Origin of the sequence: Pseudochrobactrum sp. Wa41.01b-1 (genome assembly GCF_019464455.1) — a bacterium.
In the GTDB taxonomy this organism is placed as follows: Bacteria; Pseudomonadota; Alphaproteobacteria; order Rhizobiales; family Rhizobiaceae; genus Pseudochrobactrum; species Pseudochrobactrum saccharolyticum.
Genome location: NZ_CP080493.1, coordinates 1,152,346 through 1,208,784, shown reverse-complemented (window position 1 = coordinate 1,208,784; position 56,439 = coordinate 1,152,346). Strand labels below are relative to the sequence as shown.

At 50.1% G+C, this 56,439-nt stretch carries 56 protein-coding genes, 1 tRNA gene and 1 pseudogene; 31 read left to right on the top strand and 27 right to left on the bottom strand.

Translation table 11 applies throughout. From position 1 onward, the window contains the following. The first annotated feature begins 130 nt into the window (after nt 1-130). Nucleotides 131-634 (top strand): hypothetical protein, encoded by a 504-nt coding sequence (locus K1X45_RS05755; RefSeq protein ID WP_220160071.1) that lies wholly within the window; start codon nt 131-133, stop codon nt 632-634. After that, nucleotides 634-1,866: an HlyD family secretion protein gene (locus K1X45_RS05750; RefSeq protein ID WP_220160070.1), complete on the top strand. Its 1,233-nt coding sequence runs from the start codon at nt 634-636 to the stop codon at nt 1,864-1,866. Before K1X45_RS05755 ends, K1X45_RS05750 begins: the two co-directional genes overlap by 1 nt. Before the next feature lie 362 nt (nt 1,867-2,228). On the opposite strand, the gene K1X45_RS05745 is transcribed toward K1X45_RS05750, so the two are convergent. Beyond that, a complete protein-coding gene (locus tag K1X45_RS05745) occupies nt 2,229-3,446 on the bottom strand; it encodes a site-specific integrase (RefSeq protein WP_220160395.1) in 1,218 nt (405 codons plus the stop codon). Nucleotides 3,447-3,514: 68 nt separating this feature from the next. Then, entirely contained in the window at nt 3,515-3,937 is a 423-nt protein-coding gene (locus K1X45_RS05740) for an Arc family DNA-binding protein (RefSeq protein WP_220160069.1), read from the bottom strand. Between the two features lie 112 nt (nt 3,938-4,049). Here K1X45_RS05740 and K1X45_RS05735 point away from each other — a divergent pair, with 112 nt between their 5' ends. The 5 genes from K1X45_RS05735 (at nt 4,050) to K1X45_RS05715 (ending at nt 5,984) form a co-directional block, all read left to right on the top strand. Continuing rightward, complete coding sequence (locus K1X45_RS05735; RefSeq protein ID WP_220160068.1) at nt 4,050-4,238, top strand: DNA-binding protein; 189 nt, start codon at nt 4,050-4,052, stop codon at nt 4,236-4,238. Beyond that, a complete protein-coding gene (locus tag K1X45_RS05730) occupies nt 4,235-4,564 on the top strand; it encodes a hypothetical protein (RefSeq protein WP_220160067.1) in 330 nt (109 codons plus the stop codon). The genes K1X45_RS05735 and K1X45_RS05730 overlap by 4 nt, the downstream gene beginning before the upstream one ends. After that, nucleotides 4,557-4,970, top strand: a complete 414-nt coding sequence (locus K1X45_RS05725; RefSeq protein WP_220160066.1) for a hypothetical protein — start codon at nt 4,557-4,559, stop codon at nt 4,968-4,970. The genes K1X45_RS05730 and K1X45_RS05725 overlap by 8 nt, the downstream gene beginning before the upstream one ends. Before the next feature lie 100 nt (nt 4,971-5,070). Then, nucleotides 5,071-5,610: a hypothetical protein gene (locus tag K1X45_RS05720; RefSeq protein ID WP_220160065.1), complete on the top strand. Its 540-nt coding sequence runs from the start codon at nt 5,071-5,073 to the stop codon at nt 5,608-5,610. 80 nt (nt 5,611-5,690) lie between these two features. Beyond that, nucleotides 5,691-5,984 carry a DUF6074 family protein gene (locus K1X45_RS05715; protein ID WP_220160064.1) on the top strand — a complete coding sequence of 98 codons (294 nt, stop codon included), beginning with the start codon at nt 5,691-5,693 and terminating at the stop codon, nt 5,982-5,984. A 102-nt stretch (nt 5,985-6,086) separates the two neighbouring features. Here the strand turns inward: K1X45_RS05715 and K1X45_RS05710 are convergent, their stop codons facing one another. Continuing rightward, a complete protein-coding gene (locus tag K1X45_RS05710) occupies nt 6,087-6,914 on the bottom strand; it encodes an HNH endonuclease (RefSeq protein WP_220160063.1) in 828 nt (275 codons plus the stop codon). 254 nt (nt 6,915-7,168) lie between these two features. Here K1X45_RS05710 and K1X45_RS05705 point away from each other — a divergent pair, with 254 nt between their 5' ends. The 3 genes from K1X45_RS05705 (at nt 7,169) to K1X45_RS05695 (ending at nt 9,350) form a co-directional block, all read left to right on the top strand. After that, nucleotides 7,169-7,522, top strand: a complete 354-nt coding sequence (locus K1X45_RS05705; RefSeq protein WP_220160062.1) for an AlpA family transcriptional regulator — start codon at nt 7,169-7,171, stop codon at nt 7,520-7,522. Between the two features lie 115 nt (nt 7,523-7,637). Beyond that, nucleotides 7,638-8,645, top strand: coding sequence for a hypothetical protein (locus tag K1X45_RS05700; protein ID WP_220160061.1), 1,008 nt, complete (start codon nt 7,638-7,640; stop codon nt 8,643-8,645). A 330-nt stretch (nt 8,646-8,975) separates the two neighbouring features. Further along, nucleotides 8,976-9,350 carry a hypothetical protein gene (locus tag K1X45_RS05695; RefSeq protein WP_220160060.1) on the top strand — a complete coding sequence of 125 codons (375 nt, stop codon included), beginning with the start codon at nt 8,976-8,978 and terminating at the stop codon, nt 9,348-9,350. A gap of 3 nt (nt 9,351-9,353) precedes the next feature. Here the strand turns inward: K1X45_RS05695 and K1X45_RS15980 are convergent, their stop codons facing one another. Together K1X45_RS15980 and K1X45_RS05685 are read right to left on the bottom strand one after the other, a co-directional pair. Beyond that, complete coding sequence (locus K1X45_RS15980) at nt 9,354-9,959, bottom strand: SH3 domain-containing protein (protein WP_255560700.1); 606 nt, start codon at nt 9,957-9,959, stop codon at nt 9,354-9,356. Between the two features lie 145 nt (nt 9,960-10,104). Beyond that, the gene (locus K1X45_RS05685) at nt 10,105-11,277 is read right to left on the bottom strand and encodes a S1C family serine protease (protein ID WP_220160059.1); all 1,173 of its coding nucleotides are present in this window, start codon (nt 11,275-11,277) and stop codon (nt 10,105-10,107) included. A 321-nt stretch (nt 11,278-11,598) separates the two neighbouring features. Between K1X45_RS05685 and K1X45_RS05680 the strand changes: the two genes are divergently transcribed. Continuing rightward, complete coding sequence (locus K1X45_RS05680; RefSeq protein ID WP_220160058.1) at nt 11,599-12,009, top strand: hypothetical protein; 411 nt, start codon at nt 11,599-11,601, stop codon at nt 12,007-12,009. A 110-nt stretch (nt 12,010-12,119) separates the two neighbouring features. Here K1X45_RS05680 and K1X45_RS05675 read toward each other — a convergent pair whose 3' ends face one another. The 4 genes from K1X45_RS05675 to K1X45_RS05660 form a co-directional block, all read right to left on the bottom strand. Beyond that, nucleotides 12,120-12,953, bottom strand: coding sequence for a DUF4145 domain-containing protein (locus K1X45_RS05675; RefSeq protein ID WP_220160057.1), 834 nt, complete (start codon nt 12,951-12,953; stop codon nt 12,120-12,122). Nucleotides 12,954-13,356: 403 nt separating this feature from the next. Then, entirely contained in the window at nt 13,357-14,178 is an 822-nt protein-coding gene (locus K1X45_RS05670) for a hypothetical protein (RefSeq protein ID WP_220160056.1), read from the bottom strand. 120 nt (nt 14,179-14,298) lie between these two features. Further along, nucleotides 14,299-15,222: a hypothetical protein gene (locus K1X45_RS05665; RefSeq protein ID WP_220160055.1), complete on the bottom strand. Its 924-nt coding sequence runs from the start codon at nt 15,220-15,222 to the stop codon at nt 14,299-14,301. A gap of 200 nt (nt 15,223-15,422) precedes the next feature. Beyond that, nucleotides 15,423-15,499 (bottom strand) — tRNA-Met (locus K1X45_RS05660). Nucleotides 15,500-15,670: 171 nt separating this feature from the next. Between K1X45_RS05660 and K1X45_RS05655 the strand changes: the two genes are divergently transcribed. The 3 genes from K1X45_RS05655 to K1X45_RS05645 all read left to right on the top strand — a co-directional run bounded on the left by K1X45_RS05655 (nt 15,671) and on the right by K1X45_RS05645 (nt 19,377). Next, on the top strand, nt 15,671-16,630 hold the full coding sequence (locus K1X45_RS05655) for a Gfo/Idh/MocA family protein (RefSeq protein ID WP_220160054.1): 960 nt from the start codon (nt 15,671-15,673) through the stop codon (nt 16,628-16,630). A 361-nt stretch (nt 16,631-16,991) separates the two neighbouring features. Further along, a complete protein-coding gene (locus tag K1X45_RS05650) occupies nt 16,992-18,110 on the top strand; it encodes a DegT/DnrJ/EryC1/StrS aminotransferase family protein (protein ID WP_213598578.1) in 1,119 nt (372 codons plus the stop codon). Between the two features lie 178 nt (nt 18,111-18,288). Continuing rightward, on the top strand, nt 18,289-19,377 hold the full coding sequence (locus tag K1X45_RS05645) for a siderophore-interacting protein (protein ID WP_220160053.1): 1,089 nt from the start codon (nt 18,289-18,291) through the stop codon (nt 19,375-19,377). 97 nt (nt 19,378-19,474) lie between these two features. Here the strand turns inward: K1X45_RS05645 and K1X45_RS05640 are convergent, their stop codons facing one another. Together K1X45_RS05640 and K1X45_RS05635 are read right to left on the bottom strand one after the other, a co-directional pair. After that, nucleotides 19,475-20,434: a hypothetical protein gene (locus K1X45_RS05640; protein ID WP_220160052.1), complete on the bottom strand. Its 960-nt coding sequence runs from the start codon at nt 20,432-20,434 to the stop codon at nt 19,475-19,477. A 195-nt stretch (nt 20,435-20,629) separates the two neighbouring features. Further along, nucleotides 20,630-21,214, bottom strand: a complete 585-nt coding sequence (locus K1X45_RS05635; RefSeq protein WP_022709456.1) for a DUF1134 domain-containing protein — start codon at nt 21,212-21,214, stop codon at nt 20,630-20,632. 140 nt (nt 21,215-21,354) lie between these two features. On the opposite strand from K1X45_RS05635, the gene K1X45_RS05630 reads away from it, so the two are divergent. Next, complete coding sequence (locus tag K1X45_RS05630; RefSeq protein WP_213598570.1) at nt 21,355-21,495, top strand: hypothetical protein; 141 nt, start codon at nt 21,355-21,357, stop codon at nt 21,493-21,495. 236 nt (nt 21,496-21,731) lie between these two features. Further along, nucleotides 21,732-22,358: pseudogene (chpT, locus tag K1X45_RS05625) on the top strand (histidine phosphotransferase ChpT); the annotation flags it as partial. A gap of 224 nt (nt 22,359-22,582) precedes the next feature. On the opposite strand, the gene ctrA reads toward chpT, so the two are convergent. Beyond that, nucleotides 22,583-23,284: a response regulator transcription factor CtrA gene (ctrA, locus tag K1X45_RS05620; protein ID WP_022709454.1), complete on the bottom strand. Its 702-nt coding sequence runs from the start codon at nt 23,282-23,284 to the stop codon at nt 22,583-22,585. A 446-nt stretch (nt 23,285-23,730) separates the two neighbouring features. Between ctrA and K1X45_RS05615 the strand changes: the two genes are divergently transcribed. Next, entirely contained in the window at nt 23,731-24,117 is a 387-nt protein-coding gene (locus tag K1X45_RS05615; protein WP_022709453.1) for a hypothetical protein, read from the top strand. A gap of 410 nt (nt 24,118-24,527) precedes the next feature. Here K1X45_RS05615 and K1X45_RS05610 read toward each other — a convergent pair whose 3' ends face one another. Then, nucleotides 24,528-24,803, bottom strand: a complete 276-nt coding sequence (locus tag K1X45_RS05610; RefSeq protein WP_075655983.1) for a DUF1153 domain-containing protein — start codon at nt 24,801-24,803, stop codon at nt 24,528-24,530. A 309-nt stretch (nt 24,804-25,112) separates the two neighbouring features. Between K1X45_RS05610 and mnmA the strand changes: the two genes are divergently transcribed. Further along, nucleotides 25,113-26,324, top strand: a complete 1,212-nt coding sequence (gene mnmA, locus K1X45_RS05605) for a tRNA 2-thiouridine(34) synthase MnmA (RefSeq protein WP_175576091.1) — start codon at nt 25,113-25,115, stop codon at nt 26,322-26,324. A 510-nt stretch (nt 26,325-26,834) separates the two neighbouring features. Here mnmA and K1X45_RS05600 read toward each other — a convergent pair. The 3 genes from K1X45_RS05600 to K1X45_RS05590 form a co-directional block, all read right to left on the bottom strand. Next, on the bottom strand, nt 26,835-27,662 hold the full coding sequence (locus K1X45_RS05600) for an RNA methyltransferase (RefSeq protein WP_220160051.1): 828 nt from the start codon (nt 27,660-27,662) through the stop codon (nt 26,835-26,837). A gap of 9 nt (nt 27,663-27,671) precedes the next feature. Then, complete coding sequence (locus K1X45_RS05595; protein ID WP_022710093.1) at nt 27,672-28,007, bottom strand: helix-turn-helix transcriptional regulator; 336 nt, start codon at nt 28,005-28,007, stop codon at nt 27,672-27,674. Between the two features lie 469 nt (nt 28,008-28,476). After that, nucleotides 28,477-28,974: a HugZ family protein gene (locus K1X45_RS05590; protein ID WP_022710094.1), complete on the bottom strand. Its 498-nt coding sequence runs from the start codon at nt 28,972-28,974 to the stop codon at nt 28,477-28,479. 342 nt (nt 28,975-29,316) lie between these two features. Here K1X45_RS05590 and K1X45_RS05585 point away from each other — a divergent pair, with 342 nt between their 5' ends. The 5 genes from K1X45_RS05585 (at nt 29,317) to K1X45_RS05565 (ending at nt 34,608) form a co-directional block, all read left to right on the top strand. Next, nucleotides 29,317-30,924 (top strand): ABC transporter substrate-binding protein, encoded by a 1,608-nt coding sequence (locus K1X45_RS05585; RefSeq protein ID WP_220160050.1) that lies wholly within the window; start codon nt 29,317-29,319, stop codon nt 30,922-30,924. A 63-nt stretch (nt 30,925-30,987) separates the two neighbouring features. Next, entirely contained in the window at nt 30,988-31,995 is a 1,008-nt protein-coding gene (locus K1X45_RS05580; RefSeq protein ID WP_022710096.1) for an ABC transporter permease subunit, read from the top strand. Nucleotides 31,996-32,003: 8 nt separating this feature from the next. Further along, nucleotides 32,004-32,912, top strand: a complete 909-nt coding sequence (locus K1X45_RS05575) for an ABC transporter permease subunit (RefSeq protein WP_028233427.1) — start codon at nt 32,004-32,006, stop codon at nt 32,910-32,912. A 2-nt stretch (nt 32,913-32,914) separates the two neighbouring features. Further along, on the top strand, nt 32,915-33,769 hold the full coding sequence (locus K1X45_RS05570) for an ABC transporter ATP-binding protein (RefSeq protein WP_022710098.1): 855 nt from the start codon (nt 32,915-32,917) through the stop codon (nt 33,767-33,769). Continuing rightward, nucleotides 33,766-34,608, top strand: a complete 843-nt coding sequence (locus K1X45_RS05565) for a dipeptide ABC transporter ATP-binding protein (RefSeq protein ID WP_022710099.1) — start codon at nt 33,766-33,768, stop codon at nt 34,606-34,608. Before K1X45_RS05570 ends, K1X45_RS05565 begins: the two co-directional genes overlap by 4 nt. A 73-nt stretch (nt 34,609-34,681) precedes the next feature. On the opposite strand, the gene choV is transcribed toward K1X45_RS05565, so the two are convergent. The 3 genes from choV to K1X45_RS05550 form a co-directional block, all read right to left on the bottom strand. After that, nucleotides 34,682-35,719 (bottom strand): choline ABC transporter ATP-binding protein, encoded by a 1,038-nt coding sequence (choV, locus tag K1X45_RS05560; protein ID WP_220160049.1) that lies wholly within the window; start codon nt 35,717-35,719, stop codon nt 34,682-34,684. Nucleotides 35,720-35,721: 2 nt separating this feature from the next. Further along, nucleotides 35,722-36,558, bottom strand: coding sequence for a choline ABC transporter permease subunit (choW, locus tag K1X45_RS05555; RefSeq protein ID WP_220160048.1), 837 nt, complete (start codon nt 36,556-36,558; stop codon nt 35,722-35,724). A 123-nt stretch (nt 36,559-36,681) separates the two neighbouring features. Next, complete coding sequence (locus tag K1X45_RS05550; protein WP_220160393.1) at nt 36,682-37,587, bottom strand: choline ABC transporter substrate-binding protein; 906 nt, start codon at nt 37,585-37,587, stop codon at nt 36,682-36,684. 684 nt (nt 37,588-38,271) lie between these two features. On the opposite strand from K1X45_RS05550, the gene K1X45_RS05545 reads away from it, so the two are divergent. Further along, nucleotides 38,272-39,513, top strand: a complete 1,242-nt coding sequence (locus tag K1X45_RS05545; RefSeq protein ID WP_220160392.1) for a DUF2333 family protein — start codon at nt 38,272-38,274, stop codon at nt 39,511-39,513. 77 nt (nt 39,514-39,590) lie between these two features. Continuing rightward, nucleotides 39,591-40,562 carry a small ribosomal subunit Rsm22 family protein gene (locus tag K1X45_RS05540; protein ID WP_220160047.1) on the top strand — a complete coding sequence of 324 codons (972 nt, stop codon included), beginning with the start codon at nt 39,591-39,593 and terminating at the stop codon, nt 40,560-40,562. 54 nt (nt 40,563-40,616) lie between these two features. On the opposite strand, the gene K1X45_RS05535 is transcribed toward K1X45_RS05540, so the two are convergent. Beyond that, the gene (locus tag K1X45_RS05535; protein WP_213598560.1) at nt 40,617-41,315 is read right to left on the bottom strand and encodes an OmpW family protein; all 699 of its coding nucleotides are present in this window, start codon (nt 41,313-41,315) and stop codon (nt 40,617-40,619) included. A gap of 148 nt (nt 41,316-41,463) precedes the next feature. After that, the gene (locus K1X45_RS05530; protein WP_220160046.1) at nt 41,464-42,444 is read right to left on the bottom strand and encodes a glutathione S-transferase family protein; all 981 of its coding nucleotides are present in this window, start codon (nt 42,442-42,444) and stop codon (nt 41,464-41,466) included. Nucleotides 42,445-42,833: 389 nt separating this feature from the next. Between K1X45_RS05530 and K1X45_RS05525 the strand changes: the two genes are divergently transcribed. Continuing rightward, the gene (locus K1X45_RS05525; RefSeq protein ID WP_220160045.1) at nt 42,834-43,358 is read left to right on the top strand and encodes a GNAT family N-acetyltransferase; all 525 of its coding nucleotides are present in this window, start codon (nt 42,834-42,836) and stop codon (nt 43,356-43,358) included. Nucleotides 43,359-43,561: 203 nt separating this feature from the next. Here K1X45_RS05525 and K1X45_RS05520 read toward each other — a convergent pair whose 3' ends face one another. Genes K1X45_RS05520 through K1X45_RS05505 form a run of 4 tightly spaced genes read right to left on the bottom strand, consistent with a single transcriptional unit; the run spans nt 43,562 to nt 50,456 of the window. After that, nucleotides 43,562-45,649, bottom strand: coding sequence for a glutamine amidotransferase (locus K1X45_RS05520; RefSeq protein ID WP_220160044.1), 2,088 nt, complete (start codon nt 45,647-45,649; stop codon nt 43,562-43,564). Nucleotides 45,650-45,651: 2 nt separating this feature from the next. Then, on the bottom strand, nt 45,652-48,537 hold the full coding sequence (locus K1X45_RS05515) for a DUF4159 domain-containing protein (protein ID WP_220160043.1): 2,886 nt from the start codon (nt 48,535-48,537) through the stop codon (nt 45,652-45,654). Continuing rightward, entirely contained in the window at nt 48,538-49,452 is a 915-nt protein-coding gene (locus tag K1X45_RS05510) for a DUF58 domain-containing protein (protein ID WP_220160042.1), read from the bottom strand. It abuts the gene before it with no gap. Further along, complete coding sequence (locus K1X45_RS05505; protein ID WP_075656366.1) at nt 49,452-50,456, bottom strand: MoxR family ATPase; 1,005 nt, start codon at nt 50,454-50,456, stop codon at nt 49,452-49,454. The genes K1X45_RS05510 and K1X45_RS05505 overlap by 1 nt, the downstream gene beginning before the upstream one ends. Nucleotides 50,457-50,709: 253 nt before the next feature. Here K1X45_RS05505 and K1X45_RS05500 point away from each other — a divergent pair, with 253 nt between their 5' ends. From K1X45_RS05500 to blaOXA, 4 genes are all read left to right on the top strand, one after another. Further along, the gene (locus tag K1X45_RS05500) at nt 50,710-51,273 is read left to right on the top strand and encodes a DUF1285 domain-containing protein (protein WP_255560924.1); all 564 of its coding nucleotides are present in this window, start codon (nt 50,710-50,712) and stop codon (nt 51,271-51,273) included. A gap of 79 nt (nt 51,274-51,352) precedes the next feature. Beyond that, complete coding sequence (locus tag K1X45_RS05495; RefSeq protein WP_370627098.1) at nt 51,353-51,964, top strand: CoA pyrophosphatase; 612 nt, start codon at nt 51,353-51,355, stop codon at nt 51,962-51,964. Between the two features lie 20 nt (nt 51,965-51,984). Further along, nucleotides 51,985-53,226: a CCA tRNA nucleotidyltransferase gene (locus K1X45_RS05490; RefSeq protein ID WP_220160391.1), complete on the top strand. Its 1,242-nt coding sequence runs from the start codon at nt 51,985-51,987 to the stop codon at nt 53,224-53,226. A gap of 128 nt (nt 53,227-53,354) precedes the next feature. Next, nucleotides 53,355-54,164 (top strand): class D beta-lactamase, encoded by an 810-nt coding sequence (gene blaOXA / locus K1X45_RS05485; protein ID WP_220160040.1) that lies wholly within the window; start codon nt 53,355-53,357, stop codon nt 54,162-54,164. Nucleotides 54,165-54,218: 54 nt separating this feature from the next. Here the strand turns inward: blaOXA and hemF are convergent, their stop codons facing one another. Further along, complete coding sequence (gene hemF, locus K1X45_RS05480) at nt 54,219-55,133, bottom strand: oxygen-dependent coproporphyrinogen oxidase (protein ID WP_220160039.1); 915 nt, start codon at nt 55,131-55,133, stop codon at nt 54,219-54,221. Between the two features lie 316 nt (nt 55,134-55,449). On the opposite strand from hemF, the gene K1X45_RS05475 reads away from it, so the two are divergent. Continuing rightward, nucleotides 55,450-55,710 carry a hypothetical protein gene (locus K1X45_RS05475; protein ID WP_022710117.1) on the top strand — a complete coding sequence of 87 codons (261 nt, stop codon included), beginning with the start codon at nt 55,450-55,452 and terminating at the stop codon, nt 55,708-55,710. A 144-nt stretch (nt 55,711-55,854) separates the two neighbouring features. On the opposite strand, the gene K1X45_RS05470 is transcribed toward K1X45_RS05475, so the two are convergent. Then, nucleotides 55,855-56,310: a TrmH family RNA methyltransferase gene (locus K1X45_RS05470; protein WP_022710118.1), complete on the bottom strand. Its 456-nt coding sequence runs from the start codon at nt 56,308-56,310 to the stop codon at nt 55,855-55,857. Between the last annotated feature and the right edge of the window lie 129 nt (nt 56,311-56,439).

Genomic DNA, 56,439 nt, shown 5'->3' with positions numbered 1-56,439 from the left:
TCATATGCGCCTTGTTCTGGCACTAAAACCAACATTTTTTGGCCTTGTTTGCACAGGAAGTGCGGCCTGTTTTTCGCTGAGTGTATTTAATCACTGAAACTTAATCTTCAGATCAGGAGACAGGCAAATTATGGATGTGAGTAAACACCCCATAGCCATTGATCATGTGCCCGCATTTATTACGGCACCGGGACAGACCGATATTCTGTTTAATTTCGTCATTGTTTTTCTCATTTGCATGATCTTTGCCGTTGGCACCCTCTATCTCCGGCTTCATGCTTTGCCGGAGCAAATGGCACATCGTACCAATAAGGTGCAGTTGCAAGTTGTTGCGGTTCTGGCGCTGATTGCGCTCTTTACCCATAATCAGCTTTTCTGGATTGCTGCCCTGTTGCTGGCGATGATTGAACTGCCGAATTTTATTACGCCGGTCACTTCGATGGCCAAGTCTCTGAACAGGATTGCGCGCAGCACTTATGTGCCGCAAAACTATCCGCCTGCATCAGTGCCAGCCGCGCAACAGCCTGCTCCTGTAGCGGAAGCTGCCGCTAAGCCAGTGGAACCAGTGCAGCCGCAGGCAGCACAAGACGGGCATTCATCTCATAATCCGGATCAGAACGGGGAGAAGCAATAATGTTGGAATTTCTTCTCTGTTCAATGGTGACGATTTTGCCGGATTATCTGTTCCGGCGTTATGGTCAGGGTAAACTTATCGGCCACCATATCACGCTTTATTCGGTGTGGTTTGAGCTGCGCTGGGGGATTACAGCCTGTCTTATTCTGACAATCTCGCTGATTACGATGATCTTTTATTATCACCCTTCCACATCCAATGTGACCGCCGCTTATCGCACGGTGACAATCCTGCCGGAAATTCCGGGGCGTGTTGAAGAGGTCTATGTGACCCGCTTTCAGAAAGTGAAAGCCGGTGATCCGTTGTTCCGCCTTGACAGCAGCAAACAGGAAGCTGCGATGAAAACTGCAGAGCAGCGTATTGTCGAAGTGCAGGCAGAAACTGAGGTGGCAAAATCTGAGATTGCTGCAACAGATGGTGCGATACAATCAGTTGAGGCCGCCTATTTGCAAGCGCAGATTGATCTCAATACACAAACTGAGTTGCAACGCCGCAACCCGAATGTGGTTGCCCAGCGCGAAATTGACCGCCTGACATCCAGCCTTGAAGGACGCAAAGGCGCATTGGCTGAGGCAATAGCAAGAAAGCAGACACTACAGACCAAGATCAGCACATTATTGCCTGCGCAAAAAGCCAGTGCAGAGGCCGCATTGGAAGAAGCACGGGTGCAGCTGGATAAAACCACTGTGCGTGCCGGTGTGTCCGGTACCGTACAGCAGTTTACCTTGCGCACGGGTGAGGTGGTGAACCCGCTGCTGCGCCCTGCAGGTGTTCTGGTGCCGGATGATGCCGGACGGGGCAGGCTGGTTGCCGGTTTCAACCAGATTGAGACACAGGTTATCAAGACCGGCATGATTGCCGAGGTTACCTGTATCGGTCAGCCTTTTACAGTTGTGCCGATGGTGGTGACTGAGGTTCAGGATGTGATTGCAGGCGGGCAGGTGCGTGCCAGCGATCAGCTGGTTGATGTGCAGCAGCTGAGCCGTCCTGGTACGATTACCGCGACGCTGGAACCTCTTTATGAAAATAGTTTTGGCAATGTGCCTCCGGGCAGCAATTGTATTGCCAATGCCTATACCAGCAATCATGAAGAGCTACAGGCAGGCACCGCAGGGCCATTGCGTTCGGCATTCCTGCATGCGGTGGATGCCACCGGCCTCGTTCATGCTGTCATTCTGCGCATTCAGGCGATTATGATGCCGGTACAGGTGCTGGTGCTCGGCGGACATTGATGCTGCTGAAAATGACTAGTCAGTCAAAATGAAAGACCGGTGCCGGAATTATCTTCCGGCACCGGTCTTGTGAAAATAACAGGTCTATCCGATTGATTCTCAAGTGATTCCCAAAACGGGAAAAAATGTCTCATGCTCGAAGCATTTTACATAATGTCGTCGAAGTGAAGCAAATATCTCATGCTTAAAACAGGAGAGACATTCATAATATTGTTCTATGATTGGGAAAATTTGTTGGTAGCGGAGGACGGATTCGAACCGCCGACACAAGGATTATGATGCCTTATATCTTTATTGATTTTATACGGTAATTTATATTCATGTTGCGCTCATGTCGCGTTTAATGGCTTTAACACCCTCTATTAGCTGAGGAGGGCGTGTTCGGCCGCCGCAAGTTCATCTGCGTCATCGCCACGTGGGAATAAGTGGCCATATGTATCTGCGGTCATAGTGACTGTTGAGTGCCCCATGCGCTCCTGTACGACCTTGAGAGGCAATCCAAGCCCACCATCCTCGAGCCGGTTAATGCACCATGATGCGTAGAAATGGCGCAACGCATGAAGGCCAGTGTACTTGGCTTTTCCTGCTTGTCCGTCTTGTTGGATGATGTTGGCTTTGATCTGAACGGGGATCAGACAGCGATTGATGATGTTTGCGTGGCTCTCGATTTTACCTAAGCCATTCGGGAATACATAATGAAGTTCCGTGGCGGGATTGCCGTTAGGATCCAGTCTTACGGTTTCTCTGCGTGGGCAGGCTAACTTCCACTCGCGCAATGTGTTGATTACAAGAGGTGGAACCGGAATAGTCCGTTCACCAGCACAAGATTTCGGCCGGCCAATCTCTCCGAACTCGTCTGCCCGCTGATGCACGCTGATAGCGCGCTTCTCAAAGTCCACATCTTGCCAGCGTAAACCGCGTAGCTCTGACGATCTCATGCCGGTAAAGATTGCTGTGATGAGCAATGGCTTCCAGCGTCCCTCTAGGCTGCCGACAATGGCTTTGATTTCTTCTCGGGTTGGAATGTCGATCCCAACCTTGATGCGGCCATTCTGGCGGCGCTCTGCTTGTCTGTCTTTTCCTGTGCGGCGTGTGCCGCGCATATCTTTGACTGGATTGCGAACGGTCAGGCCACGTTCTTGCGCATCGGATAAGATTGAACCAAGCGAACCAATGACTTTTTTAATCATGGCAGGCGACCTACCTTCGTCGCGTAACTTATCCTCAAACTCTCGTATTGCCGGAACATTCAGGCGTGAGAGCAGCGCATTGCCTATGAAAGGCTCAATGTGCAGCTTTACGTGTCTTTGGCGCTGGTTGATGGTGGAGCGTTCTAAGCCGTCATTTTCACCGCTAGCGACCCAGAAGCCGCATGCCTGTTTTATTGTGGCGCTTGCGCTGTCAGCAACATGGACACCATCGCGCACCTCAATCTTAGCGGTGGCCGAGAATGCATCTGCCTCTTTTTTCTTTGCAAAGGTTTTTAGGCGGCGTGTGCCCTGGCTATCAACATAGTCGACAACCCATGCCTCTTTAATGAGGTCTTTTGGCGTGGTCCATTTGCGTTTGCGTATCGACATCAACATTCACTCCAGCGAGCTGAAACAACCTTTCGATTAACTCGAATGGTTAAAATTCAATAACGACATCAGTCTGGAAAATCTGGATCGTTATTACGCGCAAGGTAACGCTCTTCAGCAGCATCTTGGCGATTTCTTTCGTTTTCAGCTTGCTCGAGATGCCACTCATCAAGACATAGACGAACACGCTTTTGGGTTTCTTCGTCGATATCAGGAACTCTACCGGAAACTATCCCCTCTACAGTTTCTAACAGTCCGTCTGTAAGCTCATTGATTGCCCCCTCATGCCCTCTCACTTTGCGCAAAGCAGTAAAAAGCCCAAGTAAATCCTTTAGGCGAGAATCTAAGGGAAGTGGCTCGGGAAATTCTCGCTCTAATACGCGAACGATCTCAGTATTCATGGACCGTCCGTGTAGCTCCGACCTTGCTTTAATCCGATCTCGCAAGGCTTCTGGGAGGCGTATTTTTAGTTGAGGGTATTCTCTCGACATTCTTTGTACTCCACTTTTATTTCAATTATGGACCACGATGGTCTTGACTGCAATAAACCACCGTGGTTTATGGATCACTGTGGTTACCAATACGTTGCACTAGGAGACACGGATGCCAAACGAAGAAAGCACTATAGAACTGATCTGGGGAATTAATGCGATAGCACGTCTTATCGGGCGGACTGACCGACAAGCGTTTCACATGGTGAGTACAGGTCAGTTACCTGCAAAAAAAGTTGGCGGCCGCTGGGTGGCAGAGCGAAGCAAGCTCATTGCATTTTTCATGGATGATGCCGCATGAAGAGCGCCGACAAATCTATTTTCCTCGAAAAATCTTCCTTCGATGTGGACGGGGGCAACCTCATAGGCCGCAACCCTCACGAAATTTCGTTGGCGGAAATTCGCCAGCTGGAACACGTAGAAAGCCCGATTAAAGCAATCCGCGCAAAGTGCATTGATTGCTCTGGTAAGAGCGCGGTGGAGTCTCGGAAGTGCGTGGCTATAAATTGCCCGCTTTGGCCGTTGCGTATGGGCGTAAATCCCTTTCATGCATCCAGTCGGGTGGCCAAACGTGAAGTGGCTAATTTTGCCATTTCCAAGAACACAGAGGGCACTTGTGATGTCTAGCACGATCCTGGAAGCAAAAGGCTCGGCGGAGGCGGCAACCTCAACACCGAGCCAGAGTTCAAGCAAATCCCAGCAAGGAAAGAAGAACATGCAGAGGAATAACACAAAGAGTGTTCCGCAGGCAACTACGGTGATAGCGCCTAAGATAAACGAAGCTCTGTTTAATCTTGAGAATCCGATCAATGATTCAAAGAACATGGCTTCAATCCTCGGCGGGTTGCTACATGATGTCTTCGATAAAGATCATTCGTCCGTAACCGGCAATAGTGAGTTTTACTTTGTGTCTGAAAGTGATGCGTCGAATATCATTTTTGCGGCCGGCCAGCTGCAGCGCTTCATTAAGTCCAGTCTTGATACATGGAATGAAGCCCTTGAGCACAGCGCGGGAGCAGGCCAATGCGCTTAATCCTCATTCTTATAGGTCGTGCTCATCTTGCTCTTGCCGATTGGCATCATAGACAGGCCACCCACTGTGCCAAGGCCGCGCAGGCTAGAAAGAGGTCTGCATGACCAGAAAGCACAACAATAAAGGCCGTAGCACATCTGATGGGCGTTACTTTCAAATGTATGAGTGGTTCATGAGAACGGCTGCATGGCAGTATGCGACAGTCTATGAAAAGGCACTCTATATTGAGATCAAGCGGCGGTATAACGGTAAAAATAATGGTGATATTTCAATGTCGCATCGAGAAGCGCAGGATTTATTGCAATGCAGCAATCGCCCGATCAGTGCAGCTTTCGCCGGACTTCAAGAAAAAGGATTAATCAAAGCCACAGTTAAAGGAGCGTTTGACTGGAAAGTTGCTCGTACCGGTTACGGAAGCGGAAGGGCAACGCGATGGGAATTGACTGAGTTGCCGCGTGATGTACCGATGAAAGTTTTGTCTGGAGGTTCCAAGGAATTTATGTCTTGGCAGCCGCCGATAGAAAAAACACCGGTACGCTTAGAGCATACCAATGGTACGCCCACAGCACACCATTTCGAAAACAAGGTATGCTTAGAGCATACCATTAACGCCGGAGCGTATGCTTATGGCACACCATAATCCTGAATTTCATGCTCTCATCGTATGCTTAGAGCATACAGTATTAGTTACCATGTATGGTGGTCTTGGGAGGCTTCTACATGTCTCGTTCTAAACTTCCTCTTTTGGACTGGCAGCCAGAGCCTAAGGTATTGGTATTTCCCCTCGATGCCAGAATTGGAAAGGTGCGGCGTACTGCCTCTCTGCTTTTCAAAAAACAAGGTGAGGATGCAGATTTGTACTGGAAGCAGGTCATTGCTGCTAACCGCAAGCACCTGATCCGAATTGGTCTGACGGCCGAGCAGCAGCATGAACAGCTTTCGGGGTTTTCACATGCGGTTCAACGTGAGTTAAGTTTGATCGCATCCGTTCCTAGTGGTGGAGGGGCGGCATAATCAGTTCTTACTGTAGCAGGTAGCAGAACGGTGGTTCGTTTAGACTGGGGTATTATCCCCCAGTCAGGAAACAGAAGCTCATATTCTCATATGGCAAACCTATTATACGGGGCGACCAGCAACGTGGCGCCGATGATGTGCCAGATGGTCAGTATGAGGGCAATCTGCCGGATTTAATGGGGAGCGTAATCTGCGGCCGTTTAGATATTCATACTCGCTACCTGATAGGCGCTCAACGAGCTGAATGATGCCATGTGGATCTACATAAACTAAACCTTTGTCGAAAAGAGTATGCAAGTCAGCTCGGAGTAATAGTCCATTGTCTATACGGTTTGTGTGCGCACCGCGGTAAGGATAGATGTGGGCAGCTTCTAAAATTTCAGCAACGGCACATCCAGTAATGGCGCACTTGCCTTCATAGGCTTTAAGCAGAGCATTGCGGAACTCATGTTGACCTTCGCGAAGTGCTATCGCCCTTAGTTCCCTGACGCGTGCATCAAACTCATCTTCAATTGCCGGTTTGCCTTCTAAAGAAATCTGCCTGTGTGCTTCCTCTAGAGCACAGCTAATTGAACTGATTTGGACTGCTTTCCAGATGCCTTCAGAGTCGGGGCGGATATCCCAGATGCCGTGTTTTGAACGATCATATTCGACATATGTTATCTCGTTCAAATATTGTTCACGAAAAAGAACATCCTTTATGTTCGGATGGTCGCTTCGGAAATTTTTTCTGCCTTTATCGTAATGCCGGCGGTTATGATCATTTACGCATAAAAGACTGGCATTTTCACGAACGTCGGTATGGTTCTCGTCAGGGTATTTCTCTCCTAACCAGCGAGTTAAATCTTTGATATTTGCTCTGCCATTCAACGCTACAACAGCATCATATACATGCCAGTACTTCCAGTTTCCACGATTAGATCTGTCCATGATAAGCTTCTCTCAAGACGATAGAACTTCGGTAGGTGATGCAGCAACTGTCTCAGTTAGCGCTGGCCGTCGCTGATGCACTAGCTATGTAAACTGCTTAGCGAAACCGCTCTAGATCGAATTGCAGCAATAGTATTTATTTTGTTGTCTTTAATTCCTTATCTCTTTGTTATTAGTTGATAAATTGATGATTTTTATCTTCTGTGCTATTGTCTTGGATAAGTAAAAATCGGTGGACTTACAAGGATATTGCTGTGAAAAATATTGCGCCACACTTATTTACTGCCGCTGAACGTATTCTAGGTAGCGAATGGCACCCTTTCGCTAAAGAGGATGACTTTGTCTGTGCTGTTGCTATTGCATATGAAGCAGTTGGTTTTGGATCATCTAACGCTGAAATCTTAAAGCGTGCGGAAGCTGTATTTGCAAAAATGCAGGCAAATGCAGTACCTTCGGCCGAACCTGAGCCGCTTTTAACCCCGCAACAAGCGGCCTCGGTAGCACGAATATCTGAGCGGACACTTTGGCGATGGGTACGGGAGAGGGACATATCCATCAAAGTTGGTGGCAGGTTATGGGTGAATAAGCGAAGACTATTTGGACAATAAAAGCAGCCTTCGGGTTGTTTTTCTTTCTCTGGCAGTCAATGGCGTATTCTGTCAGACGATCTCGCAATGTGCTCCTGCTACGGTTTGGTAAAGAACAACCGGTGGAGACAATGTTATGAGTTTCTTAAAAGCCCGACAAGTTTTGTCAGATACCGTTGCAAATCTAAATGCAGCATTCGATGTCTCTGGGGGGATTAATTCCTCTGCTGTTGCTGGTTCGACCGGATTGCCTGATATGGCGGCCGAAAAACTTCGTCGCGCGCGTGCTGATCGTGAGGATGCCCACATTCTCTATCTTCGCGCCTCGGATGTTGAGCGTGAAGCCCGTACCGACTTATTAGGCGCACAGAGTGTAGCAAACAGGCAGCTAGAGGCACCCAGAGGCTATTCGTTTGATGCTGGTACTGTCGCAAAGCCTGCTGCAGACGATAAACTCACCGCGCGTATAATGGCGCCGGTACATAAGGCTGAGAGTGCTCTAAAAGCCGCTGTATCTGATAAAGAAAGAGCAGCAGAGCGTTATTCTTCGTATGATTATGTACCAGTAGTCGAGGAATGGCTTTCTCGTTTCGGTGGCCATAGCAGTTTCCAAGAAGTTGAGACCATTAAGCCCACCGTTAAGGGTGACATTTATGCAGCGGTTCTTTCAATTCGGTCTGAAATTGCGAAGTTGACTGAGGAGATAGCACAGATTGAAGCTGCTCCTACGCCGGCCGAAGTACTGCGTTCTCAAGCTTACGCCGAAATTGATAATGTGGCAGAGCAAGGTGCATTAACAATTCATCCACAATCCCGCAGTGGTACACCGTTACGCCTTAGTGAAAAGATGCTCATACGCACGGGCAACAATGGCGCAATTATAGGCGATGCCGGTAGTGATATTTGGGCTTGGCTTCTGCGCGATCAATTAAAAGCCAAGGTTGATCAGATGATTGCCGATCTTGATCTTAATGGTGCGATGACCGTGGACGAGCAGGATACAGCGACACGCGCGATTGCACATAAACGTCTAGAACTTGAACGTCAGGAAGAAGCTCTCATTGTAGCTGCTGAAGTTAGTGGACGACCAGTTACCCGCCGTGTTGATCTCGATCCACGCGCCTTTCTCGGTATTGATGCCTAATCTAATCGTCTGGAAAACGGGTTTCCATCCCAGCAGTCCCCAGACGTAGCGAGGCGAGTGAGACCGCGCCCTTACTCGCCTCGATTAGTACAACAACAAGCTTGTCCATTTGTGCAATAGAGCGGCCTGTACAGGCGCGGAATGGTTCATGGCAGATAAGTCATTAGTTTACCTCTGCCGCTCTGTGCGCCTCTGCATTGCAACGTCAAGGGGCAAAGAAAAGGTACCTTACTCCATAGGCAAGCTGTGCGGTCACGCTGCACCCCTGAATATGAGCGTTTTCCAAATTTGGAAAATCGGAGTTTGCTTTGCATTTTGAGGAAAATCGAAATGGCAAAAAAGGCCACAACATCTTCGACCTCGTCCGCAATCATCGACCTTACGGGTGAAGAAATGCTGTCAACGAGTGGGGCATCTCCACTGTTGGGTATTACATCTCAATGGCTTCGTCAGCTATCGGCGAATGGTTATATCCCCGTGGCAATCAAGGGAAAGTACCCACTGGTTGCTGTTGTACAAGGTTATGTCCGCTCCCTTAAAGACGAGGAACGAAGGTCATCTAAAGCAGCAGCCGACAGCGGCCTTAAGGCCGCACGGCAAAGAGAGGTCGAACTCCGGATCGGGAAAGAGGAAGGTCGTATCGTTGAAATAGACGATGTTGAGCGCCGACATTGTGGTAAAATAGTGTGCGATAGTGGAAAATAGCGCTTAAAAATAACACTGCGGATTTCTTCCTCCGGGCTTGCTGTACGCACTATTACCCCCACAGCGCCTACCATTGCGCATTAGATCATAGGGACAGTCACATGTTCCAACATATGGCCGACGAGTTGGCTGACCTGCACGGCTCTGTCTGACTGGTGCGGTTGCTTGAACAGGCAGATTTCTTGTTGTAGTCGGTGCTGGTCGAATAACGGGTTTTTCGCTGGTAAGAAGGCTGCTGCTTATCCAGCCTGTACGGTTGCGGTATTCAATGCTGTACCAATCACCGCGAACATTAAGAACTTTCACCAACTGTCCTTTATCAATCACTGTGATGATTTGGGATTTAGTTGAGGCTTCCGCCCTCATATTGGCACGCTGTGCCGTGTATAGACTGGCACCAATGAACGGCGATGGTTTTGCGACTGGTGGCGGGGTGTTTGTTGACCGCTGCGTTTGCTGAGGCTGGATAAGGCCAAAAGCCTGCTGTGTGTTTTCAGAAACGGTGTTTTGAGGTGTTGATGTAGACGGGGCGGATTTATCATCCTTGCCGCCTGCAAGATAACCAATGCCTATAAAAGCAATAACAAGCCAAAGACTTGGTTTTTTCATGAGCTTCCCCCATTCGCTCAAACCGAAGTCTTATTGTTCAGAGTCGTTTAATAAAAGCTCTAGTTATAAAGTCTAATATGTTTTTCTTTTTTAGTAGAAAGGCGTTGCTTTAGTGCTAGTGAGTACGCATCAAATTAAATGATGATTACTTCCGTGCTTTTCCACCTTCAGCAATGATTTTGCCGTTCTGCACATCAATAACATAATAGAAACTGGCAGTTCCGCTGGCTTCTTTATTGCGTTTAGGGCTGCGAACGTACCAGTCATATTCCCCTGTGACGGCGCATGTCTCATCTTCACACAGCACGCGGATCGTGTTTTCATGTACATAGCTTTTTCTGATCGGCCAGCGATCAAAATACTTACGTTTGTCTTGCATGACCTGTCGATGCGTCAGAGGTTTACCAAAAAAATCGACGTGACTTGAATAGAGCTTGTCAGCAATACGTAGAGCTGTTGTGGCATTATTGTTGCTGTTAATCATCAGCGTTACCAACTCCACTATCGTTTCGTCCATGGTGTTGGTGTTACGTTTAGGTGCGACAGGCGCGGGCGCTTCCACCTGCCTGCGGGTTTCAAACGCAGGTGCTTCGGATGTTTTAACTGGACTATCTGCATAGCAGGCGATCTGGAAAACTGACTTGGAAACCTTTTCTGCAAGATCAGCAGAAGATAAAGGTACATTGTCCGTGCTTTCATCCTTCGTGTAGGTGATATTTCTGGACTGCAGGAAAAGCTCAAGAATACTGCTCTTAATTGCAAAGTTCACGTTTTGCGGGATGCTACCACTACGCTTAATAGCATAATCATCATTTAGACGGGCGGAATTGATCCCAACCAGATAACCGCTCCTATCCACAAGCGGCCCCCCAGAATTGCCAGGCTGGATCGGTGTGGAGATTTGCAAATAGCGAGTATCATTCTCAAGGCCAATGAGAGAATTGATATTCCCCATCGTGATTTTTATTCCATCAGATAAAATCTGCGAAAGAGGGTAGCCAAGTGCTGCAACGTCTTCGCCTAAACGTGATGGTGTTTTACGCAGTTTCAAAGGCGCTGAAGTGGAGGGAGATGGTTTAAAGCGTAAAACTGCAAGGTCATTCTGTTTATCCAGCTGAATGTCAGACGCCTTACCAAAAGAGGACACCTCTACGTAGCTGCAGCCTTCAACAACATGGGCATTAGTTACAACCCATCCTTCTTTGGAAATTAGAAAGCCAGTGCCTGTCCCCGTTTGCTCAGCAGCTTCGGCGGGTTGATTGAATACCGCTGCTCCTCCAGCTGTCGCTACAATAACCAATGCATGCCATAAACGCATAAATCATCCCCCCGATAAGTCATACAAGTCTATAAGCATGGGGCTATCTTTGAGTCCATGCCGCTTATGTATTGTTGATAATACTATGCAGGGTTTTATTTGTAGTGATTTTGATAGCTATCAGTTTTTTGCAGAGCAGGAGAAGTAACCTTAGTCTGGGCAAAAAAAGTTGATACAACGCTGATTGCAGGGCATTTATTTTATGCTGATAACAGCATTATAGCAGCGTGAATTTATGCTCGGCCGGATGAATATTGAGTGCTGAAACTGTCTGAAAATGCTAGGAATAATATTACCTGAATTCAGACTAAGAGGTGCTTTATGGCTAAAGGTCGTCTTGATAGTACAATGGATCAATTGGGCGTTAAACTGGTGCCAACGTACCGGCGCAGGGCCCGCGGCCAGAGCCATGCACGGGGAACCATGAAAGCCATACGGGATGCACACGGCGAGGGGCATTTAATCTTTGTAGTGCGCACCATCAAACAAAGCGCCGGCAATATTGATGAGCTTTGGTCTGAAACCATCGGAGCGGTATCAGACATAGTGCTGCAGCGCCCAGATTGGGCAGAGAGGCGCGCCGGTGATTTTATGGCAGCATTTGACAAGGTCGATCTTGCATCGCTTCGTGGCCGTGCTCTGGCGCTTAGGCCTTGGCCTGTACGCGGGACACTGCGGACGCTGATATTGTCAGAACTTGAAAGATTGCTAGTACCAGCATGTACAGCATAAATCATTCCACAGGTAGTTAAAAAACCCGGAGCTGTAAAACGCCCAACAACCTATGGTCACGAGAAAGCTCACCACAGGGAAACTTCGAAGGATTTAGAAGGTATGGCGGCTTAAACGTTATGGGATTCAGAGCGGTGATCCTGTTCAACTTCGTTCGGTATCTTTGAGGTGGCTTTGCGGGGTGCAGTAGAAGACTTGTTTGCCTTGCTCTTAGGTTTGCGGGGGGGCACTTTTTGCTTGACCTTTGCAACATTCTCGTCAGTAGCTTTTTTCTTAGCAGGGAGGATAAATGAGTCATGAATGAAATCTTCAAGAATATCCATGAGCGTGTTCAAGTCTTCAATATGAGGTAGCCACCCTCTATGCGCTGAAGCACCTCCCGCATTAATAACAACTTCGAGATGATCTTTTTGTGAGTTAGTAATTAGTTTTTTATCTACCATTTCTTGGAGTTTTTTATTGAATGGTAGCTCAGTATCTATACCAAGAATTTCTGAGGCAATGTCAAATACAGTTCGTGTCCCAATGCCTGCAAGAACATTTAAGTCACCATCTAGTGCCTCATAAACTTCCGTTAAACACTTCTGTAGATCGATAGATCTGTCGTGATTGTTTTGATAGCTTATTTCTTCGAGCCAGACTGGGCGCTCTCGTTTGAATGGAGCAGGCCATCTGCGAATGGTTTCATCTGGTGCAAATACTGGATTCCCTTCATAATCTACATCTATGACATCATAAGACTCGGAGTCACCTGATACGGACTGAAAAAAAACGTGTTCACAACCACAGCAAATTAGTAAGTACCAATCGCGCCACCACGAAATTCCGGAGCGTTGGTCGCTTTCGTTCACACTATGATGTCCCTTAACTTCACAGTTACGGTCACCTTTACAGCTGGCGCAGAATGCTTTTAATTTAGTTCCAATTCGGCTTTTAGTAGACATTGTTTCCCCACAATTTTCGGCAAGCTGGCAGAAGCAAGACAGGCGGTCAATGGTGCCCCCAAATTTGGGGTCTCATCATAATAACCTTGTCTGGCTTCCGGTAATGGAGGTTATCGGAAGTCAGGAATAACGGTGGATTAGACTTTTCCTCAAGTATGGATTGGCTTATTTCAATCGTACGATTTAAGCAAAAGGTTGGGAAGGCGATATTGCTTACGTATTGGGCAGCATTTGATCAGATTGATCTTGCTGCGCTCCGTGGTCGCGCTCTGGCACTCAGTCCGTGGCCGGTACATGGAAAACGGCGCACACTGATACTTTCAGAGGTAGAGCTACAACTTAAACAAGTGTATATTGGATAAACGGGTAGCTTAATAATTCGTTTGAATCCTCATATTACTGCCTAACTATTGTTAGTAACTATGTGATTGGAAACAATGGTAGTTTCCGGCCAGTGTGAGGGGCGCGGTATTGGGGAGGGCTGAAGTGATTTATTATCAATTTGCGTGGCCGGAACGGTCAGACTAAAATAGTATTGTATGCCGAAGAGCAATGAACCGCTAAGGCCTACAGAGAGAGCAACACTGAGGATTGACAAGAGCCATTTTATTGATTTTCGAGGTTGTGATTTACCATCAACAATCAAAATTCTACTAATACGTAGCCAGAAGACTTTAGCTTCATCTAAATAGGTAGGGGAGCCATCTAAACTGGTAACATGCATGTAGGAAGTGAAGTATTTCCAGTGCTTCTTCGGTAGCCTTTTCTTGTTTAAATTAGCAGCGTCATTAATTACGTCTAATATAATGACGCTTTCAATGGGGCGCAAATTTTCTGTTTTTGAAGGGTAGAGGAGGCAGTAAACTGATCCTGTATCTGTTCTTTCGTAGAATAGACGAGCTCCATCACTGACAAGTAATCTTTTTTTAGTGCCTGCAAACATATTATCTGGGTCTGCGAACTCTGTAATTTGTTCGTACGGGGTAGCCCCATATTTAATTTCTACAATCCGCTCATCAAAACCGCCCATTGCCCCGCCTTTTGCAACTATAAGGCCGTGATTATTTTCGAGCGCAATTTGTCCGGGCGTGTTAGCGGCAAATTCTTTGAATGTTTTTTCAGCAGAAAGCGCAAACTCCTTGAAACGTTCATTCCTTACGTTCCGAAGGTTTTTTCCGTCTTGTCTTCGCCCAATTACTTTGTGGATTAATTGATTGATTTTCAAATCATCCCCTATTCTGCGCTCCGAGCCAAGCTTTGCTCATAACGGTGTTCATGGTTGTTTTTGTTTATTGGCAGAAGCGTTATAGAGGGCAAAATCTTACTTGCCCTTATCGAGCTATATCTATTTTTTCTCAGAGTTCATCAAGGCAACAACAATATTTTTTTTACCAATCAAAACTTCGAGTTCACGAAACTTCCAATAAGTTGCATCAATGAGCATCGCTTTTTTCTTAAATTTATAAGCGTCGGAAAGTGGTTTATGATCTTCGCTTAGGTGTTTTAGGCATTCTGAGAGTGATGTTGCAGCTTTTTGGTCTGACCAGCTCCAAAAAAAACCATCCTTAATCGGTGTATTCTCTACTAGCTGTATTGCTTTGATTGACCCGGCTAATATTTCTTTTAAAAGATCCCTAAAATTCTCATGTGAGCGATGGTTTAGTTTGAATATTGTGTCATCGCCGTTTGTCGAGAGCTGTATTGCAGACTGTTCTTTTGTTGTCTTCGTTTGGTAGATGCTCAGTTCCTCGATGTCATAGCACATATCTAAAGCCACAGTTATTTTAGCATCAAACTCATGGTCAGCCTCTTTTTGCTCTCGAAGCAGTTGTTCTTTTTTAAGAATTTCAGTTTGCTCGCTGAATAGTCGTGTTGAGGCTCTTGTTTCGGCAACTTGCTCTTTCATAACGGCACGAGTGTCCGTTAACTCTTCCCGTTGCGCTTTTAACTCTTGAGATTGAATGTACACGGCACCAGCGAGCCAGAGGAAAGCAATCGGAGCAAAGGCGCCAGCAAGTGAATCACCCAATTCATTGATAGTGATGCAGCTAAGAAAACGCTCAAAGATACCCAGTTCTGGGACTTTTATATTATGCGGAAAAAACTGGCCAAACCATTGTGGCATTATTGAAGCATCTGGCGCACAGGTTTTTGTTTCTGCTAAAAGGAAAAGAAAGACAATAAAGTAAGCAAGGCTAGTTCCGATCAACACAAGAAAAGCTCTGTTTCTTCGTGCGCCTTTTTTATTAATGCCATGACTGCCAGACATCGATATGCCCTACGGTTGGTAAAAGTTAGCCCAAATAATCTAACGTCACCATGTTGCATTGCATGTTGCATGGAATCGCCGTGGCTGTGTGTAACTATTTGAAATTTAACGAATCTAGTTTGCAGCACAATGCGACATAAAATCTATACGATGTTCTGTATTTGTTTTTAATAATTATTTGATTTTATTGGGAAATTTGTTGGTAGCGGAGGACGGATTCGAACCGCCGACACAAGGATTATGATTCCTCTGCTCTAACCTACTGAGCTACTCCGCCCCACGATGCTTCAGAGCTTTTCAGCTGCTTCGCGAAGCAATGTTCTCGTTGGGAACGGGGGTCGTATAAGTCGGTATGCGCATAGCTGTCAAGCACTGTTATGCATTAATCGGTATTGAAATCCAACTTTTGCAAAGTTATTGAGTTTTCAACAAGCAAAGGCAGGAAAATATGGCACCGCGTATCGCAGTTCTCGGTTGTGGCTATTGGGGCAACAATCATATCCGCACTCTTAAAGGTCTGGGCGCACTCGTTGCTGTCAGCGATATTGATCCGGCACGCTCCGCAAAATTTGCTGCGGATTATGATGTGGCGCAAATCAGTGTTGATGATCTTTTTGTTTCAAAAGACATTGATGCGATTGTTATGGCGCTACCTGCGCAGTTCCATGCGCAATATGCCATCCGCGCTGTTGAAAACGGCAAGGATGTGCTGGTTGAAAAGCCGATCGCTCTGACTGTTGCCGATGGTGAGGCTGCAATACAGGCGGCTCAGAAACATGGCCGTGTGTTTATGGTTGGCCATATTCTGCGCTTCCATCCGGCATTTGAGAAATTGCTGGAACTGGCACAAAGCAGTGAACTCGGCAAAATCGGCTATATTCAGGCGCATCGCATTGGTCTTGGCAAATTCCACGGCCAGAATGATGCTCTGTGGGATCTCGCACCGCATGATTTGTCGATGATTCTGGCGCTGACCGGCTCTGAACCTACTGAGGTGCGTGGTGAAGGTGCGGCAATGATCGATCATTTGAGCGATTTTGCACATCTGCATATGGAATTCCCGAATGGTATTCGCAGTCATTTGTTTGCGTCACGCCTGAACCCGATCATGGATCGCCGTCTTGCGGTTGTCGGCGACAAGGCGATGGCTGTTTTTGACGATGCTGAGCCGTGGGAACGCAAGCTGACCCTGTATCGTCATAAGGTCTGGCAGGAAAACGGGCAGATCGCATTCACCAAGGCTGATCCGGAATATGTGCCGGTACAGGAAGGCATGCCGCTGACCCGCGAGCTGGAACATTTCATCCATTGCATTGAAACGCGTGAAACACCGCGCACCAATGGTGAAGAAGCTGTGAGTGTGTTGCGGATTTTGACCAAAGGCACTGTGAACCATCCGGTTCGCTAACCGGAATCACAGATATTTGAGATATCCGGCTCTTTGTCATGCTGACGGTACTGATAGATTGGCCCATAGTCTGAGGGGCTGAACGGGATAATCAGACTGTATCCATGTGGACAGACTGCAGGATGCGAATAAAACAACGCGATTGAGCGGCTTTTCTGGTATAAGCACCGGCGAGCCGGTCTTCGCGACTGCTGTGCGGAACAAGGGAGACGCGATGTTCCGCCATTGCTTCAAGCTGTGTTACATTGTTTGCCAAACAGTGAAGAATGCACCATGGCGAAGTCTCTTATGAGGGACTACATACTACTCGATTCGCGGGTGTGCGCGTGCATGATGCGGATCAATTGATATTGGAGCCGACATGCAATTCATTGATCTTGTGAGCCAGCGCGCTCGCATTGAAGACCGTCTTAACGCTGCTGTTCTTAAAGTGGTCGCGGAAGGCAAGTATATTCTCGGACCTGAAGTTGCTGAGTTTGAGAAGCAGCTTGCCGATTATGTTGGCGTCAAACATGTTCTGGCCTGTGCCAATGGTACAGACGCATTGCAGATGCCGCTGATGGCTATGGGCGTCGGCCCCGGCGATGCAGTTTTCTGCCCGAGCTTTACCTTTGCAGCAACCGCTGAAGTGGTCGCGCTGGTTGGTGCGGAAGCGGTTTTTGTGGATGTCGAGGAAGACACCTACAATATGAATGTGGAACAGTTGCAGGCTGCTATTGATGCAGTGCGCAAGGAAGGCCGTCTGACACCAAAGGCGATCATTCCGGTTGATCTGTTCGGTCTGCCTGCTGATTACCGTGCCATTATGGCAATTGCTGATAAAGAAGGCCTCAAGGTTATTTCCGATGCTGCCCAGTCGATCGGCGGCAAGCGCGACAATGCGATGTGCGGTTCTTTCGGTCATGTCGGTGCAACCAGCTTCTACCCTGCCAAGCCTCTCGGCTGCTATGGCGACGGCGGCGCAATCTTTACCAATGATGACGAGCTGAACGATGTTCTGCGCTCCATCCATTTCCACGGTAAAGGCGAAACCCAGTATGACAATGTGCGCATTGGTCTGAACTCCCGTCTGGATACAATTCAGGCTGCGGTTCTGCTGGAAAAAATGGCTATTCTCGAAGACGAAATGGAAACCCGTCAGAAGGTTGCCAATCGTTATGCCGAAGGTCTGGGTGACATTGTTAAAGTAACCCGTCCGGCTGCCGGTATCCGTTCCGCATGGGCGCAATATTCGATTGAAACCGAACGCCGCGATGAGCTGAAAGCCCATCTGCAGGCGAAGGGGATTCCTTCGGTTATCTATTATGTGAAGCCGCTGCATCTGCAGACTGCTTATAAGCATTATATGGTTGCACCAGGTGGTCTGCCGGTGTCTGAAGCTCTGCCTTCACGCATTCTCAGCCTGCCGATGCATGCTTACCTCTCCGAGGAAGATCAGGAACGCGTTATCGCTGCGATTCGTGAGTTCCACGGTAAATAACCGGAATTTTTCGGTTTCAGTTATGATCTTAAAGGCCGGATGGAAACATCCGGCCTTTTTGCTTTTTCAGACGGGCAGTCAGTGTGACTGCAAATTAAAATATGAATTGAAAATTCATATTATCGGGTGTTAGCTGCAGATAACCCGCCGGTTTTAACCGGCAGAGACTGCAGGAGAGATGATGAATAAGCCTGTATTTATTGCACAAACGGAAGTTTCCTCCGCGCAGGCAGAGATAATTTTCGAAAATCTGCTACGTGTTTATGGTGAACATTATGCCGTGGTGCGCACAGGGAATGAAGGTACAATTCCGCTGCTGATGGGTGTGGCAAAACTCAGGCTGGAACAGGAGCGTTTTACCGTAACCGCCGAGGCTGCCAATGAAAGCGATCTGTCTTATCTGAAATTTGCTGTCGCGGAAGGCATCGTCCACCATGCGGGTGCCGAAACTGTGAGCTTCCGCTGGGAAGGCGATGGCGCAGGCGAGGGCAGTCTGCCACCGTTTTTCCGTGAAATGAAGGTCATTGCCGTGCGCAATATTACGCCGCATATGCGCCGGATCAGATTGCAGGGCGATGATCTGGGGCGTTATGCCAGCGGCGGGCTTCATATCCGCCTGATATTGCCGCCTAAACCGCCGCTCAAGCCGAAATGGCCGCATCTGGGTGCTGACGGTCGTCCGGTCTGGCCGGATGGTGAGCACCGTCTGCAAAATCGTGTCTATACAATCCGGACCATTGATGTTGAGCAGGGCTGGGTTGATATTGATATGGTCGTGCATCCCAGCACGGTTGAAGCACCGGGAACAGAATGGGCCATGCAGGCGCAGACCGGTGATATTATCGGCATGACCGGCCCCGGTGGCGGGGATATGCCTGCGGGTGATGATTTTATTCTGGTCGGCGATGAGACTGCCTTACCCGCTATTTCCCGTATTCTGGAAAGACTGCCGGCGACGGCATCGGCAATCGTGCGTATTGAAGTAACTGACAGTGCGGAAGAGCAGCTACTGGAAACTCGGGCACAGCTTGATCTGAAATGGCTGCATCGTAATGGTGCGGAAGCCGGAACGACAACGCTGCTGATCGATGCGGTAAAACAGGCCATGCCGGCGCAAAGCGAAGGGCGCCGGTTGTTTGCATGGGCTGGCTGTGAGTTCGATGCTTTTAAAGCTATTCGCGGCTTCTGGCGTAAAGAATGCGGCCTGAAACGCGATGACCACATGGCGGTTGCCTATTGGCGGCGTGGCGTTGTGGACGATCATTAAGCGGATGGTTCTGGCTTGGTTTATGTGATTTTGAGGAAAGCTACTGCCAAATATGAGGGCGACCTGTGTGCCAGATCCGGCACACGACGCTCTCAGGTCAGGCCGTGATCTTTTTAATGCGTCCGGCCAGACTTTTCTGTTTTGATGCTTTTGCTTTTTTGGTGTTTTTAGTTGGAGCAGCCGGTTCCGTATCCGGCTCTTTCAGCAATGTGTGGATAGGGGAGGTTTCACCTTCCTGAGCAGCTGTTCTGGCAACCATTTCAGCAGCGAGATCGCTGATGGTTTCCCGTAGCTGATTATCTTCATCACTCAGCGTCCGGCTTTCATTCTCAGCGGATTTTTTGCCGGAGCGCATGGTTTTGCTCTGTCGTTCGAGTTTTTCCTGCGCATCAGAGAGTTCTGAAATCAGACGATGCAGTTTCTCCTCAAGCGCCTGATTACGCTGTTTCTCGCTTTCAAGAGATGTTTTCAATGATGCCACCTGAGAAGCCAGTTCTGACTTCAAGCTGTTAAGTTGTTTCTTTTCCTGCCGCAGGTCGCCTGCCTCACGCCGCAACCGGTCTGCTTCGCTTTCACGACGGGAGACCTCTTCACGCAGCGTATCACTGAGATGGCTCAGGGCTTCGTTTTGGCGTTGCATCCGGCCGTTTTCGTCAAATGCCGCCTGCTGTTTCTGCTGAAGCTTTTTCATCTGCTCCTGCGCAGCGTTTAAAGTCTGCCGGTCGTCTTTCTGCTGTATTCTGGCAATTTCAAGCTCCTGCTGCAAAGGCAGAATCTTCTCAATTTCATGACGATCCGCGCTGATTTTCAACAATGCCTGAGTGTGCTTCTCGCGGATTTCCAAGACCTGCATTTCCGCTTTACGGAGCGCGGCCGCATGGGATGCACGCAGCATATCCCTGTCTGCTTCAATAGCTGTCAGCGAAAGCGGCAGCTGGGCATTCATCTGTTTTTGCCACAGATAATTCGCGCGTCGCCAGAACAATGGCGCTGCCAGCAAAATCAGAAAGACTGCGCATAAAAAGCCCAGCAGGAAAACCAGTACGGATTGTATCACGATCTGCCGATCTCCGGTGCTTTCAGATTATGACATGAATGCATGAAATTTAAATCATTCAGAGTGAATCCGGTATGATTTAACCGGATTGCCGCTCTGTCCTTTGACTGAATGGGCATCAGATCCGCAAAATATACGGGATGCGCCTGTAAAAGAGAGAATTTTCCAATTCTCTCTCCGGTCATATGTCTGCGATCAGAACGGATTCCATGTCGCGCTTGGTGTCAGCTTGAGATAGCCGATATTGACGCCGAGACGGCCGCCTACACCGGTACGGATTGGTACCAGCAGAATATTGCCGCGTTTCAGCACATTAAAACCTGCACCGGCAATAATATAGGCAGAGCCGGAAACGCCCGCATAGCGGCCATAGAGCATGTTTACATCATCAAGATTGTAAACGAGCATCATAACGCGCGAACCCTGGCCGCCGAAATCCCAGCCAAGGGAAGGCCCCTGCCAGTAGGTTTTGTGGTCGCCGGCATTTTTGGTATAGAGCGTGCCTTCACCGTAAGTGAGGCCGCCTACAAAGGCGCCGGAGCCTTCTTCACCCAGAATATAGCCGTTTGGCAGGCCGTAACTCTGGAACGCTTTTTCAATGGCGGAGGCAATGCCGCCTGAGGTTGAGCCAAAGAAACGGTGGCCGGAGGCAACAATTTCCTCCATGCTGAAGCCTTCATTGGCTTTGGCCTGCTGCGGTATGACGCTGATCAGAGCCAGTAATCCTATTATGACCGATGCAATATGCACGCGGAAAGAGGACAGGTTTAGGGTAGCCATAAAAAAATCCTTCTGGCTGCTTGGCTCATTCTGTCTGACGGGACAATGAGCACCCTGAACAGGCGCTGTTGTCCGTATTTCCAAACATATGCAAATGACTGCTGCACATGTTTAAATCCCTGTCCGGAGCAGCAATTCTGATGATTGCTTTATCCGGTATGTATCTTGCCGGAACTGCAGGATACGGTGGTTTGGCGAAACGGCTGTTTGATTTTTATAGCCTTCCGCACGGATATGACCCTTATTGTAGCGTCAAAAACCTTGTTGAATTGTTTATATGAAAAATTGTCCTTTCAATGGCTTAATGAAAAAGCATTAAAGCTGTTTTTGTCCTGTTATTTGGTAATCATTAAGCCTATTGGCGCATAATCGCGGCACAAGGATGCCATGGCGTCCTGTTATCAGTTTATGTTCCGGTGATTCGTTTTGCGATGTGCCAGATTTTGCCCGCAAGGCTGAGCCGGAACTTTGATCGAAGCCTGCCGGCAGGCAGATATGAAATTTGGAGATGCAATCAATGTCCTTGCCTGTTGTTCTTTCCGCGGTTGATCTCGGCGCATTGCTGTGCAGCCGCATTTGCCATGACATTATTTCACCGGTCGGTGCGATTAATAATGGTCTGGAATTGCTGGAAGAGGGCGGTGCGGATGAAGATGCAATGGCGCTGATTGCTGCCAGCGCACGCAATGCGTCTGCCCGTCTGCAATTTGCCCGTATCGCTTTCGGTGCTGCCGGTTCTGCCGGTGTGCAGATTGATACCGGTGATGCACAGAATGTTGCCACCGCTTATATGGCGAATGAAAAGCCTGAATTTACCTGGACCGGCAACCGCGCTTTCCTGCCTAAAAATCAGGTGAAGCTGCTGTTGAACCTGATCCTGATCGGTATTTCTTCCATTCCGCGTGGCGGAAATCTGGATGTGGTGCTGGAAGATGCGGAAACTGATCCGAAAATCAGCATTAAAACACGCGGCCGTATGCTGCGCGTTCCGCCGAAATTTAAGGAATTGCACGACGGTATCATTCCGGAAGAGGCAATTGATGCGCATTCTGTGCAGCCTTACTACACGCTGTTGCTGGCACAGGAAGCCGGTATGGAAATCATTATTGATGTGAGCGAAGAGGAGATCGTCTTCCGTGCGCAGAAAGCAGAAGTTGAACCCGCTTTTCAGGGTGATGTGCCTGAAGCCGATGACGGCACACTCGCCGCAGACGCTGGTACACTGGCTGACGATTAATCAGCTCTGACTACCAGTTAAATTTGAAAGCCGCGCAGTTTTGAATTGCGCGGCTTTTTAATATTGCTGACGCAGGGCAATAAAAAACCCCGCTGAAGCGGGGCTTTTTGAAACCGGAATTGCATAAGAACTTATGCGATTTCGCGGTGATCCATGCTGTCCTGATCGCGCAGCACATAGCCACGACCCCAGACAGTTTCAATATAGTTCTGGCTGCCGGAAACAGCATCGAGCTTTTTGCGCAATTTGCAGATGAAAACGTCGATGATTTTCAGTTCCGGTTCGTCCATGCCGCCATAGAGGTGGTTGAGGAACATTTCCTTGGTGAGGGTTGTGCCCTTACGCAGGGAGAGCAGCTCCAGCATCTGATATTCTTTGCCGGTGAGGTGAACGCGCTGGCCGCCGACTTCAACAGTCTTGGCATCCAGATTAACGATCAGATCGCCGGTGGTGATAACAGACTGTGCATGGCCTTTCGAGCGACGAACGATTGCATGAATACGGGCAATCAGCTCATCTTTATGGAAAGGTTTGGTCATATAGTCGTCAGCGCCGAAACCGAGGCCGCGAACCTTATCTTCAATGCCAGCCATACCGGACAGGATGAGGATAGGTGTCTTTACCTTGGACAGGCGCAATGTGCGCAGCACTTCATAACCTGACATATCCGGCAAGTTAAGATCGAGCAGAATGATATCATAGTCATAGAGCTTACCCAGATCGATGCCTTCTTCGCCCAGATCTGTCGTATAAACATTGAAGCTCTCTGACTTGAGCATCAACTCGATGCTTTGTGCGATTGCACTATCGTCTTCAATCAAAAGAACGCGCATCTTCAGAATCCTTTTTTCCGCCGCTTAACCTGATCCAGCAGTTAATTGCCTAACAGCACTCGCTTTGAACCAAGTCTGCCACCGAATGGTTAACAAAATATGATTCTCATTGGCAATAGTAAATATGAGTCTTATAGAATTTTCAGTTAACTAATTGAATTTACAGGATAATCACTCGAAAAATTTCTTAACAAATTAGTTTAAGAAATCGTTATAAGTGACTCATTGGATTCAAAGTTTTAATGTTGCTGAAAAAACACAGTTAATTTACCTAGCCTTAAGTCCTAACGGCTATGATTAACGCTGTACGTAAAGGAATGGTTACCAAAAGCCCGAAATCTTAATTTTTTGTTTCGAAATTAAGTGATTTCTTTGCGTAGAGGGTGGTCGCAGGCAGCAAGTGTTGAAAAATTGCCTGGGAACTTGGTGTTCAAGGAGTAATGCGTATGAAGCCACGTGAGAGTCTTGTCCGGCTGAAACTGTTTCAGGTTAAAGAAAAGCGCCGGCAAATTGGTCAGCTGGACCTGATGATGGGCGAGTTTGAGCGGATGGCCGGTGAGCTTGATGCGCAAATCCAGTCAGAAGAGCGTAAAGCAGGGATTACGGATACCACGCATTTTGCTTATCCGACCTTTGCCAAAGCTGCCCGTCAGCGCCGCGACAATCTTTTTGATTCGATCCGCGATCTGATGTCTCAGAAAGAAGCCGCCGAAGCCGAACTTCTGGAAGCCGAAGCCGATCTCTCCCGCGCCGAAGCTCTCGAAACCCGTGACGGCAAGCTCAAAGAGATTGAAGAGGCTCCGGTCTACGACCGTCGCGTCATGATCGGCTGATATTTCGGTCTGGATTTCGGCTCTGATGGCCTGCAAATGGCAATTTTCTCCGCTTCCGATGCTCACGTACTATAAGTACGCTGCGCTTCGGTGCTCGAAAATCACCATTTTCCTCTCATCATAACCAAAATCTACCAGTCCTGCTTCGTCGAGCCGCTCTGGTATAACCAAAGCGCGACTACAGTTTTACAAATGCATAATTCCTTAAACCGCACGGTCTAAGGAATTATGCATTATTTTGTTTTTGGATTTGGGAATTGTTGGTGAGGTAAGAGGGGCAGGGTTTTGTTTAAGCCCCTGAAAACAAAGAAAGCCGGAGAGCAGAACTCTCCGGCTTGATCTGTAGAATGCGCCGCGTACGGCATATCCTTATTTTGTTTTCATCAGCCCTTAAAAGAGGGGAGATGAAATTAGTGTCTGTATTGTTGAATGCGTGTTGTCCGCAAACCGGCGAGACCATGCTCGTCGATGGACAACTGCCAAGACAGAAACTCTTCGACTGTCAGCGTATAACGCTGACAGGCTTCCTCAAGACTGAGGAGGCCGCCGCGTACAGCGGCAACAACTTCAGCCTTGCGGCGGATAACCCAGCGCCGTGTATTCGACGGCGGAAGATCTGCAACGGTGAGCGGACTTCCGTCCGGACCGATGACGTACTTTACTCGTGGTCTTACCAGATCGGTCATTGTACTCTCTACACAACACTCAAGGACCTAATCACGCTTCACGATAGCGTCACAGCTTTAAAAAAGAGCTAAGCACTCGGTAAGGCTCTGGTAATAAATAATAATTTTCATTAAAGATTATGTAGAAAGAGCTTGAAAACGCCATATTTAAGCCGTTTTGAGGCTTTTTTACTCGTTTTCAGCTCAAAATATTTTATTAAAAAATCTCCTTTTCCCTGCGGCATCTTGGCAAGGCGGGTTACAATGGCCTATATAAGGGGAGAATTTGAAGCAAGATATCGGGCTTTGACCCCGGATATGGACCTAATCATGAAACTGAACAGCCTCGATTTGCCGGGAAAGCCGGAAGATACGCGCATTGTTGTTGCAATGTCAGGGGGCGTTGATTCTTCGGTTGTTGCCGGTATTCTCAAGCGTGAAGGCTATGATGTTGTTGGTGTAACCCTTCAGCTCTATGATCATGGCGCTGCCGTGCACCGTGCCGGTTCCTGCTGCGCAGGACAGGACATTGAAGATGCGCGCCGCGTTTCCGAAAGCCTTGGTATTCCGCATTATGTACTGGATTATGAAGCGCGCTTCCGTGAAGCGGTTATCAATCCTTTTGCCAACAGCTATGTGAGCGGTGAAACGCCGATCCCGTGCGTTGCCTGTAATCAGACTGTAAAATTTGCTGATCTGCTGGCCACAGCGCGCGATCTGGGCGCGGCAGCGCTTGCGACCGGTCACTATATCCGCAGCGGTGCAAACGGCGCTCACAGAGCTCTGTTCCGCCCAGTTGATGCGGATCGCGACCAGAGCTACTTCCTTTTCGCCACCACGCAGGAGCAGATCGATTATCTGCGCTTCCCGCTTGGTAATCTGCCAAAAGCGCAGGTTCGTGAAATGGCTGAGGAAATGGGGCTGACTGTTGCCAAGAAGCAGGACAGTCAGGACATTTGCTTTGTCCCGCAGGGCAAATATTCCGATATTATTTCGCGCCTGAAGCCGGAAGCGGCGACACGTGGCCATATCGTGCATATTGACGGCCGTGTTCTGGGCGATCATGACGGTATTGTTCATTATACGGTTGGCCAGCGCCGCGGTATTGGTATTGCGACCGGTGAACCGCTTTATGTTGTGCATCTCGATGCTGCCCATGCGCGCGTTATTGTCGGCCCGCGTGAAGCGCTTGAAACACATAAAGTATTCCTGCGTGATATGAACTGGCTCGGTGACGGTCCGCTTGCTGATCTGCCAGCGGAAGGTATGGAAGTCTTTGCCAAGGTGCGTTCAACGCGTCCGCCAAAGCCTGCTGTTTTGCATCATGCGGACGGTCAGACCTGGGTTGAGCTGATTGATGGTGAGAGCGGTATCGCTCCGGGACAGGCCTGTGTGCTCTATTCCGACGACAGCAATACGGCGCGCGTATTCGGCGGTGGTTTTATTGCCCGTTCCGAACGTGCTCCGGAAGCCGAAAAAATGCTGCGTGAACTGACCGGCAATGGCGCAGGAGCGACATCAGGCTCAGTGTCCGCAGCCTGAGCTGCATATGAGTGTTGAAGACTATGATCCGGAGTAAACAGATGAATGATACATTTGTTTGCTCTGGATTATTTATGTGCTAAACTTATCTTCAGAATATATATGCTTGCAAAGCTGTGTTTTGGATATATTCATCGCTCCTGTGATTGCGATAACCTGTCAGATAAGTATTTCATCTTGATCTGATATAGCCGGCATCAAAAAACTCCTGAAATACACGGCACTTGAGTAACAGCCAGAAGCTGAAGCCAATATTTTCAGAATTGATACGCTTCATCAATAAAATTGAGCTTAGATTTTCACCCGGAAAAGAGTGTTGAAATTCATATATTTGATGATTTACTGAACTGATAATTTAGAATTTAATAATTCTATTTCAGGTTGTATGTATCCAGTATTCTGTTCAGTCAATTGATGCTGAGGTTTTGCGGCATTGCCCGCGTTACAGTGAAATGATTTGTTTGTTTCCGGTGGTATGAAACGAGCGGCTTCAGTTTGAAATCAGGTAGTTTAATCAAAATTTGCGCGGCTCAGGCAGGATAATGCGATGCCGGAGGCTGTTGCTACATTCAGGCTATCAAAGCGTCTGGACATAGGTATGCGGGCGCTTTGCAAAGAATTGAGCAAATGCTGCGGTAATCCTTCACCTTCAGTGCCCAGCAATAGCGCGGTTCGCCCTTTTACAGGCAAATCATAGAGCGATTGCGGGCTTTGCGGTGACAGTGCAATGAGGTTGATGCCGGCTTCGGCAACGGTTTTTACAATATCGTCAATATTGCCGTTATGGGCATAGGGCATTTGTAATGTTGCGCCGACTGAAACACGGATTGCTTTACGGTAAAGCGGATCGCAGCATGTTTCATCCAGCATTACGCAACTGACTTCAAAGGCGGCGGCATTGCGGAAAATTGATCCGATATTGTCATGATTGGATATGCCGCAAAGTATCAGGATAAGGGCATTATCCGGCAAATTCTCTATGAGATTCTGGATGTTATGAAGAGTTTTTCTTTGCCCTACAGCGAGAATGCCACGATGGACATTGAAGCCCGCAATCTGATCCATATCGGATGGCGAAACTGCATAAACAGGGACGTGATCCGGAACCAAAGGCAAAATATCCTGAAGGCCGGCCAGTTTGTTTTCGGTGATAAGAAGAGATTCAGCTTCAAACTGCGATGAATTCAGCAGAACGCGTAAGACGACCTTGCCTTCTGCAATGAAGCGGGACTCGCGCCCTGTAAGGTCTTTTTCTTTAATATTGAGATAAGCGCCGAGGCGCTTATCTGCTAAGTCATTAATAAATATGACGGAATTATTTTTAGTCTGATTATGCATCAGTTCAGTTTAAGCAAACGCTTCCCGTCTTTTCTCGCTGCGTGCCAGATACAGACTGCCTAATGTTGAAAGCACCAGCTCAATATGCGGAGATGAAACAACATAGTAGATTGTCTGGGCGTCCCGTCTTGTGGAAACAAGATTGAGTGCGCGCAGTTTTGCAAGGTGCTGTGATAATGCAGACTGGCTGAGGTCGATTGCTTTTGCAAGACTCCCCACAGACATTTCATTATGCAACAGCTTGCAAAGGATCAGCAGCCTTTTATTATTGGCCAGAGCCGACAGAAAGTCGGCAGCCTGATCCGCGTTATCGACAAGATTTGCGTAGATATTATCATGTTTCATGTGCAGTCCTACCCCCGTATGACAGCAATTTTGATAGTGCGCTTATAAGAAAGAAATCAGCGCACTATTACAACTACCAATAGAATTGATATTTGCAAGAATTATTTTAAAACGTACAGAATAATTACTCTTTAAGGGAGTGATAAATCGATTTGAAATTAATTAGTTTATTTCATATTTAGCATTTTCTAAAATATTGAAAATGTCATTTTAAACTAAAATATTAATAATAAATATTGGCGCTTTGGGTAAGAAAATAATCGTTGAATTTCAAAATTTATGAGCAGGCTTTTGAGTAAGTACACATTTTTGTGATCTTGTTAATTTAGAGTATTGATAGAGAAAAAATCTAAGTCAAACACAGGCAGATAAGACGAAGCTCAATCCAGTTGAGCTCCGCCATGTCATTTAAAAATTATCATTTAAGACGCAAATGTCGCATGCGGGACATAGGGAAAATCATCGATATTTATTGCGGCAGTACAATATCTTCGGTTTTTAAGTGGAAAGCTTTTCCGAAACCACCATTGAGGCCGGCACTTTCTACATTGAGACGGAAAATAACAAAATCGCCGAGATCAATATAAAGTTTAACTTTAGGGCGTTTTTCGAGGAACAAATCCCGCAGGCGCTGATATCCTTCCTGACCACGCATGAATTTCTCTGCTGAACAGGCAAGGGTAATACGCGGATGAACCAGCGGATCACCTTTATCGGCCGGTTCGCCAAGCAGTAGCGAACAGACAGGATTGGCATCCAAGGCCGGTGTATGGGTGGCAAGACCGGATGCCAGAAGCAGGGGAGTGTTATCCGTATCGGTGGTGATTGCAACGCGTGTTACACTCGGACGGCCGGTTGCCGGATCAAGCACAGCGAGTGAGCCGTAAGTAGCATTTGTAATCAGCTGAACAGCGAGTACACGTGCTTCTTCTGTTGTCTGCTGGATGACGTCTTTCTTTTCACTCATAATCCTGCCTCATTTTCCGTGTCTTGTCCTGATCTATCAATAGCTTGCGTAACGTCCGGTACTGTTCCGATTCTGACAGGAACCGGCGCAAACAGGCTGATTACTAGCAGCTAATCACAAAAAAATCCTGCGTGCTTTGTGAAATTGAAACGGTTGAAAAGCCGAAATTATCATTAAAAATCAAATATATATTTTTTATGTCTAATTATGGAGCGGAATTATTTTTTCTGCACCGTTGACCAAGACGTAAATTCAACTTGCCTTTTTGCCGCGCAAAATGCTTCTTTACGCCTCAGACTGCGACGTGAGGCGTTGCAGCTTGTTATCGGGTGGAGGCCTATAATGAAATTTCACACTAAACTTCTTGCTGCGACTGCGCTGACCGCTGCCATGATGGCGGGTTTTTCCGGCGCTGCATCTGCAAAGACGCTGGTATATTGCTCGCCGGCATCGCCGGAGGGATTTGATCCGGCACCTTACACAGGTGGTGATACTTTTGATGCGTCTGCGCATCCGGTTTATAACCGTCTGGTTGAATTTGAGAACGGCACAACTGTTGTTGAGCCAGGTCTCGCTGAGAAATGGGAAGTGTCCGAAGATGGTCTGGAATATACATTCCATCTGCGTAAGGGCGTAAAATTCCAGACAACGGATTATTTTACACCGACCCGTGATTTCAATGCTGATGACGTTCTGTTCTCATTTGACCGTCAGCGTAACAAAGACAATCCTTGGCACCAGTATACTGCCGGTATTTCCTACGAATATTTCGACAGTATGGAAATGGGCACACTGATCAAGGATATCGTCAAGGTTGACGATAATACCATTAAATTCGTGCTGACACGTCCTGAAGCACCATTCCTCGCCAATATTGCGATGCCTTTTGTATCCATTATGTCGAAAGAATATGCGGACAAACTGGACGCAGATGGTAAAAGAGAAAACCTTAACCAGTTCCCAGTGGGTACCGGTGCGTTTACTTTTGTAGCCTATCAGAAAGATGCGGTTATCCGCTTCAAAGCGAACCCTGATTACTGGGGTGAAAAGCAGAAAATCGACGATCTGGTTTTCGCAATCACAACCGATGCTGCAGTTCGTGCGCAGAAGCTGAAAGCCGGCGAATGCCATCTGATGTCTTATCCGGCTCCGGCAGATATCAAAGGCCTGCAGGCTGACAGCAATCTGAAGGTTGATGAACAGGCCGGTCTGAATATTGCATATTTTGCATATAATACGCTTGTTGCACCTTTCGATAAGCCGGAAGTACGTAAGGCACTCAATCAGGCTGTGAACAAGCAGGCGATCATTGACGCCGTGTTCCAGGGTTCCGGTCAGGTTGCCAAAAACCCGATCCCGCCGACAATGTGGGGTTACAATAACGCGATTGAAGACGACAAATATGATCCTGAAGCCTCGAAAAAGGCTCTGGAAGCTGCCGGCGTTAAAGATCTGAAGATGAAGCTTTGGGCTATGCCTGTAAGCCGTCCTTATATGCCGAATGCACGTCGTACAGCTGAGCTGATGCAGGCCGATCTGGCCAAAGTTGGTGTAACAGCTGAAATCGTTTCGATGGAATGGGGTGAATATCTCAAGAAGTCGGGCGAAAAGGATCGTGACGGTGCGGTGATCCTCGGCTGGACCGGTGATAATGGTGATCCGGATAACTTCCTCGGCGTTCTGCTCGGCTGTTCCGGTGTTGGCAGCAACAACCGTGCACAATGGTGCTACCAGCCATTTGAAGATCTGATCCAGAAGGCGAAAGTGACTTCCGATCAGGCAGAGCGCGTTAAGCTTTACGAGCAGGCACAGGTAATTTTCAAGGAGCAGGCTCCTTGGAACACACTGGCACATTCCACAGTTTATGTGCCGATGTCTGCCAAAGTTACGGGCTTTAAGATGAGCCCGCTCGGTGATTACCGTTTCGACGGTGTTGATATTTCCGAGTAATTCTTAAAAGGAGAATGACCGGGCGCTGGATGAAATATTTCAGCGCCCGGTCTTGCTATATTCATGATACGATTCATTTTAAGCAAAATTGCCTATCTGATACCGACATTTTTCGGCATCACTATTCTTGCTTTCGGCTTCGTACGCGTTTTGCCGGGTGATCCGGTCCTGCTGATGGCAGGTGAGCGCGGCGTATCACCGGAGCGACATGCGGAGCTGATGAAGCAGTTCGGTTTTGACAAGCCGATGTGGCAGCAATATCTGGATTATATCTGGAATTTGCTACACGGCGATTTCGGCATGTCCATGGTTACCAAAAAACCGGTTATTACCGAGTTTTTCACGCTTTTTCCGGCGACAGTCGAACTGGCGCTGTGTGCTATTGTGCTTGCGGTTCTGATCGGTATTCCTGCCGGTGTTTTCGCGGCGGTTAAGCGCGGTTCGTGGTTTGATCAGACATCGATGGGCGTAGCACTGGTCGGCTATTCCATGCCGATTTTCTGGTGGGGCCTGCTGCTTATCATTCTGTTTTCGGGTATTTTACAGTGGACACCGGTTTCCGGCCGTATTTCACTGATGTATTTTTTCCCGCCGGTTACCGGTTTTATGCTGATTGACAGTCTGCTATCGGGGCAGAAGGGGGCTTTTACCTCTGCGCTTTCGCATCTGATCCTGCCGACAGTCGTATTGGCAACAATTCCGATGGCGGTGATTGCACGTCAGACCCGCTCGGCTATGCTTGAAGTCTTGGGTGAGGATTATGTCCGTACAGCGCGCGCAAAAGGTCTTGGCCAGCGTCGTGTTATCGGGCTGCATGCTCTGCGCAATGCGCTTATTCCGGTTATTACCACAATCGGTTTGCAGGTCGGCGTTTTGCTTGGCGGTGCTATTCTGACTGAAACTATTTTCTCTTGGCCGGGGATCGGCAAATGGATGATCGACAGTATTTTCCGTCGTGACTATCCATCTGTTCAGGGCGGTTTGCTTCTGATCGCCATCCTTGTGATGGTCGTTAATCTGGCTGTTGATTTGCTTTACGGCTTAATCAACCCGCGCATCCGGCATAAGTGAGGCTTCCAATGAGTAATTCTACTGTACCAATGGAAAAGTCAGTTGATGTGTCTTTGCGACGCCAGCTTGCCGATTTCTGGTATTATTTCAGCGTGAACCGCGGTGCGGTTCTCGGCCTGATCGTTTTCGTAGCGCTGGTTCTGGTGGCTGTTTTTGCACCTTTGCTGGCTCCCCATGATGCGACACAGCAATATCGTGACGCATTGCTGACCCCTCCGGTCTGGCAAGAGGGCGGTAAAGCTGCATTTCTGCTCGGTACAGATGCGGTTGGCCGCGATGTTCTGTCCCGTCTGATTTACGGCTCGCAATATTCGCTCTTTATCGGCCTTGTGGTTGTTGTTCTGTCGCTGGTTTCCGGTGTGACCGTTGGTCTGATCGCCGGTTTCTTTGGCGGCGTGGTTGATACAATCATCATGCGCGTGATGGACATCATCCTGTCCTTCCCGTCGCTTATTCTGGCGCTGGTTCTTGTGGCAATTCTCGGACCTGGTCTGATGAATGCGATGATCGCTATCGCGCTTGTTTTGCAGCCGCATTTTGCGCGTCTGACGCGTGCAGCCGTGATGGCGGAAAAGAACCGTGAATATGTGATTGCTGCCCGCTTAGCCGGTGCCAGCCGTCTGCGCCTGATGTTCAAGACTATTCTGCCGAATTGCATGGCACCGCTGATCGTGCAGGGCACTTTGTCCTTCTCCAATGCGATCCTTGATGCTGCTGCTCTGGGCTTTCTTGGTATGGGTGCACAGCCACCGACACCGGAATGGGGTACAATGCTTGCTGAAGCACGTGAATTTATCACCCGTGCATGGTGGGTTGTTACATTCCCGGGTCTTGCTATCCTGATTACGGTTCTCGCGATCAATCTGGTTGGCGATGGTCTGCGCGATGCGCTTGATCCAAAACTGAAGAGGAGCTGATAATGGCTCTTTTAGAAATCAAAAACCTGACAGTTGCCTTTGATACGTCAACAGGTGCTTTCAAAGCCGTAGACGGCATCGATATTTCTGTCGATGCCGGAGAGGTTCTGGCCATCGTTGGTGAATCCGGTTCGGGTAAATCCGTTGGTATGCTGGCGGTGATGGGATTGTTGCCGAAGACTGCAACAGTCACTGCGGACAAGATGCTGTTTGACGGCCGTGATCTGCTCAATATGAGCGATAAAGAACGCCGCGCAATTATCGGTCGTGAAATCTCCATGATTTTTCAGGAACCGATTGCCAGCCTCAACCCGTGCTTTACCGTTGGTTTCCAGCTTGAGGAAGTTCTGCGCTTTCACCTGAATATGGGTAAAGCACAGCGCCGTAGCCGTGCGATTGAGCTTCTGGAACTGGTGGGCATCCGTGATGCATCTGAGCGTCTGGGCAGCTATCCGCATCAGATGTCCGGTGGTCAGTGCCAGCGCGTGATGATTGCCATTGCGATTGCCTGTAATCCGAAATTGCTGATTGCGGATGAACCGACAACTGCGCTTGATGTGACCATTCAGAAGCAGATCCTTGATCTCTTGATGCGTTTGCAGGAAGAGCACGGTATGGGCCTGATTATGATCACGCATGATATGGGGGTTGTGGCAGAAACCGCAGACCGCGTTATCGTGCAGTACAAAGGTCATAAGATGGAAGATGCGGATGTGCTCTCATTGTTTGAGAATCCGCAGAACCCTTATACAAAAGCACTGCTTTCAGCCCTGCCGGAAAATGCAACCGGTGACCGTCTGCCAACGGTTTCGGATTTTGTCTTGCAGAATGCCGCATCGTCAGGAGCTGCCCAATGAGTGAGATCGTTCTTGAAGCCCGTAATATCGTGCGGGATTATCACACTGGCGGCGGTTTGTTTTCCAAGGCGAAAACTGTGCATGCAGTGAAAAATGTCAGCTTCTCGGTCGAGAAGGGTAAGACACTGGCTATCGTCGGTGAAAGCGGTTGCGGCAAGTCAACACTTGCCCGCATCCTGACTTTGATTGACCCGCAGACATCCGGTGAATTGCTGATTGACGGTCATCCGGTGAATATTGCCACCGATGGTCTGACCCGCGAAATGCGCCAGCGTGTGCAGATTGTGTTTCAGAACCCCTATGGCTCGCTCAATCCGCGTCAGAAAATCGGTGATGTGCTGGCGGAACCACTGCTGCTGAATACCAATATGACAGCGGAAGAGCGTCAGGAAAAAGCGATGCAGATGTTGCTCAAGGTCGGTCTTGGCCGTGAGCACTTCAATCGCTATCCACATATGTTCTCCGGCGGTCAGCGTCAGCGTATTGCGATTGCCCGTGCATTGATGCTCAGCCCGCGCCTTCTGGTGCTGGATGAGCCGGTCTCGGCACTCGATCTCTCGGTGCAGGCGCAGGTGCTTAATCTTCTTGCGGATCTGCAGGAAGAGTTTGAACTGACCTATGTTTTCATCAGCCATGATTTGTCTGTGGTACGCTATATCGCCGATGAGGTGATGGTGATGTATTATGGTGAGGTTGTTGAATATGGCACACGTGACGAGGTGTTTAATCATCCGCGTCATGACTATACGAAGAAGCTGTTCGGAGCCACTCCGCGTTCGGATATAGAAAGTATTCGTCAGCGTGTGACTGAACGTGCGAAAAAGCGTTCAGCAGCCTAAACCGCGATTACAGTGATAACAAAAACGCTGCGCTGATAAGATCAGCGCGGCGTTTTTGTTTGCAGGTTTAAAATTATCTTCGGTGACGGGTGAGGCTACGCACCACATCATCGGCAGAAATTTTGCCGACAATCGCACCATTATGCACAACACCGACATCGCCATTATTGCGCACCATCGCCTGCATAATATCCTGAATAGCGGTTTCCGGTTTTGCTGTTGCTGCAAAAGGGCGGGGCGGCGCACTGCGGTCAAGAGGAGACATGATATCGGCTGCAAGCAACACACCCAGAGGGTTCATATTGGCCACAAAATCCGCCACATAATCATTGGCCGGATTAAGCAAAATATCCTGTCCGCTGCCGCATTGAATAATACGGCCGCCCTCCATGATCGCAATGCGGTTACCGAGTTTCATTGCCTCATCCAGATCATGGCTGACAAAGACAATGGTCTTTTTCAGATGATCCTGCAAATGCAGCAACTCATCCTGCAAGCGCGCGCGGATCAACGGATCAAGCGCGGAGAATGGCTCATCCATCAGCAGGATCGGTGCGCCGGTAGCAAAGGCACGGGCAAGACCGACACGCTGCTGCATGCCGCCGGATAATTCACCGACCTTGCGCTTTGCCCAATCCTGCAATCCGACCAGTTCCAGCTGGTTCTGTACCGCTTCCTTGCGCGCCTGTTTGCTTAAGCCCGCAATTTCAAGGCCGAAGCCGACATTGTCCTCGACCGTACGCCATGGTAGCAGACCGAATTGCTGAAACACCATGGACACCACATGAGTGCGCAGAGCGCGCAATTGTGCAGTGCCGGCTGCGGTTACGTTGATTTCGTCACCTTGATTATAGACGGTGACGCAACCGCGGCTGATCGGGTTCAGGCGGTTAATCGCGCGCAAAAGCGTGGATTTTCCGGAGCCGGACAATCCCATCAGGACGAGCAGCTCACCCTCGCGGATATCGAGTGAGCAATTATGTACGCCGAGAATATGGCCGGTCTCGGCCTGAATTTCCGAACGGGTAAAGCCTTGATCGGCAAGATCCAGTGCCTTGTCCGTTTTATTGCCAAAAACAATACTGATATTCTGAAGACTGATAGAGGCCATGATTATTTTTCCCTGCCCGGACGGAAAATGCGGTCGAGGATGATGGCGACAACCACAATCACCAGTCCCGCTTCAAAACCGAGCGCGGTATTGACCGAGTTAAGGGCACGCACAACCGGCACGCCAAGACCATTCGCACCGACAAGCGCTGCAATCACAACCATCGACAAAGACAGCATGATGGTCTGGGTGAGACCGGCCAGAATTTGCGGCATGGCATAAGGCAGTTCAATCTTCCAGAGCAGCTGGCGACGCGAAGCACCGAAAGCCTCTCCGGCTTCTCTTAAATGTTCCGGCGTTGAAGAAATACCGAGATGGGTGAGGCGGACAGGCGCGGGCAGCACAAAAATGGCTGTTGCCAGCAGACCCGGCACCATACCAATGCCAAAAAACACAATCGCCGGAATGAGATAAACAAAGGTCGGCAATGTCTGCATCAGATCAAGGATCGGGCGCACCACCGCATAAAGCTTTGGCCGGTGTGCCGTAGCAATGCCGAGCGGTACGCCAAGCGCCATACAGATGAAACAGGCTGACAGAACCAGCGTCAGGGTTTCCAGCGTCTGATCCCAATAGCCCTGATTGAGGATGAATAAAAATCCGATAATCGTCAGAATGACAGTCGAGATTTTTCTTTGCAGCCCCCATGCGATCGCGGCAAAAATGGCAATCAGAATAAAGGGATGCGGAAATTTGAGCGCGGCCAGTAAACCGTCAATCAATGTCTGCATGATGGCGGCAATACTATCAAACAGCCAGCTCAGATTTTCAGTTAACCAGGTGACAACATTCTTCGCTGTACGCCCGACGGGAATTTTTTGTGATGTCAGCCAGTCCAAAAGTCAGGTCCCCGTTTTCCTGTCAGTATATTTTTCAATCGGGTTTGGTTTGTTAAAACCATGAATAGTCGCGCGGTCAATCTGCTGCCGGTGTAATACCGGCAGCAGATTGTCTGTGTGCGGTCAGAGACCGAAAGTTTGTTTGACAGCCGCAAGACCGTCTTTACCGTCCAGAGTGGTAACGTCTTTCAGCCATGCATTAAGCGCATCCGGATTGGCTTTGATCCATGCCGTTGCTGCTTTGGCCGGATCTTCACCATCATCCAGAATTTTACCCATGATCTGGTTTTCCATTTCAAGGGTGAATTCAAGATTGGTCAGGAACTTTCCGACATTCGGGCATTGTTCCGTATAGCCGTTCCAGACATTGGTCTCGACTTTCGCACCACCAAGATTAGGGCCGAAAAAGTCGTCGCCGCCTTCCAGATAACGCATTTCAAAACGGGAATTCATCGGATGCGGTTCCCAACCGAGGAAAACGACCGGTTTCTTGGTTTTAATATCTTTGGCAACTTGCGCCAGCATACCTTGTTCGGAAGACTCTGCCAGTTCAAAGCCCTTCAGATCAAAAGCACCTTTGGAAATCATGTCGAGGATCAGGCGGTTGCCGTCATTACCCGGTTCAATACCGTAAATTTTATTGCCGAGCTGATCTTTGAATTTGGCAATATCAGCAAAGCTTTTCAGGCCTTCATCATAAGCGAAAGCAGGCACCGCCAATGTGTATTTCGCGCCGGTCAGATTGGTGCGCAGGGTGATGACGGTCTTGTCATCAAGATATGGCTGGAGATCAGCAGCCATGGACGGGTTCCAGAAACCGAGGAAAACGTCGATATCTTTTTTGCTGAGCGAAGCATAGGTCACCGGCACAGACAGGATTTTGATATCTGTTTTATAGCCTAGACCTTTGAGAATTTCTGTGGCAACGGCTGTGGTCGAGGTAATATCTGTCCAGCCGACATCTGAAAAGCGGATTGTGGAACAGGCTTCAGGTTCTGCCGCCCATGCACCGCCTGCGCTGCCCGCCATAAGAGCGGCACAGGTAAACGCCAGCACGGATTTGCGGCTTTTGGCTAAGGACAGGTTGGCAGGGTACAGATGTTTCACTGGCAGAAAACGCATGAATATCTCCATTGACCGGATTATATTTATTTATAGCAGAGCATTTCCGCTTCCCCGAAACTGCTCTGTTGTTTGTTTTTATGCAGTTTGAACAGAAAACCGCAGCACTGTTTTGCGCGACATGTCCCGGCCCCAAATCTAAACAAGCATCAAAGTCCGGAGTCTTCAAGCAGTTTTGTGATCCTGGAATCCGCAAACACGACAATTAACGTCGGAATGAGGCAGGCTAAAAATAATATGCAGTAATTTCAAGGCTAAAGCTGAAAATTAAATTCAGACTCACCGGTTGAACCTGCGCTGTTGCGGTTTATATCAAAGTCGTAATGACATTATTTATTTGTAAGGCGCAGGTGCCGGTTATGCGGATGCTGTTTGTGCCGGTTTCAGGTAAGACGTGCTGGGCAGGTTGTGCCGGATTGAATGATTGCTGTTTAAAAAATCCGGCGCTGTTGCGTATTTCTTTGAAACTATGCAAGGGTTTACAGGAAAAATACCTTTCGGGCTGCGTTCTGTTCAGGATGCGGGGCAAGAGCTGACACAAAGGACAAGATCGTGACGGTTATCGGAAATATCTTTGCTTTTATAGGGCGTATGATTGCAACGCTGTTGCGGCTGATCGCTGTGCCTTTCGGCGCTTTGTGGCGCGTTTATCAGAGCCTTAGCGTCTTGTGGAAAACCCTTATCGCTGTGGCCGTTATCGGTTGGGCGGGCTTGTATGGTTATTTCGTAGTGCAGACACAGGTCTGGACGAATTTTGATCCGGATTATCCGGCAAAATATGCCTATCAAAGTGCTGTTACGCCGGGTGAAATTGTCGAGCCGTCAAAAGCGCTTACATCACCGGCAGCGCCATCACCATCACCGTCAGAAAGCACATCGCCTGCCGATCCGACGGCACTGCCAGCGGAAAATGCCACGGGGAATACTGATAGCACAACCAATAATGCAACACCTTCGACTGAGCCGGTAACACCGCAGCCTGCGCCGCAAATGGCCCTATCGCAGCCGGCAGGGGCGCGGGTTTGTGCACCATCGGCTCTGGCCGAAGTGACTGCTGAACTGACCGATTTCAATGTGAACCAGAATGCATGGGTCTCTTCCATGCTGTTCTATAAAACAGGTTTCTTCGGGTTGGACTGGGATCGGACACCGTTTCTGGATAATAAAGCCTCATTCCAGCGCGGTGTGCATTCGGCAGTACGCCGCACAACGATTGAACTGGTGGATTCTCTCGGCCGCCTGCGCGGCACCTCGCAGATTGATAATGATCTGCAAAAGGCGCGCGGAAACATGCAGTTCCGTGAGGATACATGGTATTTCGGTCTAAGCCCGTTTGGTCCGAAAACACCGACACCAAGCTATTATCGTTCCGCTATTAAAGAGCTGCGTGCTTTCAATGCGCGTCTTGAAAAATGCGAGGCAACTTTCGATGCCCGTGCGGACAATCTGATCCAGTATGTGGATCGTATTGCCAGCGATCTCGGCTCGACATCTGCCATTCTGAAAGACCGTTCTGATAATTATCATGCAGGCTGGTTTGATACCCGTGCCGATGACCGGTTCTGGTTCGCCTATGGTCAGCTCTACGCTTACTACGGGCTGATCCGCGCAACGCATTCTGACTTTAAAGCTGTGTTGGCTGAGAAGCATCTCGATGGTTTGTGGGATACAATGGAACAGCAATTGCGCTCGGCACTGGATATGCAGCCAACCATCGTTTCCAATGGTCGTCAGGATGCATGGTTCACGCCGTCCCATCTGACGACGATGGGTTTCCACATTCTGCGCGTACGCTCCAATCTGGTGGATATCCGTCAGGTTCTTGAACGCTGATTGCCGCAATTGTTAATGTTTTAAATTGCTCTGTCGCGTGTTAGAGCGCGGCAGAGTTTTATACGTGAGATAGAATTATGGAATTACCGGCAGCATTGAGACAGGCTGTGGATGCGCAGTTGCAGGGTGTGGCACTGGCGGATCTGCAGTGGGCTTCCGGCATCCTCAGCCGTCGTTACCGTGCCGAGACGCGCGATGGAAAATGGCATCTATCCGACGAACTGGCAGCACATGCCTATCTGGCTGCGCGTTTGCCTGCGACTTTTGCCGCTGTGACCTCTGCTTTGCAACATGCGGCTGATATCATCCCAGACTTTGCCCCGCGCAGTCATCTGGATATTGGTGCAGGACCGGGAACCGCATTATGGGCGGCATCTGCTGTCTGGCCGGAGATTGAAACATCGCTTCTTCTGGAAGGCAGCAATGCAATCCGTGCTGTGGGCGAGAAGCTTTCCGCTCATGCACCGGTGGCCGATGTGCAATGGCGTGCAGCCGATGTGACAACGGGGCTGAAAGATGCCAAAGCTGCAGAACTTGTGACACTGGCCTATGTGCTGGATGAACTGAATGAGCCTGCACGGCAACAGTTGATTGCGCAATTATGGAACCTGACGGAAGGTATGTTTGTGATTGTGGAGCCCGGAACACCGGCAGGCTGGCAGCGCATTCTCGATGCCAGAGCACAATTGCAGGCTCTGGGTGCGCATATTGCAGCACCTTGCACCCATAGTCAGGCTTGCGCTGTGCAGATACCGGACTGGTGTCATTTCTCCCGCCGTGTGGCGCGTTCCAAAATCCACCGTCTGACCAAAGAGGCTGATGTGCCTTGGGAGGATGAGAAATTCAGCTATCTGGCGATCAGCCGTCAGCCGGTATCCCTTTCAGGTCAGCGGGTGCTGATGCAGCCGAAAACCGGTGGCGGGAAAGTTATTGCTAAACTATGCAGCACTGACGGGCAGGTTGCAGAACATCTGATTACCAAGCGAGATAAAGACCTGTTCGGACAGGCGCGACGTGCCGATTGGGGGGATCTTATCGGTGCAGAATAAGATTTGAGATACAAAAAAAGCCCGCTGAAAAGCGGGCTTTTTTAATGACTCATATCAGAAGCGGTAGGTGATACCGGTACCGATCAGCCATGGGTCAAGTTTGGCTTTACCGCTCATCTGAGCGCCGCCAACGGTTACATCAAAATCAGGACGCAGATAGAGTTTCTTCACGTCGAAGTTGAAGCCCCAATGATCGTCGATCATATAGTCGAAACCAACCTGTAATGCGCCGCCGAAAGTGTTTTTAACTTTCAGATAATCAGCATCATGAGATTTCTGGTTGTAGAAGATGCTGTAATTCACACCGGCACCGACATAAGGCTTGAATGCGCCGAAATCAGTGAAGTGATATTGCAGGGTCAGAGTTGGTGGCAACAGCCAGACTTTACCGACATCCAGACCATCGATTGCGCCTTTACCATCAACATTGGCATAGGTCGTACCGAGGATCAGTTCAGCTGCAATATTATTGGTGAAGTAGTAGGAAATATCGAGTTCAGGCACCACTGTGTTGGAATATTTCAGGCCGGAACCCGGAACTTCATTCACATGGCCTTTGTTTTCTGTGATGACGCCAAGCGCACGTACACGAACCTGCCACGGGCTGAGCGCTACCGGAAGCGGTTCCGATACCTGCGGTTCAACCGGTGCGATAACCGCATCTGCGGCCAGTGCAGGCTGCATAGCGATAGCGGTGAGAGCAGTTGCAGCAAGAAGAGCACATGTATGACGATTTGCCGGGAGGATAGCCATGTCTGTTTTCCTTAAAGTCTGAGAATGAAGGCAAACTGACAGCGGGCAGGTGGCTTTCCATTGATTGAAATCAATTGCAGATAATAAAACACCGCATAGCGGGATGTTCGCTATGCGGTGTGATAAAACTGTCACTTAATATGTGAGCTTAGCTGAAACGGGCACGGTCATGCGGTGCATCATAATCAAGCTGCGGGCCGAGGGGGACAACACCGGTCGGATTGATTGTTTTATGGCTCATATAATAGTGGTTTTTGATATGTGTGAAATTCACCGTACCCGCAACGCCCGGCACCTGATAAAGCTCACGCACATAGTTTGAGATATTCGGATAGTCGGCAATCCGTGCTTTGTTACATTTGAAGTGACCGACATAGACCGGATCAAAACGGATCAGTGTGGTGAACAGACGCCAGTCCGCTTCAGTCAGACGGGAACCGGTGAGATAGCGCTGTTTGCCGAGAATGGTCTCGATCCTGTCCAAAGCATCAAACACATTGCTATAGGCTTCCTCATAGGCATCCTGAGAGGTGGCAAAGCCTGCTCGGTAAACGCCGTTATTGATGTTCGGATAGACGAACTCATTCATTGCATCAATTTCTGCGCGGAGATCTTCCGGATAGAAATCAAGCGACGCGTCACCGAATTCATTGAAAGCAGTGTTGAGCATACGGATAATTTCAGCGGATTCATTGGAGACAATGGTCTGTTGCTGTTTGTCCCAGAGAACCGGAACAGTCACGCGGCCGGAATAGTTCGGGTCGGCACGGGTATAGATTTCATAGAGGCGTTTGGCACCATAGAGATGATCCGGCGTTGCGCCGTCTTTGCCGGTCAGTGTCCAGCCTTCTTCCGCCATCAGATAGTCAACGACAGAGACGCTGATGACATTTTCCAGTTTCTTCAGCGCGCGAAAAATCAGTGTGCGATGCGCCCACGGACAGGCCAGCGATACATAGAGGTGATAGCGTCCGGCTTCAGCTTTGAAACCGCCGGTGCCGCTGGGGCCTGCGCTGCCATCTGCTGTAATCCAGTTGCGGAATTGCGAAGCGGAGCGGACAAAACGGCCGTCTGTGGCTTTCGTATCATACCATTGGTCGTGCCATTTGCCGTCAACTAAGAGACCCATAAGAATATTCCTTATATTGGCCGCGTTAATCCGGATAACTCAACGGCAGCGGCAGAGAATTCTGATCCTTAATGTAATACATAATGCGGGAAAGTCTCGCCTGATCTGGCTGTTTTTACGAAACACGCTGTCCTGAAAACAGGACGATGTTTTGTTTTTCAGCACGGCTCTTTACGATCAAAAAAAATGATGTTAAGCAAACACACCGCATCAGTTTGCGGCTATTCACCTTTCAGGAGAACGGAATTGACAGGTCTGCAGTTCATCCGACGATGAAATTGTAAACGGTGCGCGGCACCGGTGGATACCTGTTTGCGTTTTTATGCCCGATAGCGGCGACAAATCACGCGATAATTCTGAAGTCTAAATCTCTGAAATAGTGATGTGCCATGTTGCAGTCTGAACTGACTTACACGCAGGAAACCTGCGCCCACGATGCGGAAATCGAAGAAATCAATGCGCTAGCTTTTGGTCCGGGCAGATTTGTCCGTGCAGCTGCGCGTATCCGCGAGGGCGGAGCGCATGACCGCGATTTGTCTTTTGTGGCTCTTCATGGCGGCAGACTGATCGGCTCCATCAGAATGACACCGATTGCTATCGGCACCACACCTGCTTTGCTGCTGGGGCCGCTGGTTGTGCGGGATGGCTGGAAAAGCCGCGGCATTGGCCGGATATTGATGAACCAGTCGATGGAAGCCTCAGCAAAAGCAGGGCACAGGCTGAGCCTGCTTATCGGCGACGCACCTTATTATAATGCTTTCGGCTTTGTGAAAGTGGATGCCCATAAGGTGATTATGCCTGCACCGGTTAATCCGGAGCGGCTGCTTGCCTGTATTCTGCCGGGCGCTGAAACTCTGTCAGGCCCTGCGCTCAATGAGCTGGCAGGGCAGGTTAAGCATCTCAACCAGCTTTGATGTAAAAAGCGGTTTCAGTGATCTGAAACCGCTTCATTTCCTTATTTGCCGCGTATCTTTTCCGATCGAAGCAGGACGAGAAATCAGTCCAGTGAACTGATTTCCCTGCGTAGGCGCTTCACACTTTTCGGGATACGCTCTGGATTCTTGAGCGGTCGCATTATCACTGCCGTCAAGTTGATTCAACTTGACTGTGAAATGCTCTAACGCCCTTCACGATACCATGTGCCGCCGAGAATAAGCAGCAGTGCGGCTAAAGCCAGCAGGCTGGTGAAAAGCGGAATGCGATGTACCGCTACCAGACTTGTATCCTGAGTAGGGCGCAGGCCCAGAAGAGTGGCAGGACTTTGTTTTTGCGACGGGTTCATCAGCGAAACATCAGGCACGGAGATTGCAGCCTGTTCAGCCGTTTCTTTCAGACGCAGAACATTGCCGCCGCTGGCCTGCGCCACAGGCAGTAATTTTTGTGTCGTGGAAATACTGTCGCGCAGTTCCGGCGTGTCCACATTGCCGACATGGGCAAGCACGGAATAATCGCCGTTCTCAATCTTATACAGTCCCTGTTCATCGGCTGGTAATTGCGCTGTGAACTGTCCGGCAACGGATTGTGTCAGCGGCACTTCAATGATTTTGCCGGATGGCGTGGTAACTTTGGCCGGAGCGGCCTTGTCGCTCATGGTCTGGCGGGTAATCTCCAGACGATCGGCAGTGCCTTTGGCCGTCAGCGCTTCTTCTTCCAGCTCCGGTTCCTGCATCAGCCAGTGTGCCATGCGGCGATAGAGCGATGCATAAGGCCCGCCGCCTTCAAAATCACGCGCCCAGAGCCAGCCCTGATCGGACAGCAACATACCGACACGGCCTTTACCCTGATGGCCGAGCACCATCAGCGGCTTGTTGTCAGGCCCCTGCATGACGGTTTCGCCTTGCGGTGTGGCAATATCAATCGAGCGGAACCAGCGTCCCCATTGCGGCGGTTCCTGTTCACTGCCTTCCAGCCCGCGTGTGACAGGATGGCGCTTACCGGCTTCCGTCAGACGCGGATAAAAGCCTTTTTCCGTGACATCACCGGTTGGCAATGCAGGCAAAACGCTGAGCAACGGCGTACGTGCAATCGACATACTGTCTGCATATTCAGGGCCTGCGGCGATCAGCAGGGCACCGCCATTTTGCACATATTGGGCGATATAATCATAATAGAGCAGCGGCAGCACATTGCGGTGCTGGTAGCGGTCGAAAATAATCAGATCGAAATCTTCCACCTTATCGACGAATAATTCGCGCGTCGGAAATACAATCAGCGATAATTCATTGATCGGCGTGTCATCCTGCTTTTCCGGCGGACGCAGAATGGTGAAATGCACGAGATCGACAGAGGTGTCGGATTTTAGCAGGTTACGCCATGTGCGTTCGCCATTATTTGGTTCACCGGATACCAGCAGCACACGAAGATTTTCGCGGATGGCATCAATCAGCGCCACCGCCTGATTATTGGCGGCGGTGACTTCACCACTCAACGGTTCTGTGGCGATTTCCACAATATTGCGACCGGCATGAGGCAGGGTGATCTCGGTTTTGACATCCTGACCAATGGCTGCCGGAACTGTGGCGACCAGTTCGCCATTGATACGGATGGTGACGCTGGACTGTGAGGCATCCACCGGAATTTTACCGGCATCTTCAACACGGAAAACCAGCTCCTGCGGCTTGCCGCTGAGGCCGAAGCGCGGCACACGGATGAAACGGATACTGCGGTCGAATTCATCGCCGGTACCGGTAATCAGCGCATGAAGCGGTGCCTTGAAATTCAGCTCGTCTGCTTTGGCAGGCACATCATGAACCTGACCATCGGTAATCATAACCGCACCGCCGATGCGTGATGGCGGCACGTCGCGCAGGCCTTCATTCAGGGCTGTAAATAAGCGTGTATTGTCACGGTTTTCAGTGCCGGAACCGGCTTCGATAATCCGCGTTTCAATATCGGATTGTGCGCCGAACTTTTGTTTCAGTGCTTCAAGCGCAGCATCCGTATCCTGTGTACGACTGCCCTGAGACTGGCTGGCGCTGCGGTCAACCACAATGCCGACAATGGTTTTGAGCTGCTCGCGCTGCTCGCGCGTAATCTCCGGATTAAACAAGGCCAGAGCAAGCGCTGCAAAACCGCCAAAACGCAACCAGCTGCCGCGTTTGCGTAAAAACAAGCCAGCCAGAGTAATGAGAGCCAGCGGAGCCAGACAAAGTCCGAGCCAGAGCGGTGAGAGCAGGGGTGAGAAATGCAGGGAAAACAGGCTCATTATCAGTTCCCCAGCCGTTCGAGCAAAGCAGGCACATGCACCTGATCTGCTTTGTAATTACCGGTCAGCACATACATAACCATATTCACACCGCCGCGCAGCGCATAAATGCGCTGCATCGGATCATTCGGCACGGTCGGATATAGCGGCTGCCAGTTTTCATCCATTGCCCATGCACCGGCCAGATCATTGGCGGTGATGAGGATCGGGCTGACACCATCACCATTGCGCACAGGCCTGTCGGCAGGCTGGTCAGCGGCATCCGGATTATCGACAGGGGCTTCTGCCCAAAGCGGGCTGCCGCGATAGCGTCCGGGAAAATCCGGCATCAGGAAAAAGGTTTTGCTCAGCACATGATTATCAGCAACGGGTGCAAGAGGCGGAACATTCATTGCATCCAGCATATCACGCAGCCGCTGCGTGGCAGGGCTGGTGCCATTCAACCCGCCGGTATCACCGGATAACTGGTCGCGGGTGTCGAAAATCACCGTGCCACCCTGCTGCATATAGGCATCAATGCGCTGCAGCGCTTTTTCACTCGGAAAAGGTGCTTTTTCATCAACAGGCCAATAGATCATCGGATAGAAAGCGAGCTCGTCTTTTTCCGGATTAATACCGACCGGTGCACCGGGTTCCAGTGAGGTTTTATCTGCAACAAACTGATTGAGACCGCTAAGCCCGACACGGCTTACATCATCTGTCGCTTTGTCGCCGGTAATCACATAGGCCAGATGTGTGACATCCAGAACGTCAATTTTTGCCTGATCGTCGGGCTTGCTATCGTCTCTGGCCTGCGCTTCCTGTGCCAGAACCGGCTGCACTATGAAGGGCATAGCTGTCAGACTTGCGGATAAAGCGAACAGGATAAGCAGGGATTTCACGGTGCCGGACGCTTTGCCGGTGAAATTGCGCGACCTGTTCCGCGAGAAGGTGCCGCCGATCCACAGCATCAGCAAGCCATCGAGTGCGAGCAATATTGCGGCCAGCGCAAAGAACGGGCCTTGCAGATTAACGGTCTGTGCCTTGGTGGCCGGTACCATTGCAAGATTGGTCGTCATTTCCGGTTTGGTAAGCGGGTTCAGAACTGTGTCACTCTTCATCAGGTTCAGTGCTTTATAAGCCTGTTCTGTGCCGTAAAGTCCGGGCGGATTAAGCAGGGATGCTTCCGGTGCCTTGCCTTTTTCAATCACCAGCGGCTGTGCTGCGGCGGGCTGGCCAGTCAGATTACCTGCGGCATCCAGCAGGCGATAGGCAGGCAGTGTCACTGTTTGCTCACCGGCTGCATTGGCGGCCTGTGCGCCGGATGTTTCGGTAAGTCTGCGCAGAAGATCAACAAATCCGCCTGAGAGCGGCAGATTAGACCAGCCGATATCCGGTGCGATATGAAACAGAACCAAACGTCCTGCACCACGGTTCTCGCCGGTAATCAGTGGTGTACCATCGGCAAGATTGAGCCAGCTTTTTTGCATCAGATCCGGTGACGGTTCTGCCAGAACCTGGCGCAATACTGTGACATCATCAGGCAGCTGAATATTGCGGAACGGGCTGTTTTCCGGTGCGGGAGCGACGGGCTGCGGCGTTGACCATGACAAAGTGCCGCCAAGATTGCGCTGGCCGCTGCGCAACTGTACCGGCAGCAGCGGATCGCGTTTGGTGTCCGTATCGCTTTGTGCTGCCGCCAGACGCGGGCCGGCAAAGCGCAGCAATGTGCCGCCGTTTTCAACCCATTGCATCAGTTTCGCCGCTGTGCTTTCCGGTAGTCTGCCAATATCCGACAAAACAATAACAGAGGGTTTCTGCTCCAGCAGGCGGTCAACAGACTGGCTCAGGTCGCGGTCATTGGCGTTAATAAGGTCAGAAAAAGGTGCCAGCGCCGAGGAAATATAATGTAATGGCGACAGCAGCGAATGGGCTTTGTCAGCATTGCTTGCATCCAGCAGGCCGACACGGCGGCGGCGGTTATTCTCATCCAGCAGCCACGTGGCTGCGGCATGGCGCATCTGATCTGCCCGCACCATGGCAATATCATTGCGCAACTCAACCGGAATGGTCATTTGCGCTACGGCCTTGGTTTCTTTCTCGGCAAAATCCGCCTGTGTTTGCGCCAGCACACGCCCCTGATTATCATAGGCGCTCAGCTGAACTTTGGCTGCCTGCACATCATTGGACGGACGCAGTAAGTCAATCACCAATGCATTCTGCTGATTGGCTACACCCTGAACAGCAAAAAGCTGCTGACTGTCCGGCATAATCAGCTGAATAGTTGTAGCTTTCAGCTTGTCGAGAGCCGTAAAGGCTTGCTGATCCTGCGCAGTCTCCAGTCCGTCATTCAGATAAAAAATGCGGCTGTCAGCTGTATTGTTCAGAGCAGTGCTAAGACGTTCAGCGGCAGCCATACGTTCAACCGGAACAGCGTGCGGTTCCAGTGCCTGTAGGCGTTCCAGCGCCTGCGCGGCAGTAAAAGGCCCGCTTGCTGTGTTTTGCGGATCGGCGGTGGCAATCAGATAGACCGGAGCATCATTTTTCTCAGCATTGGAGATCAGCCATTGCGCCTGATTTTCATAGGCCGCCCATTGCGGGGCAGAAGCCCAGCCATTGTCGATCATGATGACAACCGGCTGCGGGCCGGTGAAAGTGATCGGCTGTGGTTTCCACACCGGTCCTGCAACGGCGAAGATCACCAGAGTGGCCAGAACCAGACGCAGCAGCGTCAGCCACCACGGGCTTTTACTGGCTTCCTGATCGTGACGGGCAATTTTTGCCAGAATGGCCAGTGGCGGAAACGGTTCCTGTGCCGGTTTCGGCGGCGTTGCACGCAGCAGCCACCAGATTACGGGCAGAGTGAGAAGACCGGCAAGCAGCCACGGGGCAGTAAAAATCAGCGGCATTTACGCGGCGCCTCCGCCGGTGGAAGAATGATGTCCGAGAAAGCCATGGAGTGTGGTCAGAGCCTGTGCTGCCGGTTTATCTGTCGCGCTGGTGATAAAACTCCAGCCAAAATGGGTGCAGGTTTCACGTAAAAAATCACGCTGTACCTGATAGAGCCTGCGATAATCTTCCGCATAATTCTGCGCCCGACCGGCGACGAGAATTTGACCGGACACAGGGTCTCTGAACTCTGTGCGGCCGGAAAACGGAAAATCCGCTTCCGCAGGATCGGCAATGGCGATGAGATGCGCACGGATACCGCGTCTGGCAATCTGATCAAGCTGCGCGCTGAGTATATCGGCAGGCTGCAGAAAATCACTGATGAGCACCAGTTCATTAAAACGCTGCAAAGGCTGGAGATCAGGTTGCGCTGCCAAAGAGCCGGTTTGCAACAAGGCTGTTGCCAGACGCTCTGCACCATTGCGGGCGAGCAATGGCGGCAGCACATCAGGATAAGCAATACGTTCACCGGAGCGGCTGAACAATTCGGCCAAAGCCAGTGTCAGCACCAATGCGCGATGCTGTTTGGAAACCGGACTGAAACGGGACTGATACAGCATGGACGGCGACGGATCACACCATAACCAGATTGTATGCGCCGTTTCCCATTCACGGTCACGCATATAGGTATGATCGTCGCGGGCTGAGCGCCGCCAGTCAATGCGCGAGAGCATGTCGCCCTGTGCATAAGGGCGGAACTGCCAGAAATTATCGCCGGTGCCGCGTTTGCGTCTGCCATGCCAGCCATTGATGACAGAGCCGGCAATATGGCGTGCCTGCGTGATCAGATCAGGCATCAGTGCGGCCTGCCTGCGCGATGGCGCCAGCAGGTCAACGGCCTGTTCAGAACGGGTTATGGCACCGGTTGTTGTCATCAGTTGAGCGCCTGTGTCAGTTTGGCAATCACATCACGCACGCCCACACCATCGGCACGCGCGGCAAAATTCAGAGCCATACGATGCTGAAGAACCGGCTCTGCCAAGGCCTTCACATCATCAACAGAAGGAGCAAGGCGTCCTTCATAGAGTGCGCGCGCACGGGTGCAGAGCATCAGCGCCTGACCGGCACGCGGGCCGGGACCCCAGCTGATATGGTTTTTCGCATGGTCATTATCCGCATCAGGACGGGCAGAGCGCACCAGCTTCAGAATGGCTTCAAGCACGGTTTCCGGCACCGGCATCTGACGGATCAGCTGCTGGATTTCCTGCAGGCGTGTGGCTTCAATCACTTTGGCTGGCCGTGCCTGCATTGTGCCGGTGGTGTTGAGTAACACGGCACGTTCTGCATCGATATCCGGATAGTCCAGATCAATCTGCATCAGAAAGCGGTCGAGCTGAGCTTCCGGTAGCGGATAGGTACCTTCCTGTTCCAGCGGGTTCTGGGTCGCCAGCACATGGAACGGGCTTGGCAGATCATGGCGCTGACCGGCCACGCTGACATGATATTCCTGCATCGCCTGCAACAAAGCAGACTGCGTGCGCGGGGAGGCACGGTTGATCTCATCGGCCATCAGCAGCTGGGCGAAAACCGGCCCTTTAATATAACGGAATGAACGGCGTCCGTCGCTGTCCTGATCCATGACTTCAGAGCCGATAATATCGGACGGCATCAGATCAGGTGTAAACTGGATGCGCTTTTCATCAAGGCCGAGGACAGTGCCCAGCGTTTCTACCAGACGGGTTTTGGCAAGCCCCGGTACACCGACGAGCAGGGCATGGCCACCGGCCAGCAATGCGACCAGTGTATTTTCAACCGCTTGCTCCTGACCGTAAATAACCTGTCCGATTTGCTGACGGATCAGATTAATGTCACTGGCAGCCTGATCGGCAGCCCGTATCACGGCATCAGGATCAATTTTCGACGCAGCGGTAAAATTCATGATGTCCTCTTTATTCCAGATCAGATGCTTTATCTGGTTTACTTGAATCATCGGGCAAGACTATGTCATGCTGACGGGAGCGTAAATGGCACAGTTCGCATTAACCGGAATGCAGCCGACGATCAGGCACAGGTCTTAACAGGAAACTGAAATGAACAGCGGTAATATATCGAAAAATAAAGAAACTGCTGATGTTGATGCCGGTTCTGTCACCAGTTCTGCCACCAGTCCTTCAAGCGGGCTTGATGCGTTGATGCGTCGTGCCGCCAGCCAGTTACCTGAAGGAAAAGAAGGCAAAGGTCTGCCACCGGTGGAGCGCTGGGAGCCGGATTTTTGCGGCGAGCTGGATATGGAAATCAAAGCCGATGGCACATGGTTCTATATGGGCACGCCGATCGGTCGCCCTGCATTGGTGCGCCTGTTCTCAACTGTGCTGCGCAAGGATGCCGACGGTAAAACCTATCTGGTAACACCGGTGGAAAAAATCGCCATCCGTGTGGAAGATGCGCATTTCAATGCTGTGGAGATGCATGTTTCCGGCGAGGGGGAGGTGCAGGTTCTCACCTTCCGCACCAATGTCGGCGATGTGGTTGAGGCGGGGGAGCAGCATCCGCTGCGTTTTGTAACGGATAGTGAAACCGGCGGTTTCAAACCTTATATATTGGTGAGAGGGCGGCTGGAGGCGTTGGTCAGCCGTGCGGTCATGTATGATCTGGCAGCACTCGGAGAAGAACTGATGATCGACGGAAAGCTGATGTTTGCCCTGCGCTCCAATGGCCGGATATTTCCGGTGATGCCGGTTGAACAATTACAGTGATACAATGAAAAACTTGATGACTGATACAGGTTTTACCGCACAGGATCTGATGCGGAGAGTTGAACAAAAACAAAGTTTTATGACGGTTGCTGATGAATTTGATTCAGGCGGCCTGCCTTTGTCCGGCGATCATGCGCTCAATCCCCAATGGACTGCCTCTCATGTGATGGCGGGAGCTGATCCGAGGCTGAAAATTAAGCTCAAACCGGCGGCGGTGCTAATCCCTGTGGTGGATCACGGTGACCATGCCAGTGTGCTGCTGACCACGCGCAATGCGCAGATGCGCAGCCATTCCGGCCAGGTTGCTTTCCCCGGCGGCAAGATTGATGCTGAGGATCTGAGTCCTGAACATGCGGCTCTGCGTGAAGCCCATGAGGAAATCGGACTGGATGCAAGGCAGACGCAGACACTCGGCCGTCTGCCGCAATATATGACCGGCAGCGGCTATACGATTACGCCGGTGCTGGCGGTGATACGGACACCATTTGAACTCCATGCCAATCCCGACGAGGTGGCGGATATTTTTGAAGTGCCGCTGCATTTTCTGATGGACCCGCGTGAGCATCAGCGTGAGAGCCGGATGTTTGCGGGGCATGAGCGGTTTTTCTATGCCATCCATTATCAGAATCGGAATATCTGGGGCGCAACAGCGGGGATTATCCGCAGCCTCTATGAAAGGCTCTATGCGTGAGTGAAAAGACAACAACTGTGCTGAATATTGCAGATCGTGCGGAGTGGCTTGCCGTGCCGTCTTTGCAGCAATTGCTGGCAGCACTGGCTGAAGATGGTGAAGAGGCGCGGGTGGTTGGCGGTGCCGTGCGCAATACCTTACTGGGCGAGCCGGTGGGCGATATTGATATTGCTTCCACAACCCTGCCGGAAGAGACAAAAGCGCGCGCCGAGAAATGCGGTTTTAAAGTTGTACCGACCGGCATTGACCATGGCACTGTGACTGTTGTTGCCCATGGTGTGCCCTATGAGGTGACGACGCTGCGCGCCGATGTGGAAACGCACGGACGGCAGGCCACGGTCGCTTTTGGCCGTGACTGGCAGGTTGATGCCGAGCGGCGGGACTTTACCGTCAACGCGCTTTATGTGCGTGCCAATGGTGATGTGGTGGATCATGTCGGCGGGCTTGCAGATATTGAAAAGCGCGAGTTGCGTTTTATCGGCGATGCGGAAACGCGGATTACGGAAGATTATCTGCGTATCCTGCGCTTCTTCCGTTTTTTCGCCTGGTATGGTTCGGGGCGGCCGGATGCGGCGGGGTTGAAAGCCTGTGCCAAGCTGAAAAACCATTTACAGACATTGTCCGCTGAGCGGGTGTGGTCAGAGCTGAAAAAGCTGCTTTCTGCCCCCGATCCGTCACGGGCATTGCTATGGATGCGCCAGTCCGGTGTGCTGACCCAGATTTTGCCGGAGAGTGAAAAATGGGGCATTGACGCTATTCATGCGCTGGTACGCAGTGAACGCGATCTGGACTGGAAGCCGGATGCTCTGTTGCGCTTGCAGGCGATTGTGCCGCCGGATGCAGTGCGCATGGCCGAGCTTGGCAAGAGGCTGCGCCTGTCCAATGCCGATAAAGCCCGTCTGGAAGGTTGGGCGCTGGCTGATGTGCCAAAGCCGGAACTGTCGGAGACAGGTCTGGTTAAGCTGATCTATAGCGGCTCACGGCAGGCCTTGGTTGACCGGATTAAGCTGGCTCTGGTTGCCGCGCGTGCAGAAGCTGAAAATGATAATCAGGCGATGATACGCGCAGGTCAGTACAACCGTTTGCTGGATGTGGCAGTACTGGCTGACATACCGGTATTTCCGGTCAGCGGAGCTGATCTTATGAAGCTGGGTTTTGAAAAAGGCCCCGAGCTTGGCAAACAGCTCAAAGCATTGGAGGCGGCATGGCTGGCTTCCGGATTTGAGCTCAGTAAAGAAAATTTGTTAGCAACATTATCCTGACATATCGGGGCGGAAATTCCGCCCCGTTTTTGTTTTTAGCTGCCGGTTCAGATGATTAATGCGATTTCTGCAGGTTATGATTCATCTGAGGTGATTTAAATAATTTCAGAATTCCGGAGTTGCGTATCATGGATAAAAAATTGCGATCAGCGGCATTATTGGCTTTTGCGCTGACAAGCGGCACGAGTTTTCAGGCTCAGGCCGGAGAGAAGGGGATTGTAACGGAATGTGCTGTGGTCATGGATGCCGCAACGCAGAAAATCCTTTCCCGTAAAGGTGTCTGCGACAAACGCTTTACACCGGCATCGACGTTTAAAGTGCCGCTTGCCGTGATCGGTTATGATAAAAATATCCTTCGCTCTGAGCATGATCCGGTCTGGCAGTGGAAGCCTGAAATGGAAGCGCCGGAACGTGACCGGATTGCCGTTGATCCGGCACGGTGGCTGGAGCAATCAGTTGTCTGGTATTCGCGTGAGATTACAAAACAGTTGGGACAGAAGCAGTTTTCCGAAGCTGTTGCAGCTCTTGATTACGGGAATAAGGATGTTTCTGGCAGAGCCGGAAAAAAGGACGGGCTGACAGGTTCATGGATCGGCTCTTCACTGGAGATTTCACCGGACGAGCAGGTGCAATTTCTGAATAAACTTGTGCATGAGACTTTGCCGGTTTCCAAGCAGGCGCAGCAGAAAACCAAAGCTGCCATGACGGTTTTTACATCGGAAAAGGGCTGGAAAGTTACCGGCAAAACCGGCGCTGCGCGGTTGCGTGATGCAAATGGCAAATTTGCAGGGGAGCAGCGCTTAGGCTGGTTTGTTGGCTGGGCGGAAAAGGATGGCCGTCAATTGGTTTTTGCGAATATGCAGGTCTTTGACAAGGCATTAAAGACCAGCCCTGGGCTACTGATCCGCGGGCAGTTCCTGAAAAATTTTGATCAATAAAGAACGGCGCTTTCATAAGAAAACGGGGGCTGGTGCCCCCGTTCTGATTTTTTATTAAGGCCATTTCACCACTGGCGGCATGGAAGACAGGATCGAGGCGATATTGCCGCCGGTCTTGAGACCGAAGATCGTGCCACGGTCATGCAGCAGGTTGAATTCTACATAGCGGCCGCGACGGATCAGCTGTTCCTCGCGGTCAGCATCTGTCCATGGCTGGTTAAAGTTCTGGCGCACGATATGCGGATAGACGACGGCAAAGCAGCGGCCAACATCGCGGGTGAAAGCGAAATCGGCATCCCAGCCGCCCTGTTCATCGCCTGAATGCAGCCAGTCATAGAAAATGCCGCCGATACCGCGCGGTTCCTGACGGTGCGGCAGATAGAAATATTCATCGCACCATTGTTTCATGCGGTCGTAATCGGCAATGCCTGCATGTTTGTTGCAGACGAAATTCAGCGCCTTATGAAAAGCCTGACTGTCGGTATCTTCCTGCGTGCGGCGACGGTCAAGCACAGGGGTCAGATCGGCGCCACCGCCGAACCACTGGCGTGTCGTCACAACCATACGCGTATTCATATGCACTGCCGGTACATTCGGGTTTTGCGGATGGGCAATCAGCGAGAGACCGCTCGCCCAATAGCGCGGATCTTCATCGGCACCCGGAATCTGGGCGCGGAACTCCGGCGAAAACTCGCCATAGACAGTGGAGACATGCACGCCGACTTTTTCAAAAACGCGGCCATGCATCATCGACATAACACCGCCGCCGCCACGGCCTTCGTCTTTTGCCCAAGGGGTGCGGATAAAGCGGCCGGCTTCACGGTCGCTGAGCGGGCCTGTCAGTTCGTCTTCAAGGGTTTCAAACAGGGAGCAGATACGGTCACGTAATTCTTCGAACCAGTTTTGTGCCAGTTGTTTTTTGTCTTCAAGATTATCTGGAAGATGAGCTGGAAGATCCGGACGTTGCATGCTTGGTTCCTTATTATGTTTTGGGAGCTTTGGGCGAAGCCGCAGCGCCAGCATATCAGCAGCTGTCAACAGGTTATATAGTCTTCATAAACCGGATTATGTTTATGAAAGCTTTCTGCTTTTCGGAAAATGACAGATTTCGTTCATACTTTACAGCGATAACAGGTGCGGAAATGACTCGTTTCGGATGAGATTCTGCTGTAAATTACAATATATGGTTGTGATGGGTGCATCTGTGGATTGTAACCCTTTGTAACTCATAATTTATGTCCGCTTTGTCTTTTGCCCCGTTGCGGCGCTGTAAAGGAAATCGCTTATGACATCCATTCCGCCAAAGCCACCATTGGAAGGTTTGCGCAGGCAGATGCGCAAAGCAGCATCCGGCGTGAAGCCGAATATCAGCGACGGCTATATCCGCGAAACATTTTCACTGCCACGCAGCATAGCGCGGGTTAAGGCGCGGGAATGGTTTGAAACCTATCCGAAAGCTGCTTACTGGACAGAAATTGAAAGCTGGTATGTGCGCCCGAATGATGTGATCGAATTCACCATCCGTCGTCTGCCAAGCTCTGACTAAACAGGTTAGCGCTGTTTGCTCATATTCTGATTCAAGAGGATCAGAATATGATTCTGTTTTTCTTTTTAATTGACTGATATTTTAAGATTTATTCTAAATTTACCCTGTCTAATAAATTCTAGCTTTTACCTTGTCGAATAGCTTCTAGCCTTTAACCTGTCGAATAGCTTCTCCGGCGGCCATCGCCACCGAAAGCGCGAGGTTGAGTGAGCGCGCGCCTTCGACCATCGGGATGATGATCCGTTCCTCACAGGTCTCATGCACATAGTCCGGCACACCGGCAGATTCACGGCCAAACAGCAAAATGTCGTCCGGCCGGTAGCTGAAATCTGTATAGGGTTGCGCCGCCTTGGTGGAGAGCAGCACCAGCCTGCGGTTTTCAGACAAGCGCCAGTTGTTGAAATGCTCCCAGTCGAGATGGCGGGTCAGCGCTGCCTGTTCCAGATAATCCATGCCCGCCCGTTTCAGCCCGCGATCGGAGAGGTCAAAACCGGCAGGTTCAATCACATGCACCGCCAGTCCGAGACAGGCTGCCATACGCAGGATGGTTCCGGTGTTGCCGGGAATATCAGGCTGGAAGAGGGCGATATGTATTGTCATCAGGCTTTTGCTTCTGTTTCGGGTGACATCAGATAAGCGGCCTATAGCATATAATTTCAAACAATAAGAATTGTGTGCAATCTGTCACAGTTTAATGTGTTCTCGGTAAAGTGAAGAGAAAAGAACCTG

Bases quoted from the DNA above. Each gene is read 5' to 3' on its own strand.
- K1X45_RS05530 (WP_220160046.1), bottom strand. From the start codon at position 42,444: ATGGGTCTCTTAGTTGACGGCAAATGGCACGACCAATGGTATGATACG.
- K1X45_RS05665 (WP_220160055.1), bottom strand. From the start codon at position 15,222: ATGTCTGGCAGTCATGGCATTAATAAAAAAGGCGCACGAAGAAACAGA.
- K1X45_RS05650 (WP_213598578.1), top strand. From the start codon at position 16,992: ATGCAATTCATTGATCTTGTGAGCCAGCGCGCTCGCATTGAAGACCGT.
- K1X45_RS05575 (WP_028233427.1), top strand. From the start codon at position 32,004: ATGAGTAATTCTACTGTACCAATGGAAAAGTCAGTTGATGTGTCTTTG.
- K1X45_RS05580 (WP_022710096.1), top strand. From the start codon at position 30,988: ATGATACGATTCATTTTAAGCAAAATTGCCTATCTGATACCGACATTT.
- K1X45_RS05710 (WP_220160063.1), bottom strand. From the start codon at position 6,914: ATGGACAGATCTAATCGTGGAAACTGGAAGTACTGGCATGTATATGAT.
- K1X45_RS05685 (WP_220160059.1), bottom strand. From the start codon at position 11,277: ATGCGTTTATGGCATGCATTGGTTATTGTAGCGACAGCTGGAGGAGCA.
- K1X45_RS05595 (WP_022710093.1), bottom strand. From the start codon at position 28,007: ATGAAACATGATAATATCTACGCAAATCTTGTCGATAACGCGGATCAG.
- K1X45_RS05535 (WP_213598560.1), bottom strand. From the start codon at position 41,315: ATGGCTATCCTCCCGGCAAATCGTCATACATGTGCTCTTCTTGCTGCA.
- K1X45_RS05550 (WP_220160393.1), bottom strand. From the start codon at position 37,587: ATGGCGGGCAGCGCAGGCGGTGCATGGGCGGCAGAACCTGAAGCCTGT.
- K1X45_RS05540 (WP_220160047.1), top strand. From the start codon at position 39,591: ATGGAATTACCGGCAGCATTGAGACAGGCTGTGGATGCGCAGTTGCAG.
- K1X45_RS05475 (WP_022710117.1), top strand. From the start codon at position 55,450: ATGACATCCATTCCGCCAAAGCCACCATTGGAAGGTTTGCGCAGGCAG.
- K1X45_RS05740 (WP_220160069.1), bottom strand. From the start codon at position 3,937: ATGTCGAGAGAATACCCTCAACTAAAAATACGCCTCCCAGAAGCCTTG.
- K1X45_RS05525 (WP_220160045.1), top strand. From the start codon at position 42,834: ATGTTGCAGTCTGAACTGACTTACACGCAGGAAACCTGCGCCCACGAT.
- choV (WP_220160049.1), bottom strand. From the start codon at position 35,719: ATGGCCTCTATCAGTCTTCAGAATATCAGTATTGTTTTTGGCAATAAA.
- K1X45_RS05700 (WP_220160061.1), top strand. From the start codon at position 7,638: ATGAGTTTCTTAAAAGCCCGACAAGTTTTGTCAGATACCGTTGCAAAT.
- K1X45_RS05520 (WP_220160044.1), bottom strand. From the start codon at position 45,649: ATGAGCCTGTTTTCCCTGCATTTCTCACCCCTGCTCTCACCGCTCTGG.
- K1X45_RS05715 (WP_220160064.1), top strand. From the start codon at position 5,691: ATGTCTCGTTCTAAACTTCCTCTTTTGGACTGGCAGCCAGAGCCTAAG.
- K1X45_RS05500 (WP_255560924.1), top strand. From the start codon at position 50,710: ATGCGTCGTGCCGCCAGCCAGTTACCTGAAGGAAAAGAAGGCAAAGGT.
- K1X45_RS05755 (WP_220160071.1), top strand. From the start codon at position 131: ATGGATGTGAGTAAACACCCCATAGCCATTGATCATGTGCCCGCATTT.
- K1X45_RS05565 (WP_022710099.1), top strand. From the start codon at position 33,766: ATGAGTGAGATCGTTCTTGAAGCCCGTAATATCGTGCGGGATTATCAC.
- K1X45_RS05610 (WP_075655983.1), bottom strand. From the start codon at position 24,803: ATGACCGATCTGGTAAGACCACGAGTAAAGTACGTCATCGGTCCGGAC.
- ctrA (WP_022709454.1), bottom strand. From the start codon at position 23,284: ATGCGCGTTCTTTTGATTGAAGACGATAGTGCAATCGCACAAAGCATC.
- K1X45_RS05635 (WP_022709456.1), bottom strand. From the start codon at position 21,214: ATGGCTACCCTAAACCTGTCCTCTTTCCGCGTGCATATTGCATCGGTC.
- K1X45_RS05505 (WP_075656366.1), bottom strand. From the start codon at position 50,456: ATGAATTTTACCGCTGCGTCGAAAATTGATCCTGATGCCGTGATACGG.
- K1X45_RS05655 (WP_220160054.1), top strand. From the start codon at position 15,671: ATGGCACCGCGTATCGCAGTTCTCGGTTGTGGCTATTGGGGCAACAAT.
- K1X45_RS05630 (WP_213598570.1), top strand. From the start codon at position 21,355: ATGATTGCTTTATCCGGTATGTATCTTGCCGGAACTGCAGGATACGGT.
- K1X45_RS05585 (WP_220160050.1), top strand. From the start codon at position 29,317: ATGAAATTTCACACTAAACTTCTTGCTGCGACTGCGCTGACCGCTGCC.
- mnmA (WP_175576091.1), top strand. From the start codon at position 25,113: ATGAAACTGAACAGCCTCGATTTGCCGGGAAAGCCGGAAGATACGCGC.
- K1X45_RS05590 (WP_022710094.1), bottom strand. From the start codon at position 28,974: ATGAGTGAAAAGAAAGACGTCATCCAGCAGACAACAGAAGAAGCACGT.
- hemF (WP_220160039.1), bottom strand. From the start codon at position 55,133: ATGCAACGTCCGGATCTTCCAGCTCATCTTCCAGATAATCTTGAAGAC.
- K1X45_RS05545 (WP_220160392.1), top strand. From the start codon at position 38,272: ATGATTGCAACGCTGTTGCGGCTGATCGCTGTGCCTTTCGGCGCTTTG.
- K1X45_RS05470 (WP_022710118.1), bottom strand. From the start codon at position 56,310: ATGACAATACATATCGCCCTCTTCCAGCCTGATATTCCCGGCAACACC.
- blaOXA (WP_220160040.1), top strand. From the start codon at position 53,355: ATGGATAAAAAATTGCGATCAGCGGCATTATTGGCTTTTGCGCTGACA.
- K1X45_RS05615 (WP_022709453.1), top strand. From the start codon at position 23,731: ATGAAGCCACGTGAGAGTCTTGTCCGGCTGAAACTGTTTCAGGTTAAA.
- K1X45_RS05645 (WP_220160053.1), top strand. From the start codon at position 18,289: ATGATGAATAAGCCTGTATTTATTGCACAAACGGAAGTTTCCTCCGCG.
- K1X45_RS05695 (WP_220160060.1), top strand. From the start codon at position 8,976: ATGGCAAAAAAGGCCACAACATCTTCGACCTCGTCCGCAATCATCGAC.
- K1X45_RS05735 (WP_220160068.1), top strand. From the start codon at position 4,050: ATGCCAAACGAAGAAAGCACTATAGAACTGATCTGGGGAATTAATGCG.
- K1X45_RS15980 (WP_255560700.1), bottom strand. From the start codon at position 9,959: ATGAAAAAACCAAGTCTTTGGCTTGTTATTGCTTTTATAGGCATTGGT.
- K1X45_RS05720 (WP_220160065.1), top strand. From the start codon at position 5,071: ATGACCAGAAAGCACAACAATAAAGGCCGTAGCACATCTGATGGGCGT.
- K1X45_RS05510 (WP_220160042.1), bottom strand. From the start codon at position 49,452: ATGACAACAACCGGTGCCATAACCCGTTCTGAACAGGCCGTTGACCTG.
- K1X45_RS05675 (WP_220160057.1), bottom strand. From the start codon at position 12,953: ATGTCTACTAAAAGCCGAATTGGAACTAAATTAAAAGCATTCTGCGCC.
- K1X45_RS05730 (WP_220160067.1), top strand. From the start codon at position 4,235: ATGAAGAGCGCCGACAAATCTATTTTCCTCGAAAAATCTTCCTTCGAT.
- K1X45_RS05600 (WP_220160051.1), bottom strand. From the start codon at position 27,662: ATGCATAATCAGACTAAAAATAATTCCGTCATATTTATTAATGACTTA.
- K1X45_RS05725 (WP_220160066.1), top strand. From the start codon at position 4,557: ATGTCTAGCACGATCCTGGAAGCAAAAGGCTCGGCGGAGGCGGCAACC.
- K1X45_RS05745 (WP_220160395.1), bottom strand. From the start codon at position 3,446: ATGTCGATACGCAAACGCAAATGGACCACGCCAAAAGACCTCATTAAA.
- K1X45_RS05515 (WP_220160043.1), bottom strand. From the start codon at position 48,537: ATGCCGCTGATTTTTACTGCCCCGTGGCTGCTTGCCGGTCTTCTCACT.
- K1X45_RS05680 (WP_220160058.1), top strand. From the start codon at position 11,599: ATGGCTAAAGGTCGTCTTGATAGTACAATGGATCAATTGGGCGTTAAA.
- K1X45_RS05570 (WP_022710098.1), top strand. From the start codon at position 32,915: ATGGCTCTTTTAGAAATCAAAAACCTGACAGTTGCCTTTGATACGTCA.
- K1X45_RS05495 (WP_370627098.1), top strand. From the start codon at position 51,353: ATGACGGTTGCTGATGAATTTGATTCAGGCGGCCTGCCTTTGTCCGGC.
- K1X45_RS05750 (WP_220160070.1), top strand. From the start codon at position 634: ATGTTGGAATTTCTTCTCTGTTCAATGGTGACGATTTTGCCGGATTAT.